The sequence below is a fragment of the Bradyrhizobium ingae genome, from assembly GCF_055791185.1.
The window spans coordinates 57,146-98,541 of sequence record NZ_JBVUBB010000033.1 but is presented as its reverse complement, the minus strand read 5'-3'; the positions used below and the strand labels follow the sequence as shown (position 1 = coordinate 98,541).

Genomic DNA, 41,396 nt, shown 5'->3' with positions numbered 1-41,396 from the left:
GGCGCGGGAGGTGTTGATCCCTTTGCGAGCACGTCCGCAGGCCAGAATCGGAATATGCCGGCGCCGTCCTATCCGAATCGCTCCGGCACGAAGGCCACCCAGAAGGGCAAGAGGCCCAACAACCAGTCGAGCATCGGCGATCCCGCCTTTGCGGAGGCCTATCGTGCCGCCTACGACACGATCTACGAGCGCAACGACTATGCCACCGCGATCGCACAGCTCAAGGCGCTCGGCCGCGATGACAATCCGAACGTTGCCAATCTCATCGGCTATTCCTACCGCAAGCTGGGTGACTACAAGCAGTCGCAGGTCTGGTACGAGCACGCCCTGGCGGTCGATCCGAACCACGTGCTGACCTGGCAATATTACGGCCTGTGGCAGCTCGAACAGGGCAATCGCGAGCAGGCGATGTATCACCTGGAAAGGATCGCCGCGATCTGCGGCACGAGTTGCGAGGAGTACAAGTCGCTCGCGGCAGCGCTGGACAAGCCGACGGGCACAGCGCTGGTGTATTGACGGCTGAATCACCCCAAAATCGGTGACAAGCCACAAAAATTTCCGCATTGTCCCGGCCGGGGGCGCGACCGGGACAAGTGGATGCCGCTGACGCGCGACAAGATCATTGGCCATGACCTCGAACGTCTGGCCTTCCGCTTCACCATGCTTGACGATGGCGAGGAGGTGACGTGCCAGATCAGTGACGCCGCGATGGACGAGCTCGCCGGCATGCAGGGTACGGAAAGCAGCGCGCGCCAGGCGCAGTTCCTGTCGCTACGCGAGACCATCGAACGTATGGCGTCGGATCTCTACGACGAAGCGCCGCGCTTCAGGGGGTATGTGGTGCGGATTTTTACCAAGCATCTGGGCAAGTAGCGTAACGGGTCCACAAATTGCCGACCTGGATGCATTGAGCAATATCTCTCGCCGTCACCCTGAGGTGCCGGAGCGAAGCGGAGGCCTCGAAGGGCGACGGCCCGGTTACGTCCCGGCGGCTCATCCTTCGAGGCTCGCAGCGCAGTGCCGATGCACTGCGCTACTCGCGCCTCAGGATGACGGGACAAGCAGCGTTGCGGATCGAACGTCACCCCTCCAAATTCTTCAGCAACAGCTTCAGCGCCGTGGCCGCAAACGTCTGCATGTTCGCGAAGCGGTCGTTGCTGCCGGTCTCCAGCGTCATCACCTCGGCCGCGGGGCCGGCAACCGCCATGCAGCTGTGGCCGGCGGCGTCGCCGTAGCGATTGCCGGTCGGGCCGGCCGCGCCGGTCTCGGACAGGCCCCAGTCGCAGCCGAAACGCTCGCGCATCCGTTCGGCGAGCAGTTTTGCGTAAGGCTCGGACGAGGAGCGAAAGCCCCTCATGCCGTCATCCCCGATATCCATCAGGGCGCGCCGCGCATCGCGCGTGTAGACGACGGCGCCGCCGAGGAAATAGGCCGACGCGCCGGGCACTGCGAGCAGGCTTGCAGCGATCAGACCGCCTGCGGAGGATTCCGCCACCGCGATCGTCTCTTTGCGCGCAATCAATTTGGCCGCAACCTGTTCCGCAATCCCCACGAGCTCTTTCATCTTGCGCCTCGCTTCCGAGCAACCTAGCTGAGCTCTTCTAGCATACGACAGCGGCGCTGGCCGAGTTGCAGGCGGCTTGCAGGCCTGCTTGAATGGCGTCAACAAGCGATGCGGCCAAGCGTGCGTGAAGAGGAAGCGTCATGACGTCCCTGATCGCCGGCGGCGTGGACTGCGACGTGCACCCGGCGGTGCCGCATCTCACCAGCCTGCTGCCATATCTGAACGATTACTGGCGCGACCAGGTGACGACGCGCGGCATGGTCGATCTGATCTCGCAATCCTATCCGCAGAATTCGCCGATCACGGCACGCCCCGACTGGCGTCCCGAAACCGGCAAGCCGGGATCGCAACTCGAAGACATGCAGCGCCATGTGCTCGATCCCTTTGCGCTCAGCTACGCCATCTGCAACCCGCTCTATGGCGTGCAGATGGTGTTTTCCGAAGACATGCAAGACGCCTTCTGCCGCGCGCTGAATGACTGGCTGGCGAGGGAATGGCTCGACCGGGAACCGCGGCTGCGCGGTTCGATCGTGATTCCCATTCAAAATATCGAGAAGTCGGTGGCGGAGATCGAACGCTGCGCGGCGGACAGGCGCTTCGTGCAGGTGCTGATGCTTGTGATGGGCGACACGCCACTGGGAAAGCGTGCGCTGTGGCCGATCTATGCAGCGGCGGAGCGACTCGACCTCGCGGTCGGCATCCATGCCGGTTCCGCCTATCATAACCCGCCGACCGCTGTGGGCTGGGGCTCGTATCACATCGAGGATTATGTCGGTCAGGCGCAAGCATTCCAGACCCAGCTCACCAGCCTGATCGTCGAAGGCGTGTTCGCCCGCCATCCGCGACTGAAGATGGTGATGCTGGAATCCGGGATCACCTGGATCGCGCCTTATCTCTGGCGGCTGCACAAGTTCTGGCGGGGGGTGCGGATGGAGACGCCCTGGGTCGATCGCGCACCACTGGAAATTGTGCGCAGCAACATTCGCTTCTCATTACAACCATTTGACGCGCCGCCGGAACAGGCGACATTAATTCGCCTGTTTGAGCATATGCAGTCCGACGAATTAGTCCTATTCTCGACGGACTATCCGCACTGGCAATTCGACGGCCAGGATGCGCTGCCCGAAGGTCTCACCCCCGATCTCGTGCGCAAGATCATGATCGACAATCCGCACGCAACCTACCCCCGCCTGACTTAGCCGCTGCCAAAGGAGGCAAGGCGATGAATATCCAGTTCCGCGAAGCGACCGAGTCCGCGTCTGCCCTGACCGCTAAAACCGCAATTGCGGACTGCGATATTCACCCGGCGCGCGCGACCCGAACCGAGCTCTATCCTTATCTCGCCAAGCGCTGGCAGCATCATCTCGACGTCTACGGCGTGCATGCCTATCAGGGCATGATGGAAGGCCCGCCCTATCCGAAAGCCCAGCCCAACGCTTCGCGCCGCGATGCCTATCCGCCGGAAGGCGGCCCGCAGGGCTCTTCGCTCTCCTTCATGCAGCAGCAGCATCTCGATCCGAACAACGTGCAGTTGGGGGTCCTCAATCCGCTCGGCACCGGCCAGGGCATCCGCAATCACGAACTCTCGGCGGCGCTGTGCTCGGCGATCAATGACTGGCAGATCGACAAATGGACCTCAAAGGACAAGCGGCTGAAGGCCTCGATCGTCGTCGGCAATGAGGATGCGATGACGGCGGCCGCGGAAATCCGCGAGCGTGCCGGCGACAAGAACTTCGTGCAGGTGCTTCTGCTGAGCCGCAACGTCGAGCCGCTGGGTCAGCGCCGCTATTGGCCGATCTATCAAGCCGCGGAAGAGGCCGGCCTCCCGGTTGGTGTGCACGCCTTCGGGTTCGGCGGCAATCCGATCACGCCGTCGGGCTGGCCGAGCTATTACATCGAGGAGATGGTGGGGCATTCGCAGTGCCAGCAATCGGCGCTCGCGAGCCTCGTTCTGGAAGGCGTATTCGAGCGCTTCCCGAAATTGAAGATGGTGATGATCGAGGCCGGCTTCGGCTGGGCGCCTTCGCTTGCCTGGCGGCTCGACAAGGTCTGGCAACGGCTGCGCAGCGAGGTGCCGCATGTGAAGCGGCCGCCGTCCGAATATATCCGCGCGCAGGTGTGGTGGACGACGCAGCCGATGGAAGATCCCGAGCGGCGCGAGGATCTGCTCGACGTCATCAAATGGATCGGCTGGGACCGGCTGTTGTTCGCGACCGACTATCCGCATTGGGACTATGACGAGCCATCGCGCGTGCTGCCGCCCGGCGTCAGTGAAGCGAGCCGCGAAGCGTTTTATCTCGGCAATGCGCGGAAGCTTTATGGGCTTAATTGATGGCGCGTCATGTAATCGCGCCTGTGGATGAGCTTCCGCCAGGCACGCGAAAATTCCTCGAGATCGACGGGCGGCCGATTGCGGTCTTCAACATCAAGGGCGAGTATTTCGGCCTCTTGAATCGCTGTCCGCACCAGGGCGCAGCGTTGTGCGAGGGCCCGCTGATCGGGCTCGCGCAATCCCAAATTCCCGGCGAGATCGAATACACCAGGCTGGGCGAGATCATCCGTTGCCCCTGGCACGGCTGGGAATTCGACGTGCGCACCGGACAATCCTACTGCGATCCCCGCCGCTTCCGCGTGAAGGCTTATCCGGCCCATGTCGAGCCGGGCGCGAGTGTCGTGAAGGGGCCGTATGTCGCCGAGACGATTCCGGTCAAGGTCGAGAGCGATTACGTGGTGGTAGAGCTTTAGCACCACGATCATTCCGGGGCGATGCGGAGCATCGAGCCCGGAATCCATGGCGCCGCATGAACGCCGGGAGAAATTGGATTCCGGGCTCGCCTCTTTGAGGCGCCCCGGAATGACGATCAGTGCCCCGCAACCGGCTCCGCCACCGGATCATACGTCGCCACTGCCTTGCCGCCGCCGCGATAGACGGTCGCGGCAGCGATGATGCCGAGCACGGCGGCGAACATCAGCCAGAAGCCGGGCGATGCCTTGTCGCCGGTCTTTTCGATCAGCCAGGTCGAGGCGAAGGGCGTGAAGGTGCCGAACAGGGCTGCGGCGAGCGCAAAGGCGAGCGAGAAGCAGGTGGTGCGCACATGCGCCGGCACGATCTCGACGAGCGCGCCGAGCATGGTGCCGCTGTAGACACCGAAATAGAACGAGAACATCATCTCGACGGCGAGCAGCTTGCCGAAGGTCGGCGCCGCCACCAGCCAATGCAGCGCCGGATAGGCGGTCAGCAGCGACAGGCAGGCGATGGTCAGCAGCACGGGCTTCCGGCCAACGCGGTCCGACAGCGCACCGCCGACCGGATTCCAGATGAAGTTGGTCACGGCGACGAGCAGCGTGACCAGCAGCGCATCCCGCGTCGACAGCTTCAGCACGTTCTTGCCGAAGGTCGGCGTGTAGACCGTGACGAAGTAGAACGTCGTGGTGGTGAGGATCGCGATCATCATGCCGAGGATGACGATGCGCCAGTTGGCGAGGGCCGATGAGAACACCTGCGCGGCGGTCGGGTGTTTCTTCATCGCCAGAAACTCCGGCGTCTCCTGAAGCGTTCGCCGCAGGAAGAAGATCAGGGGAATGATCAGGCAGCCGACGAAGAAGGGAATGCGCCAGCCCCAGTCCGCGACGGTTTCGGCCGGCATCAGTTCAGAGAGAACAAAGCCGAGGATCGACGCCACGAAGATCGCGACCTGCTGGCTCGACGATTGGAACGACGTGTAGAAGCCGCGGTTGCCCGGCGTCGAGATCTCCGCAAGATAAACCGACACGCCGCCGAGCTCGACGCCGGCGGAGAAACCCTGCAGCAGGCGGCCGAGCAGCACGATGATCGGCGCGGCAATGCCGATGGTCGCATAGCTTGGGCAGAACGCGATCACCACGGTGCCCATCGCCATGATCGCGAGCGTGACGATCAGGCCCTGGCGGCGGCCGATGCGGTCGATATAGGCCCCCAACACGATCGCGCCGACGGGACGCATCAAAGCGCCGAGCCAGAACACGCCGAAGGTGTTGAGCAGCGAGGCCGTCTCATTGGCCGCGGGGAAGAACGCCTTGCCGATCGCGGCGGCATAAAAGCCGAACAGGAAGAAATCGAACTGTTCGAGAAAATTGCCCGAGGTTGCGCGCAGGATGGCGCCGATGCGCGACTTGATCTGGGGCGGATTGGTTGAAGTGGCTGGTCCAGCCATGACGCTTGCTCCCTGAAGATGTGGCCGGACCGGAACTCAGTTTCACGGCGGGCGACGGATCGTGCTGCGACAATCTGTCTTACCCCTCCCGCGCGAGGGTGCGGGAGTCAATCGATTTCGCCGCCGAAGCTGATGATTCTTCAGGCTTTATTCTGCGCTGCAGCGACCAGCCAGTCGCGGAACGCGACCAGTTTCGTCCCCTCGCGACGGCCGTCCGGTGCGACCAGGTAGAAGCCGGCATCTGCGGGAAGCGCTATCCGGAAGGGCACCACGAGGCGGCCCTTGGCGATGTCGTCCTGGACGTAGGTGGTCCGTCCCATCGCCACCCCCATGCCGTCGATCGCCGCCTGCACCGTCATGAGCGTCATGTCGAAGGTGATGCCGGTCTGCTTGGAAATGTTGGTCGACAGCCCCGCGGCCGTCAGCCACAGCCGCCAGTCGTCGCCATTGTTGGTGTGCAGCAGCACGTGGTCTTTCAGGTCCTGAGGCGTGCGCAGCGGCCTGTCGCCCCTCAGCAGAGACGGGCTGCACACCGGGAACAGCTCGTCCCGCATCAGCCATTCGGCGCGCACGCCCGGCCATTGGCCGCGGCCGTAACGGATCGCGGCATCGACATTGTCGCGCTGGAAATCGACAAGGCTCGTCGATGTGGTGATGCGGACGTCGATGCCGGGATGCTGCTCCTGGAAATTGGTCAGCCGCGGCAGCAGCCATTTGGCGGCGAGCGAGGCGATGGTCGAGACGGTCAGCACCTTGTCGTCGTCCTTGCGGAGCAGCCGGTCGGTCGCGAGCCTGAGGTCGTTGAACGCGGCGCGCACGCCGGGGAGGTAGTCGCGCGCTTCGGGCGTCAGGGCCAGCGCGCGGTTCTGGCGCACGAACAGACGGATGCCGAGCTCCTCCTCGAGCCTGCGGATCTGATGGCTGATCGCGGTCTGCGTCACGTTCAGCTCGGTCGCGGCCAGCGTGAAGCTGAGGTGGCGTGCGGCGGCCTCAAAGGCGCGCAAACCGTTCAGGGAAGGCAATCTGGCAGTCATTTGGCAGCAGTATGCATGAGCTTATTTCATGCGAAAGGGTACAAATTGTCGTTTGTCGAAAGGCCGGGAGAAGCAGATATTACGGGCGTAAGTTAGCTCCAGGAGCTGAAAATGTCTACGCTGACCAACAATTCGATGACAAATCATCATGCGCCGAGCCTGCTCTACCAGATCGGGGAGACCCTGCATGTCTGGCATGAGCGCTACCGCACCCGCAGAGAGCTCACCCAGTGGACCACCCGCGATCTCCAGGACGTCGGCCTGTCCTGGAGTGACATTGCGTACGAAGCCGAGAAACCCTTCTGGCGGGCCTGATTGGCCGCCCGGCCGGCGCCGCCTCTGAAGAGGGGCGCCGGCGGTCCTTTCGGTCGCGGGAGACTCCCATGAGCATGCTCCGCCTGGATGACCTCAAGCAATATTCGGATACGCTGCGCATCCGCCACGGGGAGGCGCTTACGTTGCGCTTCGTCGAGCCGCGCGATACCGACGAGTTGCAGCACTATTTTCGTTCGCTGTCGGCTCGCTCCCGTTACAACCGCTTCTTCGGCGCACTGAGCGAGTTGCCGAAGGCGCTGCTGCACGATTTCACCCATGTCGGCGAGCGCGAACGCTTCAGCGTGATCGCGACCATGTTTGTCGATGGTTTCGAGACCATCGTCGGCGAAGCCCGCTATGCCTTCCATGCTGAGGCGTCGGCCGTGGAGTTCGGCTTGTCGGTCGACGACCGCTGGCAGGGCCACGGCATCGGCACGGCACTGCTCAAGAATCTCGAATGCCGCGCGGCTGCCTTCGGCGCCGAGCATATCTTCGGCGACACGCTGCGCGCCAACGACGTGATGATCTCGCTCGCCCGCAAATCCGGCTTTGCCTTCGTCAATCATCCCGACGACTGGAGGCTCGTTCGGTTCGACAAGCAGATCGCGATCGAACCGAAGGATATTCCCTGCGCAAGCTGGCGTCTCGCCGCCCTTTCCCGTCAGGCCGAAAGCCCCTCAGCCACGGCCTGACACGACTGAAAGCCCGGTTCTGGTGAAGTCAGAACCGGGCTGATTTTTTCATCACGCGGCCTGATCGCCGGTAAAGTCGGTCGATGTCGCCACCGTCAGCCACTCCGCAAGCTCCCGCGCGACAAAGGCGTTCTTGGCCTCGATTCGTTCCACGGTGTCGCTGCCGAGCGGCAAGCGCAGCGGCGGCTTGGCCGCATCCGCCAGTTTGAGGAAGGCCTGCGCCAGCTTGCGGGGATCGCCGCGCTGGCCGTGATTGACGTCGGCGGCGTGCGCGCGCGTCTTGCCGACGGTCTCACTGTAGTCATCGATCTGGAGTGCCGTCCGCGACAGCGAGGTCTCGTCGAGGAAATCGGTGCGGAAGAAGCCCGGCTCGACCACCGTCACCTTGATCCCGAGGGGAGCCACTTCGCCGGCCAGCGCCTCGCTGATGCCTTCGACCGCGAATTTGGTCGCTCCATAGACGCCCCAGCCGGGATAGCCGGTGTAGCCGCCGACCGACGAGATGTTGATGACGTGGCCCGAGCGTTGGCGGCGCATATGCGGCAGCACCGCGCGGGTGACGCTCAGCAGGCCGAACACATTCGTGCCGAACAGCTTTTGCGTTTCCGCGGCGCTCGCCTCTTCGATCGCACCGAGCAGGCCGTAGCCGGCATTGTTGACGAGGATATCGATGCGCCCGAACCGCTTCACCGCCTGACCTGCAGCCTCATGCGCTTCGGCCTCGCTGGTGACGTCGAGCCGGGTGGCCAGGAGCCGCTCGTGATTGCCGAGCCGCGCGGTGACGGATGAGGGATCGCGCGCGGTCGCGACCACGGCATCGCCGGCGCTGAGTGCCGCCTCGGCGATCAAAGCACCAAATCCGCGGGACGCTCCTGTGATGAACCAGACACGCATGGCCTTGGCCTTTCCATTTGAGGCCCCGGCGATGCGCCGAGGCTGATGGATGACGTGTAGCGCTTCGTCATAGATGATATAATCCGATATATATTCTACAAGCTGCTGAGAAAAATTCATCAATGCGGATCGACCCGTCCGACCTCGCGACCTTTCTCGCCATCGCACGTCACCGCAGCTTTCGGGCGGCGGCGACCGAGCTTGGCGTCACGCCATCGGCGTTGTCTCATGCGCTGCGGAACATCGAGGACCGGCTCGGCCTGCGGCTGGTGAACCGCACCACGCGCAGCGTGGCCTTGACCGAAGCCGGCGAGCGCCTGTTTGCCCGCATCAGTCCGGCCTTCCGCGATATCGATGACGCGCTCGAGGACCTCAATAATTTCCGCGGCAAGCCGGCCGGCACGCTGCGCTTCACCGCCGCGCGCCAGTCCGCCCAGCTCGTTCTGCTGCCGATCGTGACGCGCTTTCTGAAGGCGTTCGCGGACGTCAGCATCGAGATCATGATCAACGACGCCCTGATCGACATGGTCGCGGCCGGCTTCGACGCCGGCGTGCGCTTCGGCGAGACCATCGCCGCCGACATGATCGCGGTGCCGATCGGCCCGCGGCATCGCTTTGCGGTGATCGGCTCGCCTGCTTTCTTCAAGTCCCACAAGACGCCGACCACGCCGCACGATCTGAAGGACCTGCCCTGCATTCGTTACCGCTTCACCAGCGGCGCGCTCTATCATTGGGAGTTCGAGCGCGGCGGCATCGAGGTTGACATCGACGTTACGGGACCGCTGACGCTGAACGACCAGGATCTGATGGTCGATGCCGCACTCGATGGGCTCGGTCTCGCCTATGTGTTCGAAGGTCAGGTCGAAGACCTCCTGGCGAGGCGCAAGCTGGTTCGCGTGCTCGCCGATTGGTGTCCGGCCTATCCGGGCTTCTTCCTGTATTATCCGAGCCGCCGCCAATTGCCGGCAGCACTGCGGGCCTTTGTCGATTTCGCACGGATGCCTGCCGCGTAGCCCGACGCTATTGCCTCAAAACTTCTCCACCCAGGGCCGCAGCTCCATTTCCCATGTCCAGGCACTGCGCGGCTGTTGCAGCACATTCCAATAGCTCTGCGCGATCGCGTCGGGGTCGAGCATCGAGTCCGGTTTGTCCGGTGCTTCCGTGCGCGCTGCGCTGCGGATGCCGCCGTCGATGACGAAATGGGCGATGTGGATGCCCTGCGGCGCCAGCTCGCGCGCCATGCTCTGGGCAAGTCCGCGCAGGGCGAACTTGCCCATCGCGAACGGTGCTGATTGCGCATAGCCCTTCACGCTGGCCGACGCGCCCGTGAACAGGATCGCGCCGTGCTTGCTCTGCAGCATGCGCTTGGCTGCTTCCTGCGCCACCAGAAAGCCGCCGAAGGCGCTGACCGTGATCGACTGCGCGACATCGGTTGCGACGAGCTCGACGAACGGTCCGCGCGTCCGGCCGCTCGCATTGTAGATCACGACATCTGGCGTGCCTATCTCACGCTCGACAAGCCCGAACAGGCGCTCGACCTCCTCCGGCTTGGTCGCGTCGCAAGCGAAGGCTTTCGCGCCGGTCTCGCCGCAGAGCGCGCCGAGCTTTTCGATCTTGCGCGCGGCGAGCGCCACGCGCAGGCCTTGGGCGGACAACAGCCGCGCCAGAGAGGCGCTCAGGCCTTCGCCGGCACCGACGATGAGCGCGATGTTGTATTTGGGATGTTCCATGATGCGATCCTCTGGGGGCAGGAACAGCGGATCTATGCATGCTTGGCGCGAGGGACCAGTCGCGTCCACTGAGGCGGTCGATCACAATTCCGCAGGGCGGTCCCGGCCATCCTCAGCGCTCATGCCGCTCTGACGATTTGCGGCTTTATCCGCATTCCCGCCTGGAGCATGATCGACATCATCCAACGCAGCACCAAAGCGGCAGGAAATGCCGCAGGATGGAAACGAAAGAGGCCGATCATGCACAAGTCGGGCACGTCGCAGCAGAAAAGCGTCGCGGCCGAGCAGCCCGGCCTGCTTGCTCCCGACACCACGGGAATGAATTTCTACCGCGCCGATCCGGCGTTGACCGACTTGTTGCGCATCCACCTGCCCGATCCGCTATTCCGTCACATCGAGCCGCATCTGGACCGTCTCGGCGAGCTCGCCGGCGGCACGCTCGACGAATGCGCGCGGCTCGCCGACCGGCATACGCCCGTGCTGCACCAGCGTGACAAGTTCGGTCGCGACGTGCAGTGGATCGAATATCATCCGGCCTATCGCGACCTCGAGAAGGCGGCGTTCGGCGAGTTCGGCATTCACGCGCTGTCGATCCGCAAGGGCATCATGGGCTGGCCGGACAAATATCCGGTGGTCGCAAAGCACGCCTTCACCTTCCTGTTCAACCAGACCGAATTCGGCATGGGCTGCCCGATCAATGTCACCGATGGCTGCGCCAAGCTCTTGTCGAGCTTCGGCAGCGAGGCGTTGAAAGCAAAATATCTGGACGGCCTGACCCAGACCGACATGAGCAAGCTGACTCAGGGCGGCCAGTTCATGACCGAAAAGGAGGGCGGCTCCGACGTCGGTACGCTGACGACGCGCGCGGTGCAGGACGGCGACCATTGGCGTCTCTACGGCGAAAAATGGTTCTGCTCGAATGCCGATGCCAAGGTCGTGATGCTGCTTGCGCGGCCGGAAGGAGCGGGTCCCGGCACGCGTGGCGTCGGCCTGTTCCTGATGCCTCGCTTCCTCGATGACGGTTCGCAAAACCACTACCGGATCGTGCGGCTGAAGGACAAGCTCGGCACCCGTTCGATGGCCTCGGGCGAGATCAAGCTCGAAGGCGCGATCGCCTATGCCGTCGGCAAGCTCGATCGCGGCTTCGTGCAGATGGCGGAGATGGTCAACTCGTCGCGGCTCTCGAACGGCGTCAAGTCGACAGCGCTGATGCGTCGCGCCTACCATGACGCGATGACGGTCGCGACCAACCGCGTGGTGTTCGGCAAGCGCATCATCGACCTGCCACTCGGACGTCGGCAGTTGATGAAGATCATGCTGCCGGTCGAGCAGGCATTGTCGATGAGCTTTCTGACTGCCGACGCGCTCGACCGCGCGGAAGCCGGCAGCCAGGATGCCGCGACGCTGCTGCGCATCCTCACGCCGACACTGAAATTCCGCGCCACGCGCGATGCCCGAAAGGTCTGCGGCGATGCGCTCGAGATACGCGGCGGCATCGGCTATATCGAGGAGTTCGCCACTTCGCGGCTGCTTCGCGATGCTCATCTCGGCTCGATCTGGGAGGGCACCGGCAATATCGTGGCGATCGATGCGTTGACGCGTGCAGTCGGTCGCCACGGCGCGGAGGCCGCGCTCGCCGCCGATCTGCACGCCCGGCTCGACGATAGCGCGTCCGTGCCGCAGGCCTGGCGCGATCGGCTGCACGGGCTCAGCGATCGTGCCGTCGGCTTCGCGCGCGAGGTCGCTGATGGCGCTGACAAGGAAGCCGATGCGCGGCGCGCCACCAGCCTTCTCTATCATGTCGCAAGCGCAGTGGCGCTGGCATGGGAGTCGCATCGCATCCACGCGATGCGCGGCGATGCCCGACGGCTCCTGTTGTCGCGGCTCGTGGTCGATCATCGGGCATCGCCAAGTGATCCGTTCCGGCTCACGGAAAATTCGACCCAGCAAGCCATCGTGTCGCTGCTGCTCGCCAACCGCGCGGCTACGATGGCCGAGGTTGGCGAACTGGTTCTGGCGGCGTAGGCTGCGGCCGCGTTCACGACCTCTCCCGTAGGGAAGAGCTGAAGGCCTCACTCAGCGAAATCATAATAACGAGGAAACAAACAAGATGAAGGCCGCCGTCCTCTATGAAGTCAACAAGCCGCTCGTCATCGAGGATGTCAGCCTGCCGAAACCGGGCCCGCGCGAGGTTCTGATCCGCACCTCTGTCGCAGGCCTCTGCCACTCCGACCTGCACTTCATGGAAGGGCTCTATCCGCATCCGCTGCCCGCGGTGCTCGGTCATGAATCGGCTGGCGTCGTCGAGCAGGTCGGCTCCGACGTAACTTATGTGAAGCCGGGTGATCACGTCGTCACCTGCCTGTCAGTGTTCTGCGGCACCTGCGACAACTGCACCACCGGGCGCACCGTGCTCTGCACCGACACCACGGTGAAGATGCTGCCGGGCGTCTCCGATCGGATGCAGTGGTCGAAGCCCGAGAAGCTGCACCAGTTCCTTAACCTGTCGTCCTTTGCCGAGCAGATGCTGGTGCACGAGAATGCCATCGTTAAAATCCGCAAGGACATGCCGCTCGAACTCGCTGCGCTGATCGGCTGCGGCGTCATCACCGGCTATGGCGCCGTCGTGAATACCGCAAAAGTCCAGGCCGGCGAGACCGTGGCGGTGATCGGTTGCGGCGGCGTCGGCATGGCCGCGATCAACGGTGCCGAGATCGCGGGTGCCGGCCGCATCATCGCGATCGATACGAACCCGGCAAAGCTCCAGCTCGCGACCAAGTTAGGCGCCACCGACATCATCAATCCCGCCGATGGCGACGTGGTGAAGCAGGTGCGCGACCTCACCAATGGCGGCGTGCATCATTCCTTCGAGGTGCTCGGCCGCAAGGAGACCGCCGAGCAGGCGTTCGGCATGCTCGCCCCCGGCGGCACTGCGACGATCGTCGGCATGATTCCGTTCGGGCAGAAGATCGAGTTGCACGGCTTCGACTTCCTGCGGGAGCGCAAGATCCAGGGCTCGTCGATGGGCTCGAACCATTTTCGCGTCGACATGCCGCGGCTGGTCGAGTTCTACTTGCGCGGCCGCTTGCACCTGGAGGACTGGATCTCGGCCAAGCTGAAGCTTTCCGAGATCAATGAAGGCTTCGCCAACATGAAGGCCGGCAAGACGCTCCGGAGCGTGATCATGTTCGATAGCTAGGCAGCAATCTCAAGCGTCGCTTCTCAGTTGTCATCGCCCGCCTTGTGCGCAATTGCGCATTGGGGCGGGCGATCCAGTATTCCAGAGGCGACGGCGAATACGGAGGGCTACCGCTTACTGGATGCCGGGGCATGACAGCGGGGATTTGTGAGGGCGATGTGCTCGCTTCACCGTGATACAGCATCACCCGCCTCACCGCGAAACGTGCGCCGACACCGCGAGCCATTTCCCATTCTGCCTGGCCCAACAATCGGTGTAACGGCCGGAGGCCTGCTGGCCGTCCGCGGTCGTGTAGCTGGTCGCGCCGTGGATGATGGCGAAGTCGCCCATGATGCGGATCTTGACGTCGTACTCCCTGAGATTGCGGATCGCGATCGGCTGCGCGGTCTGTTTCAGGAAGCCCGCGCGGTCGACCAGCGTCTTGTCCGGATTGGAGCAATAGAAGTCCTGCGCGAGGATCTCGTCGAAGCGCTTGACGTCGCAATTCTGGACGGAGGCGACGTAGTCGCGGTTGAGCACGGTCAGCTCTTCGAGGTCTCTGTTCATCACATTTCTTTCCTTCTGGTCAATCTGGGGCGCGCGAGTGCGGACCCACAGTCTCGAAGCCGTCAGCGAGACTCGGTTAACGACGGAAAGAGCATGCCTGATCGCAATAATGTTTCGGCATCGACCGAAACGTTATAGCATCATGATGGTTGCGCCAGTCATCAAACATGGCGGCGTGAAGCCGCTTGGCCCGGTGATCGTTAGGGCAACATCCGCTGCATCACGCGATCGCGATAGATGAATATGTGAGCGAACGCGGCAGCGACGTGAATGCCGACCATGACGAGAAGCGCCCACTCCGTCGCCTGGTGCAGGCCGTCGATTGTGCGACCGGCCGCCGCGTTGTCGGACGCCAGCATCGGCAGCGGCATGAGATAGAAAAAGGAAAGGGACCAGCCGCGGAAGGAGGCGAACAGCCAACCGGAGAACGTGGTCGCAAGCACCAGCACGTAAAGCAGCCAGTGCACGGCCTCAGAGCTCAAACGCTGCCAGGGAGGCAGTGAGCTTTCCGGCGCCACGGGATGGGTCAGGCGCCAGATCATGCGCAGGGCCGTCAGAATGAGAATCGAGATCCCGATCGAGACGTGAAAGGTCATCCCGGCACCGGGTGTCATGCCCCGATGGATGTCCGGCATCAGCCATCCGATCGGATATTGCGCCGCAAGCAGCGCGACAATGGACCAATGGAAAATCTTGGCGGGCGTACCGTACTTCAATTGGGCCATCGTCAGCTTGCTCGCATCAATGTCAGGGCTGATCAGGACGGAAGGCAGCGGGCTGAGTGTGGGTGGAGGAACCGGCCGCTTCGTCGCTGCCTAAGCCGCCCCGATCAATATTCCGACCCCGAGCACGATGGCGCCACCGAGCACGATCTGGAACACCGCCTGAAGGAACGGCGTATCCATGTAGCGTGCGCGGATGAAGGCGATTGCCCACAATTCGAAGAACACGACGACGCAGGCGATCGCGGTGGCGATCCAGAATGCATTGGGCCAGGAGTCCGGGACGAGATAAGGCATGGTGTGGCCGAGCCCGCCGAGCGTCGTCATCAAGCCGCAGGTGATGCCGCGCAGCCAGGGCGAGCCGCGGCCGGTGAGCGAACCGTCGTCGGAGAGCGCCTCCGCAAACCCCATGCTGATGCCGGCGCCGATCGAGGCCGCGAGCCCAACCAGGAAGGTCTGCCAATTCTGGTGCGTGGCGAAGGCGGCTGCAAACAGCGGCGCCAGGGTCGAGACCGAGCCGTCCATGAGGCCGGCGAGGCCCGGCTGCACATATTGCAGCACGAACATGCGGCGGCTGGTGCGATCTTCCTCGGCGCGAACATCAGGGCTGAGGATCTGATCGGTGAGTCGCGTCGCGGTCTTCTCGTGGGCCTTCTCGGCTTCGGCGAGGTCACCCAGTAGCCGTCGCACGCCGACATCCTGGGCTTGCTCGGCGGCCTTGATGTAGAAACGCTCGGCCTGCAACTCCATCGTCTCGACCTCCTTGCGGATGGTGTCGAGCGATAGGTTCTTGGTCAGCCAGATCGGGCGGCGGCGCAGGAAGCCCTTGACGTCCTCGCGGCGGATCGGCGGCAAATGCGGCCCGAAGCGCTGCTCATACATTTCCAGCAGCATATGGCGATGGCCGCGCTCCTCTTCGGCCATCTCCTCGAACAGCTTCGCCGAGTCAGGATAGCGGTCCTTCAGATCCTCGGCGAAAGCCATGTAGATGCGGCTGTCTTCCTCCTCGGAGGCGATGGCGACCGCGAGCACTTCGCGCTCGGTCAGATCGGCGAAATTCTTCACGACGGGACCTGTCTATAGTTTAGAACGATTCTAAATCTGCTATAAGGCGCAATTCGTTCAGGGTCAATTCACGCGAGAGCCCTGAACTTGGGCGCATGAAATTGCGGGAACCGGCTGTCGTCTCTCCCGTTCGACTTCATGCTGTGCGGATCAGGCGAGGCGTAATCGTGGACAAGGTCAAATACCGGTTAAACGATCCGCGGCTGGCGCCGCGGCGCACCAAGCTGGAAATTCCAGGATGGGCCGGCCAACGTGATCCGCGTGCCAACGGGTCGCGCGAGCAGGTCTGGCATTGCGTGCCGTTTTCGGAAGGCGCGCAATACGGCATCGAGCTGTTTTATCCCTACGATTTCGAACTGCACGTCACGACCCGGGATGGCCAGCTGGTCCTGGAGGCCGACTGGGGCGAACCGCCGGAAGGTGGCGCGGCGTGGCCGCCGTTTCGCAAGTTTGGCGACAACTTCTACACTTACCAGATACTGCTCGATCTCAAGGTCGAGAAAGGAATGGCGATTCGCACCGAGCCGCATCCGCGGTTCTATACCGATCGCACCGATACCGTGCCCGTTGCCGTTCCCGCGCTGATCCGCAACTGGTGGCCGATGATGTTCTTTTGCGTTTTCAAGGCGCCGGCCGAGGGCCGCACCCACATCTTCCGGCCGAAAGAGCCGTTCGCGCAGGTGATCGTCATTCCCGAAGAAGCGTCGTTCGAGCTCGAGCCCATGGGCGAGGAGGAATCCGCCGAGAGAGAGCTACAGGCGCGGCGCATCTATAACAGCCGGCCGAAGCTGGCGGCTGGCACCGAGTGGACCTCATCGACAGACACCGTGTTCGACGGCACTTACCGGCATTTGCACCGCGCGGCGAAAGAGAAAGCCCGCAACGGCTGAGCACAAAAGCAAACAGGACCCGAAGGTCCTGTTCGCCGGCGCGGCTGACGTTCGGGACTCAATAGTCCCGACGATAGTAGAAGCTGTGGTGGTGATGGTGATGATGGTGGTGATAATACCGCCGATACCGCGGCACCACCACGACCGGCGCATCATCATAGTAGCGATAGCGGCGATAGAAGCTGTGATGATGATGGTGGTGATGGTGGTGATGGTAGAACTGAGCGAGTTGAACGTTCTCGCTCGCCTTCACCGGGGCGGACTCATCGATGGCTTGCAGCAGCGCTCCGGCGTTCGGAATCGGCTCCAGCAGGTCGGCATATGAATTTGCCTGCAAGACGTCGGCCGGGGCAGGCGTAGCGGAGCCGAGCGTCCCGAGCGCGGCAACCGCTCCCAATAATCCAACGATCTTCTTGTCCATGAGTCCTCCAGTTGTCGCCGGGCGCAATGCCGGTATCTCGGAACGTCAGATACTGCCGAACGTTCCCTGAACCGGGCATTAATGCGCTATGGCGGGATCATGGCCGCGCACCCCCGGGATCGGCTGCTCGGCGTGCGGCGTTGTCAAGAAATTGCAACAGCAGCCGGCTGACCTCGGCGGGCTGCTCCTGCTGCACCCAATGGCCGGCGCCATCGACGAGATGGCAGCCGAGCATGTTCGTGCAGAAGCGGGTCTGCATCGCCTCGAACACGCCGGGGCGCTGATATGTGCCCCAATCCTGCATGCCGGAGATGAAGCAGGAAGGCACATCGAGGGTGCGACCCGCGAATAGTTGCAATTCGTTGTTGAAAGCACCTGACGTGCCGCAGCGATACCATTGCAGTCCGCCCTGGAATCCGGTGCGGCCATATTCGGCACTGTAGTAGGCAAGCTCGCGATCAGGCAGCCATGGATTGGCGGCGATCTCGGCGGATGACGGCATCTCCTTTGCGACCGTCTCCGCCATGGTCTCGTCAAGATCCATCACGTAATAGGTTGGCAGCTTTGCGAGCTCGCCTGCGGACCAGGATTTCAGCGCATAAGGCTTGTTGTCTTTCCAGTCCGCGCTCTTGTGATGATAGTAGGCGCGCAGGAAATCGTGCACGCCCTGCGGCGCGCGATGCATGTCGGCATTCGCTTCGCGTGTCGAATAGTACCACTGGTAGTGCTTGCGCGGCCGCGGCAGCGCGGCCAGTTCGCGATGCACTGGATCATCGCTCGGCGGCGTCGCCGGCTGGTCGGCTGTGTCGAACGGCAGGGGCGGCGGTCCGCCGAACGGCGCGCTCATCATCGCCACCGAGCGAAACACGTCGGGCCGCAGCAGCGCACACCAGGATGCAACCGGGCTGCCGAAATCATGTCCGACCACGTCGACGTGCCGATAACCGAGCGCCGACACCAGCCCGAGCGCGTCGCGCACCAGGTTGAAAAGCCGGAAGGGCGCGAGATCTCCGTCGTAATCCGCCTGCCATCCGGTGGTGCGCCCATAGCCGCGCTGATCCGGCGCGATCACGTGATAACCGGCATCGGCAAGCGCCGGCATCACCTTGCGCCAGGAGAAGGCAAGCTCGGGAAAGCCGTGCAGCAGCAGCACGCAGGGCCGTCCCCGCGTCTCGAAGCCGGCTTCGAGCACGTGCATGCGCAGGCCGTTGATGCCGTCGACATAGCGCGAACGGATGCCGGCGGGCAGGGGGATGTCGGGGAGATCGATCATGGTGCGTCTCGCTTCTCGTGCCCCGGGCGCAGCGCGGCATGCAATGACGCGCTGCTAAGCCGGGGTCCAGCCTATCGACACTATACAGAAAATCGCCGTGGGTCCCGGCTCTGCGGCGCACCGTGAAGACACGCTGCGCCGCGTCCGGGACACGAGAGACAATTCTAGATCTTCACCGCGGTCTTCGGCCAATACCTGTCGCGCAAATGGCGCTTGACCAGCTTGCCGGTGGGCGTACGCGGCAGCTCGGCTTCGAAATCGATCGAGCGCGGGCATTTGAGGGCGGAGAGGCGGCTCTTGCAATAGGCGATCAGGTCGGCCTCGAGTGCCTTGCCGGCGCGGCTCATGTCGTGCGGCTGCACGACTGCCTTCACCTCTTCGCCCATCTCCTCGTTCGGTACGCCAAAAACGGCGACGTCGGCGACTTCAGGGTGGCTGATCAGCACGTCCTCGGTCTCCTGCGGGTAGATGTTCACGCCGCCCGAGATGATCATGTATGACTTGCGGTCGGTGAGATAGAGAAAGCCGTCCTTGTCGAGATAACCGACATCGCCGAGTGTCGACCAGCCCCGGGCGTTATAGGCCTTCTTCGTCTTGTCGGGATCGTTGTGATAGGTAAAGGCCGGCGCATCCGCGAAATAGACCGTGCCGATCTCGCCAACTGGCTGCTCCTCGTCGTTCTCGTCGAGAATCTTGATCTTGCCGACCACGGCGCGGCCGACGCTGCCGCGGTGCTCCAGCCATTGCTGCGAATTGCAGACGGTGACGCCGTTGCCTTCCGAGCCCGCGTAATACTCGATCAGGATCGGTCCCCACCATTCGATCATTCTCGCCTTGACGTCGACCGGGCAGGGAGCGGCGGCATGGATCGCGCCCTTGAGCGTCGAGACGTCGTACTTCGCGCGGGTCTCGTCCGGCAGCTTCAGCATGCGCACGAACATGGTCGGGACGAGCTGCGACTGCGTCACCTTGTACTTTTCGACGAGCTTCAGGAATTCTTCCGCGTCGAAATGCTCCATGATGATCGAGGTGCCGCCGAGCACGATCGCCATCATGTTGAAGCGCAAGGGAGCCGCGTGATAGAGCGGGGCCGGTGACAGATAGATGGTCCCTGCATTCATGCCGCACATGTCTGCGCAGAGCAAGCGCAGGAAGGCGTTCGGCTCGTCGATGGGTTTCCCTTCGAAAGCCTTCTTGATGCCCTTCGGGCGGCCGGTCGTGCCCGACGAATACAGCATGTCGTAACCGGCGACCTCGTCCGCGATCGGCGTCGCCGGCTGAGCCGCGGCCTCCTTGTCGTAGGAGCGGAAGCCGGGCAGCGGCTCATCCATCATGTAGAAGATGGGCTCGCCGGGCGCGCCCTTGATCAGGTCCTTGATCTGGTCGGCGCATTTCGGCGTGGTGATGACGACCTTGGCGCCGCAGTCCTTGACGATGTAGTCGATCTCGTCCTGCTTCAGATAGCGGCTGATCGCGGTGTAATAGAGCCCGCAGCGCTGCGCAGCCCAGCAGATCTCCATGAAGGCGAGGCGGTTCTCCATCAACAGCGCGATGTGATCGCCGGCCTTCAGCCCGAGCGAACGAAAGAGTTGCGCGCCCTGGTTCGAGAGCTCGTCGAGCTCGCGATAGGTGATCGCCTTGCCGGTTCCGGCCATCCGGTAGGCGATCTTGTCGGGCGTGGTCTTCGCGTAGATGGAGGGGTGGGTCATGAGGGTCAGGTCCCAAAAACAAACGAGATGTCATCCCGGCGAAGGCCGGGATCCATAACCACAGGGCGTAGTTTGGCGGAGCATCGTCGTTCGGTACTGCGACCAACCACAATTGACGGACCTCGCGGTATGGGTCCCGGCCTTCGCCGGGACGACACCTTCCATTTGGCAGCCGATGTCGCTTCAGCCTTACAATCGCTCCACGATTGTCACATTCGCCATGCCGCCGCCTTCGCACATGGTCTGCAGGCCATAGCGCTTGCCGCGTTGCTTCAGCGCATGGACCAGCGTCGTCATCAGCTTGGTGCCGGAGCCGCCGAGCGGATGGCCGAGTGCGATCGCGCCGCCATTGACGTTGAGGCGGGCGGGATCGGCGCCAGTGGTCTTCAGCCACGCGGTCGGCACCGAGGCAAAGGCCTCGTTGACCTCGAACAGGTCGATATCGTCGATTGCCATGCCGGCCTTCTCCAGCGCGCGCTTGGTCGCGTGCAGCGGCGCGTCCAGCATGATCACGGGATCGCCGCCCGTCATGGTCATGTGATGCACGCGGGCGAGCGGCTTGACGCCGAGCGACTTCAGCCCGCGCTCGTTCACCACCATCACGCCGGAGGCACCGTCGCAGATCTGGCTGGCGCTCGCCGCCGTCAGCTTGCCGTTCTCGGCGATCAGCTTGACGCTCCTGATGCCATCGAGGCTGGCATCGAAGCGGATGCCTTCGTCGATGTGATGGGTGTCCTTCGAGCCGTCGGCGCGGGTGATCTCGAGCGGCACGATCTCGTCCTTGAAATGGCCTCCTTGCGTCGCCGCAATCGCGCGCTGATGGCTGTTGTAGGAATACTCGTCGAGCTCATCCTTGGAGAGGCCGTACTTCTCGGCCATCATCTCCGCGCCGGTGAACTGGCTGAACACGATGTTCGGATAGCGCTGCTCGATGCCCGGGCTCTTGTAGTGGCCAAATCCGTTCTTGGCAGGGAGCTGCGAGGACAGGCCCATCGGTACCCGCGTCATCGATTCCACGCCGGCCGCGATCACCACGTCCATCGCGCCGGACATCACCGCTTGTGCCGCGAAATGCAGTGCCTGCTGGGAGGAGCCGCATTGCCGGTCGATCGAGGTGCCCGGCACGCTCTCCGGCAGTTTCGAGGCCATGATCGCGTTGCGGGCGATGTTGTTGGACTGTTCGCCGACCTGCATTACGCAGCCCATGATGACGTCCTCGACTCGAGCCGGGTCGACCTTGGCACGGTCGACGAGCTCGTCCAGCACCTTCGCGGCGAGATCGGCCGGATGCCAGCCGGCGAGGCGGCCCCCCTTGCGCCCGCCGGCGGTTCGCGCGGCGGCGACGATGTAAGCCTCGGCCATGTCGGTTTCTCCCTGGATTTTTATGAATGCTTGATTGTCGGGGGCGGATTTAAGGGTCGGCAGATCATTTAGTCAATCGATCAATTAACTCTTGTGGGGAGACGCTGCATGCGCTTATCTGCGGCCCTTCGTGCGGCGAGACAGGGTTCTCCGTGACTACCAGCGTACCGAACAGGCTTCCGAGCGGCAAAAATTCCACGGCAGAGAAACTGCTGGTGGCCGCGAGCGAGCTGATGATCGAACGCTCCTCGATCGAGATTTCGCTGAGCGACATCGCGCTGAAGTCGGGCGCCAATGCCGCGCTGGTCAAATACCATTTCGGCAACAAGGATGGCCTGTTGCTGGCGCTGCTCGCGCGCGATGCCGCGACCGAGCTGTCGAATCTCGAATATCTCTTGGTGCAGCCGATCACGCCGACCGCGAAGCTGAAGCTGCATATAGGCGGCATCATCCGCGCCTATCATCGGTTCCCCTACATGAACCGGCTGATCCATTATCTCCTGCACGAGAGCACGGCGAACTCCGCCGACGAGGTCTCCAAATTCTTCGTCGCGCCGCTGCTCGACTTTCATCGCCGCCTGCTCGCCGAGGGCGAGAGGAGCGGCGAGTTCCGCGTCACTGATCCCGTGCTGTTCTACACCAGCCTGATCGGCGCCTGCGATCACCTGTTCTTCGGCCGGCACGCGATGTCTCGCGCGACCGGCGTCGGCCCGGTCACCGACGAAGTCTGCCGGCAATATATCAAGCACATGGAAACGCTGATCTGCGGCGGCATCCTCGCGCAAGCCGAGGAAGCTGCCGCGGCCGGATAATCGGCCCAAGAAGTTCAAATCCAGAGACGTTCAAGTCCAGAGAAGAAACGCCCAAGGAAAGGTACCAGCGATGCAGTTGAAAGACGTAGCCGTGCTCATCACCGGCGGTGGTTCGGGCCTGGGTGCCGCGACCGCCCGCGCCATGGCGGCCAAGGGCGCCAGGATCGGCGTCATTGACCAGAGCAAGGAGAATGCCGAGAAGGTCGCAGCGGAAGTGAAGGGCGTCGCGCTGCATGCCGATGTCACCGACGAGGACGGCATCAAGGCTGCGATCGCCAAAGCCGAGGCCGCGCATGGCATCGCGCGCGTGCTGATGAACTGCGCCGGCATCGGCGGCTCGCAGCGCATCGTCGGCAGGGACGGCGTCTATCCGCTGGCGAAGTTCGCGCGCATCATCAACGTCAACCTGATCGGCACCTTCAACTGCTTGCGCTTATTCGCCGAGCGCCTGGTTACGGCAGAGCCGATCGGTGAAGAGCGCGGCGTCATCGTCAACACCGCGTCCGTTGCCGCCTATGAAGGCCAGATCGGCCAGATCGCCTACTCGGCCTCAAAAGGCGGCGTCGTTGGCCTGACACTGCCTGCAGCGCGCGACCTCGCCAGCCAGAAGATCCGCGTCAACACCATCGCGCCCGGCCTGTTCTTCACGCCGCTGCTGATGGGCCTGAGCGAAGAGGCACTGAAGAGCCTTGGCTCGCAGGTGCCGCATCCCTCGCGCCTCGGCGATGCCGCCGAGTACGGCGCGCTCGCCGTGCACATCGTCGAGAATGCGATGCTCAACGGCGAGACCATCCGCCTCGACGGCGCCATCCGCATGGCGCCGCGGTAAACGTTAGCTCTGCCGCTTTCTTTTCTCCCCTTGCGGGAGAAGGTGGCGCGAAGCGCCGGATGAGGGGTTCTCGAGGAGACAGACCCCTCACCCAAGCGAATTCCTGGCAAGCGACCTACATGCCCTCTCCCGCAAGGGGAGAGGGCACAGCAATCGGCACCTCATGCCGTGGATGCGGGAAGTTCACTTCCTCGACAGGCGAAAGCCTGTCTATATCAAGCGCTGAACGAGAATGATCCGCAAAGGACATTAATTCCGGGAGACGCAAAATGAGTGGGAGCGTGGCGGCGGTGATGGCGAAGCCCGCCTTTCGCAAGATCGAATGGCTGCCGCGCGACATCGATGTCGAGCGCCGCGATGACGGCACGGTGGTGCTGAAGTCACGCATTCCGCTGCAGCCTTACGAGAAGCATATTCCGGCGTCGCTGGCGAAATGGGCGAGGGAAGCGCCCGAGCGCAGCTGGCTCGCGCAGCGCGGCGGTCCGGATCGCGCATGGCGCAAGGTGTCCTACGGCGAAGCCAAGCGCACGGTGGACGCGCTGACGCAAGGGCTGCTCAATCTTGGTCTCGATGAGCGGCCGGTCGCGATCCTCTCCGGCAATTCGATCGAGCACGCGCTGATGACGCAGGCCGCGATGCAGGCGCGCTCTCCGGCGGCGCCGGTGTCGCCGGCCTATTCCCTGATGAGCCACGATCACGTCAAACTGAAATATCTCTTCGATCTGATCAAGCCCGCTGTCGTGATGGTGCAGGATGGTCCGACCTTCGAGAAGGCGCTGAAGTCGCTCGACCTAACCGGTGTCGCCGTTGTTCACGTCGCGCGCGCCTGCGAGGGCATCAAGAGCGTCAGTTTCGCCGAGCTCGCGGCAACACCCGTGACGCCCGATGTCGACGCGTCGATCGCGAAGATTACGCCGCAGACTATCGGCAAGCTCTTGTTCACCTCCGGCTCGACCGGCATGCCCAAGGCCGTGATCAACACGCAAGCGATGATGTGCGCCAACGCCGCGATGATGATGCAGGTCCGTCCGCGCACATCGGGCGGTCCGCTGCCGACTATGCTCGACTGGATGCCCTGGAATCACACCATGGGCGGCAATGCCGCGTTTCATCCGATCCTCGTCGATGGCGGCACGCTCTATATCGACGACGGACGGCCGGTGCCGGGCCAGTTCGAGGAGACGCTGCGCAATCTGCATGAGATCTCGCCGACCTATTACGCCAATGTGCCGGCGGGTTACGCCGCGCTTGCTGCGGCGATGGAGAAGGACGACGCGCTTTGTCGCTCGTTCTTCAAGAACCTCTCCATCATGGCCTATGGCGGGGCGCGGCTGCCGGACGACCTCTACGACCGCATGCAGGCGCTCGCGGTGAAGACCACCGGCGAGCGCATCGTGTTCTACACCGGTTGGGGATCGACCGAGACCGCGCCGACCTCGACCGGCACCTATTGGGACACCGAGCGTGTCGGCCTGATCGGCCTGCCGTTCCCCGGTGTCGAATTGAAGATGGTGCCGTGCGGCTCGAAATACGAATTGCGCCTCCGCGGCGTCAACGTCACGCCCGGCTATTTCGGTCAGGCTGATTTGACCAAGATGATGTTCGACGAGGAAGGTTTTTACTGCATCGGCGATGCCGGCATCTTCGTCGACGATGAGGATCCCGTGCAGGGCATCATCTTCGCCGGGCGTGTCGTTGAGGACTTCAAGCTCACGACCGGCACCTTCGTGCATGTCGGCTCGCTCCGCACCGATGCAATCGCAGCCGCGACGCCGGTCGTGCATGACGCGCTGGTCGCCGGGCAGGATCGTTGCTCCATCGGCCTGCTTGCCTGGCCGAACCTGCATGCCTGCCGCCAGCTCGTCGGCAATCCCGAGCTGAGCTTTGAGGACGCCGTGAAGCACCCCGAGGTGATCGCCTGCTTCAGGCGCGGGCTGGAGGCGCATAACAGGGAATGCGAAGGCGCGAGCAGCCGTATCATCGCCCGCGCCATGCTGATGGTTGAGCCGCCCTCGATCGACGGCAACGAGCTGACGGACAAGGGTTACATCAACCAGCGCGCCGGCCTCGAGCGGCGCGCCGCACTAGTGGAGCGGCTGTATACCGAGAAGCCGGATGAAGGCGTGATCGTGCTGCGATGAAAGCGACACTCTCTCCACTTGTTATTCCGGGCTCGCCGCTGACGGGGCGCCCCGGAATGACGGCATCGATGAATGACAACGAATAAAAAGGTAAGCCGCCATGAACTTCGATTTCTCTGACGATCAAAAGCAGCTTCGCGACCAGGCGCGCAAATTCCTCAGTGAAAAATGCTCGTCCAAGGCAGTGCGCGTCGTGCTCGATGGCAAGGCGCCTTATGACATGGAGCTATGGAAGGGTCTCGCAGAGATGGGCTTCCTCGGCGTCGCCATTCCCGAGGAGTTCGGCGGTGCGGGCGCCGGCCATCTCGAGCTGTGCGTGATCGCCGAGGAGATGGGGCGCGCGAATGCGCCGGTGCCGTTCTCTTCCACCGTCTACCTCGCCGCCGAAGCGCTGTTGATCGCGGGCAGTGACGCGCAGAAGGCAAAATGGCTGCCGGCGATTGCCTCAGGCGAGGCGATCGGCACGTTGGCGCTGTTCGAGGGAAAGGGCAATCCATCGCCGGCCAACGTCAAACTCACGGCCTCCGGCGGCAACCTCAACGGCATCAAGAAGCCGGTTCCCGATGCTGCGATCGCTGACTTCGCCGTTGTTGCCGCACGCACGGGATCGAACGGCCGTGATAGCGATATCTCGTTGTTCCTCGTCGATCTCAAAGCCGGCGGCGTCGAGGCCAAGAGCCTCACCAATCTCGATCCGACGCGCGGGCAGGCCGAGCTCACCTTCAAGAACTGCAAGGCTGAACTGCTGGGCGCGGCCGGAGAAGGTTGGAGCATTTTGACTCAGGTGCTCGATCGCGCGGCGGTGCTCACGGCCTTCGAGCAGGTCGGCGGCGCCGACCGCGCGCTGGAGATGGGGCGCGACTACGCGCTCGACCGCATCGCCTTCGGCCGTCCGATCGGCTCGTTCCAGGCCATCAAGCACATGCTCGCGGACATGTATGTCGCGGCGACGCTGGCGCGCTCCAACAGCTATTACGGTGCCTGGGCGCTTTCGACCAATGCATCGGAGCTGCCGGAGGCCGCCGCCGCCGCGCGCATCAGCGCGACGCAGGCGTTCCAGCATTGTGCCAAGAACAACATCCAGGTTCACGGCGGCATGGGCTTCACCTGGGAATTCGACTGCCACATGTACTACCGCCGCGCGAATGCACTCGCGCTCGGGCTCGGCAGCCTGTCGTATTGGGAAGATCAGCTCATCGACCGCATGCGCGCGAAGAACGCGGCATAGTTTCCCGTCGTCATTTTGGGGCGGCGCAAAGCGCCGAACCTGGAATCCGGAGATTGGGAATCGAAATTCCGGGCTCGATGCTGCGCATCGCCCCGGAATGACAACGAGAGACGAACACGATGAACTTCGAAGATACCCCGCAGGAAGCCGCGTTCCGCGCCACGGCGCGCGCCTGGATCGCCGCGAATGCGCCGAAACAATACGAGGACGAGCTACGCAAATCCTCGCTCGGCCGCACGCGGCTCAGCAACGCCGACATCCTGGACGTCGCAAAAGCCTGGCAGAAGAAGAAAGCCGATGCAGGCTGGGCCTGCCTGCACTGGCCAAAGGACTATGGCGGCCGCGGCGCCTCGCCGATCGAGCGCGTGATCTGGCAGCAGGAAGAGGGCGTGTTCGGCAAGCTCTCGGCGATGTTCATCATCGGCCACGGCATGTGCGGGCCAACCATGATGGCGTTCGCGCGCGAGGAGCATAAGCGCAAATACCTGCCGCCACTTGCCTCCGGCGAGAAGATCTGGTGCCAGCTGTTCTCCGAGCCGGCCGGCGGCTCCGACGTTGCGGGCCTGCGCACCCGTGCCGAGAAGGACGGCGACGACTGGGTGATCAACGGCCAGAAGATCTGGACTTCAGGCGCGCATTATTCCGACTACGGAATCCTGCTCACCCGCACCGATCCCAACGTGCCCAAGCACAAGGGTCTCACTATGTTCTTCCTGGACATGAAGATCCCGGGCGTCGAGGTGCGGCCGATCAGGCAGGCCAATGGCAATTCCGACTTCAACGAAGTCTATTTCACCAATGTCCGCATTGCCGATCACCAGCGCCTCGGCGAGGTCAATGACGGCTGGAACGTCTCGCTGACCACGCTGATGAACGAACGGATGTCGATCGGCGCAGGCGTTGCCACCGGTTTTCCGGAGCTCTTCGATTATTGCGCGAGCCTGATGCTGGATGACGGCCCTGCGATCGAAGACCGCAGCGTGCGCTCGAAGCTTGCAAGCTACGCGGTGAAGGCGAGCGGCTTGAAATACACCAGCATGCGCGCGATCTCCGCGCTGTCGCGCGGCGAGCGCCCGGGGCCGGAAAACTCCATCGGCAAGCTGGTCGCGGCCTCCATGATCCAGGAGATCGCGACGTACGCCCTCGATTTGCAAGGCGCGGCCGGCGTCGTCAGCGGCTCCGAGGATGCCGAAGTCGCCGGCCGCTTCCAGGCCATGCTGCTGCGCGCTCCCGGCACACGCGTCGAGGGCGGCACGGACGAGATCATGCGCAACATCATCGCCGAGCGCGTGCTGGGCCTACCCGGGGATATCCGTGTCGACAAGGACGTGCCGTTCAACAAGATCCCGACGAAGGGGAGATGAATTCGTGTCCCGGACGCGATGCAGCACGCAGTGCTGCTTCGCAGAGTCGGGACCCAGAAGCCGCCATGGGCCCCGGCTCTGCAGCGCACCGCTTAGGCGCTGCGCCGCGTCCGGGGCACGAGAGAGGAGAGTTCGAGAATGAATTTCGATGACACGCCGCAGGAAGCCGAGTTTCGCGCAACTGCTCGTGCATGGGTCGCCGCCAACGCCCCGAAGGAGTTCGAGGAGGAACTATCGAAATCCTCGCTCGGTCGCATCCGGCTTGCCAAGCACGACATGGTCGAAATCGGCAAGGCCTGGCAGAAGAAGAAGGCGGAAGGCGGCTGGGCCTGCCTGCACTGGCCGAAGGAATATGGTGGCCGTGGCGCAACGCCGATCGAGCGGGTGATCTGGCAGCAGGAAGAGGGCGTCTACGGCAAGCTGACGCAGCCGTTCCAGATCGGCGAGGGCATGTGCGGCCCGACCGTGATGACCTGGGGCAGCGAGGAGGCGAAGCGCCGTTATCTGCCGAAGCTTGCCTCGGGCGAGGAGATCTGGTGCCAGCTTTTCTCCGAGCCGTCCGCCGGCTCGGACGTTGCAGGGCTTCGCACCCGCGCGGAGAAGAAGGGCGACAACTGGGTCGTCAACGGCCAGAAGATCTGGACCTCGGGCGCGCATTATTCCGATTACGGGCTCCTGATCGCGCGGACCGATCCCAACGTGCCCAAGCACAAGGGCCTCACCATGTTCTTCCTCAGCATGAAGAGCCCGGGCGTCGAGGTGCGTCCGATCAGGCAGGCCAACGGCATGCAGGAGTTCAACGAGGTCTATTTCACCGACGTGGTGATCCCGGACAGCCAACGCCTGGGCGCCGTCGGCGACGGCTGGAACGTCTCACTGACCACGCTCATGAACGAGCGCATGTCGATCGGCTCACGGCTTGCGACCGGCGTGCCCGAGATGTTCGAGTTCTGCTCGAACCTGATGCTGGAGGACGGCCTTGCGATCGACGATCCCGCCGTGCGCTCGAAACTTGCAAGCTGGGCGGTGAAGTCGAACGGGCTGAAATATACCAGCTACCGTGCCATCTCGGCGCTGTCGAAAGGCGAGCGTCCGGGCCCGGAAAACTCCATAGGCAAGCTGGTGTCGGGCACGATGCTGCAGGACATCGCGACTTACGCCATGGACCTGCAAGGCGCGGCGGGCGTTCTTACTGGCGCGGACGAGGAGACCGTCCACGGCCAGTTCCAGCAGATGCTGCTGTCCTCGCCCTCGATGCGCATTGCCGGTGGCACCGACGAGATCTTGCGCAATATCATCGCCGAGCGCGTGCTCGGCCTGCCGGGCGATATCCGTGTCGACAAGGATGTGCCGTATAACAAGATTCCCACGAAGGGGCGTTGATCTTCTTGGCGCCACCGATTGTAGGATGGGCAAAGCGAAGCGTGCCCACCATATCTGTCCGCGCTGGGGCAAGCTGTCGGTGGGCACGGCGCTGCGCGCCTTTGCCCGCCCTACGAACTAACCTACCCTACGAAGACACGGCGCGAGCCAATACATGGATGTCGCAGTGAGCCAGAATCAGAATCGCATCGGCGTGCTCGAAGAGCTCCTCAACGAGCGCTATTCGGTGCGCGCCTTCCTGCCGAAGGAGGTCGACCGCGCGACCATCGAGCACGTCCTGACGACGGCCCAGCGCACCGCATCCTGGTGCAACAGCCAGCCCTGGCAGGTCGTCATTGCCAGCGGTGAGGCCAAGGAGCGGTTTCGCAGGGCGATCTACCAGGAGGCCTCAGGCGGTCTCGCGAATGATTATGACTTCACCCCGCCGCGCGAATATGTCGGCGTGTATCTCGAGCGTCGCCGCGAGAGCGGCTTTCAGCTCTACAACACACTGGGCATTGCCCGTGGCGACAAGGCCGCCTACGCCAAACAGGCGCTGGAGAACTACAATTTCTTCGGCGCGCCGCATGTCGCGATCATCCACACCAACGAGCCGCTCGGCATTTACGGCGCGATAGATTGCGGCGCCTATGTCTCCAATTTCATGCTGGCCGCGCAGGCGCTCGGGCTCGGTACGATTCCGCAGGCCGCGCTCGCGCGCCATTCCGGCCTGATCCGACGGCATTTTGATCTGGGTGACGATCGCCGCGTCGTCTGCGGCATCTCGTTCGGCTATGCCGACCATGACCACAAGGTCAACACCTACCGCACCTCGCGCGCAAGCGTAGCCGATACAGTGACGTTCGTGGACGAGTGAGCTGCGCACGACGAAAGCCCCGATCGTCATGATCGGGGCTTCGTTTCCGGACGCTGGCGCTTAGTAGACGCCGTATGCGCAGACGTTCACGACGCGCACGCGCGGGCCGCGACGGGTGGGCACCACGCGCTCCTGGTAGCAGCCGCTCACGCCGGTGTTGACATAGATGCCGCCATGGCCCCAGCCCCAGCCCGGACCCCAGTGATGATGGAAGCCGTGGGCGGAGGCGGCGCTGGGCGCGAGGGCGGCAACGCCGAGCGAACCGGCGGCGACGAGACCAAGGGCGAGCTTGCGAAACATAATGTTCTCTCCAGTGTGGCATGAAGCCGTTGTTGTGTCCCTGCATCTCGGTCGGTGCGACTCCCAAACGCGTTCACATGCGCTGGGAAGAATCGTGTTTCAGGATTGTTTCGTGGGGAGGGCGGTGAGTATGTTTCAGGCCTTGTGCGTCGCCGACACTGCGCCATGCGACGAGCTATGGATTGCGTCGCTTCGCTCGCAATGACGATGTGGAGGCGGCGGCGCCTCAATCTCCACTCGTCGTCCCGGGGCGGGCGACGCGCGAGCCCGGGACCCATAACCACAGGATCGAGTTGGGCGAAGACTCGGAGTTGTCAGTTCGCGCCACAACTCCTCCCTGGGGTTATGGGTCCCGGCCTTCGCCGGGACGACATCGAAATATGAGTCACTTCTCAAAACCGCGGCGGCCGCTTTTCCGCAAAGGCCTTGATGCCTTCCTTGATCTCGTCGCCGCGCATGCTTTCGCGATGGCGGCGGTCGGCAGCTTCTTCGTCGAGCGTGCCGCGGGCGAATTCGTTGATGGCGCGCTTCATGCCGCGCATTGCGATCGGCGCGTTGCCGGCGAGGGTGTTGGCGAGCTTGTCGACTTCCTCGTCGAGAAGCTCTGGTGCCACCATGGCGGTGAGATATCCGATGCGCAGCATTTCCGGCGCGCTGATCTTCTGCGCGGTCAGGAACAGCGTCTTGGCGTTGTCGACGCCGAGCCGCGTCACGTAGCGCTTGATGCCGCTGGTGTAGTAGTGAAGTCCCAGCCGTGCTGCGGGCATGAACATCTCGGCGGTGTCGACGCCGATGCGGAAGTCGCAGGCGAGCGCAAGATCGGTCGAGCCGCCATAGACGCCGCCGTTGAGACGGCAGATCGTGGGCACGCCGAGATCCTCCAGCCGGTTGACCACGACCTCGAACGCCGAGCCCGCGCTCTGCTGCTCCCGGGTGCTCACCGCGCGCTCAGCCACCGAATTGAGATCGTAGCCGGCGGAGAACGCGCGCCCGGTGCCGGTCAGCACGAGCACGCGGATCGCAGGATCGGCCTCGATCCGGTCGAACAGTTTCAAGAGCTCGCCGAGATCTTCAGCCTGCAACCGGTTGAGGTGCCTCGGACGGTTGAGGCGGATGGTGGCACGCGCGCCGTCGATGTCGAGCAGGGGCGCGCTGGCGGTATCGGCCGCATCGGACATTGCTGTCTCCATTTACTTGTTTTCGAGCGCCCGGCGCCTGGCTTCGGCATCGATGGTCTCAGCGAGATCGGGATGCCGCGCCATCAGTACGCGGAAATCGACGAGGTCGAGCACGAGCAGCCGCGAGACCGTCACGGTCGTGACGCTGGCGCCGCGCACATTGTTGCCGAGCAGCGCCATCTCGCCGAAGAATGCGCCTTCGCCGAGCGCCACCTTCTTGCCGGGCAGGTCGACCTCGACCTCGCCGGAGGCGATGAAATACATGCAGTCGCCCTGCGCGCCCTTCCTGATGATCATGGTGCGGGCAGGCAGGTCCATGGTGCGCAACATATGGGTGACGTCCGCGATCGCGGACGGGCCGAGCGCGGCAAAGAACGGCACTTTGCTGACGGTCTCCCAGGTCTTGAGGAAATTGTCACGGCGCGTCTCTGCGGCAAAACCCGTCGCCAGAATACCGGTCCAGAGGCCGAACACGCCAAGGCCCGAGATCATCACCAGCGCGGCGACCATCCGCCCGAGCGGCGTCACCGGCACGACGTCGCCATAGCCCGTGGTCGTCAGCGTCACCACCGCCCACCACAGTGCCGACGGCACGCTGCCGAAGGTCTGGGGCTGCACGTCGCGCTCCAGGAAATACTCGGCAACGGAGGCGAGAAACACCACCATCAGGAAGATCACGAGCACGCTGAGCAGCGGCCCCGATTCCAGCACCAGCACGCGGCGAAGCTGGCGCAGACCGGGGATACCCGGCACGACCTTGAGCACCCAGAGCACGCTGAGGAGCCACGCTGTCTTGGGCTCGACGCCGAGCACCAGTGCGATAGGCACCGCCAGCGCCCCGATCGCATCGACCAGCCCGCTCGAGGACAGCACGTAGATCCCCAAACGCTGCTGTCTTGCCATGTGGCGCAGCCGGACCAGCCATTCGAATACGAAATAAGCCAGGCACGTCCACAGCAAGGCGTTCGCCCAGTGATGCGCGGTTTCATAGGCCGGGTCGATCGTCAACAGCATCATCGTCACGACGCCGACCGTGACCGCGGCATAGGCTGCCTTGGTCATGTTCCTGCCGGCCGTCGCGGCCACGAATTTCTCCAGAGCAGGGATCAACGGCTTGGACATACGGGATTGCGGTCCGGTCTCGGCTAAATGCCCGTCCCGGTTGGGACTGCGGCGCCAAAGTGCCTGCGCGGGCGGGGGCCGTCAACGATAGGACGCCGACAGCGTGATTGTCACCCGCCATGCAAGCCGCAATCCTGGGACCGAAATGGCCAAGACCATGATTTGAGCGCGCCGTTACTTGAATTGGACGGTTACTTGAAATGCGGAGGCTCGTCGTAGCCGCGGCGGCTCGAGAAGAACAGCAGCGCCATGAGCCCGACGCCAACGATCACGGAAAAGCCCGCGCCCAGCGCGAGCGCAATGTAGCCTTCGGTCGGAATCGGCTCACCGTCGACGGACAGGGCGGAGTAGGCGAAATAGCCGACGCCGGCGAGCATCGCGAGCAGGATGATGATGAGCAGTGAACGCATGGCCGATCTCCGGTTGCGCGGAGGATCAACGGTTGCAGCTCAAGTCAGTTCCAGGTGCGCAGGCGCCGTCGCGCGCGCAGGTTCCCGGCGTCCGCATGCCAGGCCTGCCTCACGCGCTGTGTGCGGTCTTCACCACCACCACGTTCGTGTCGTCATGCGCGGCTTCCTCGCGCGCCGAGGCGTCACTCGCGTGGCTCGCGACATCGCCGGCGTGCCGCTTCAGGTGCTCGCGCCGCATGCCGATCTCGTCACGGACGAATTCATAGCCGAGCTTGAACGTATCGAGCCCGTCGGTACTGATAGTGCCGTCTCTTAGTCCCACCACGGCTCTGCGCAGGATCGCCTCGAGCTCGTCCGCCAGGCATTCGAGTTCATCGAGCGAATGGGCATGCTCGATGCGCTCGCCGACATCGAGGATGGCCGTGGACAACTCGCTGGCTTTCTCCGGTGCGATCCTGGTGATCTTGGCGTAGATCGCCGCGAAGATCGAGCCGATGACGCTGAGCGCGGCGGCGCCCAGATACATCATGTCGCTGTATTTATCCATGAACGACTTGGTGTCGTCGTTGATGTAGTCGGCTGCACCCTGGTGCGCCATGACGAAGGCGTCCTTGTCCACGCTGGCCGGCTCGATCCGGCTGGCGAACCCATTTTCGAGGCCGAGCTCGGACTTGTTCTCATAGACGATGCGTGCGAGGTCGCCTGCGGTGGACAACGACATCTTCGACTGTGCGACCAGCAGCCATTCGAGCCCGATCGTATCGAGGTCGTCGTCGGGAATCTCCGGCGCGGCCGACAGCGTGCCCGCCGTCAAGGTTTCCTCGGAAATGCCGGGAATCTTGCGCTCCAGCGCCTTGGCCTCGTCGATGGCGTTCAGCGTGAAGCCGCCGCGCTTGGCGACCTGCTCATAGGCCTTGTCCCGAACCGCCTTCGAGGCATGGACGATGGCGATCACCGCGGCATAGCCGCTCGCAGGCGCCAGCAGCTTGTCCAGTGTGACGCCCTGCGGCGCCATCTGCACGCGTGCCGCAGCGTCCGGCGTATCGGGCACGTCGAGGATGCTGCGGACGAAAGCGAGCGAAGCATCGCTCTCGGCGAGCACCGCGACCTTCTTCTTTTTCAATTCCGCGAGCGACTTGATCTTCTTGTTGCCGGGGCCGAGCAGCAGCACGAGATCATGCTCGAGGATGGCGAGCGCGCGCGCCCGCGGCGGCACTTTGCCGTCGGTGCGCAGGATGGCGAGATCGGCCTGCTTGCGGTCGAATTGGGCAATCGCCTTGGCGTTGTCAGGGTTGTTGACGATCTTGATCCGGAACCGCGAGGCATTGTTCTTGAGCACGGCGGCGAGCTTGTTGGCGAAACGCGCCTCGTCGCCGTTGGCGTCGCCGACCGCAAAGGTCAGGGTCTCCGAACTGCGCAGCATGGTCCGGCCGCCCCAGACGGTGGCCAGCGACAGGATCAAGGTCAGCACGACGTAGAGCACGACCTGCTGCTGATTGGTCTTGATGACCTTCGGGCGCGGCGGCGGGGACGGCTCGGTCGATGACATCTGGCCTTCAGCACTCATGGCTGGCCTTATCCCGTTGCCAGGCGGCGGCCGGCTTGCCGGCAAAGGCCGTCCGAAAATTCGTAAACATCTGAAAAAAGAACGATAATTCTCAAGTTGGGATGATAGCTTTCTGGCCGCAGAAAGCAAATTTCGAGCCGCGAGTAACGTTACCGCGAAGGAGCGGCGACGACCGGTCCCTACGTCGTTCGGCCACACCTTGTGATTTTCCGGTTCCTTCCGGGGTGCATTCCGCCGCGAGAGATGTCATAAAAGCGCGATCTCGGCGATTTGGCCGAGCCCAAGAAGAAGTCGCACTGAACGCTCCATTTTTCCTTCCACGTTCAATGAGGGCGTCCAGCTTTGTCGTTTCCACCCATGTCATCAGCGGTTCCGGTCGAAGCGCTCATTGGCTGGATGCTGCTGCTCACCTTCAAGCACATCATCGCCGACTTCGTCCTCCAGACCGCCTGGATGGCGCACGGCAAGGACCAGAAGCACGGCTGGGCGTTGCCGCTCCTGGTGCACTGCCTGGTTCACCTTGCGGTTGCGCTGCCGCTGATCCTGATATTCGCGCCAAAATTCTGGTTCGTCGCCCTGATCGATTTCGCGATCCACATCACGGTCGATCGGGCCAAGGGGTTTGTCTCGGCCAATTTCGGCGTCAACCAGGAGCACCCCTGGTTCTGGACCCTGATCGGCGTCGACCAGGCGCTGCACCACCTCACCGGTTTTGGGCTGTCGATCTTCATGGCGGCGAACTGAGCTCACCGGCTTCGGCGCGTTCCGATTCGCAAATGGGGAGAAAGACCCCCGGGACACTACCGGCTCGTGTGGTTAACCTTTCGTTAGAGAATTGCGCGGCATCTTCGGCAGACGAGGAGAATCGCAATGTTTTCAAGCCGAGACGCCTACGAAAGCGATTTCTGCCCGGTCCGCGACGAGCTCCTTGGCGAGATGTATCGCGCCAGCGAAAGCGGCCTGCCGAGACTGGTTGAGAGTGTTGCTCCCGAGGCCCGCGCCAGGCTGGCCTTGTTCTGCTACCGCCGCAGTCATCTGCACTCGCTGGCGGTCGCGATCGCGGCGAGCTGCACTGAGCGCGAACTGATCGAGAGCGGGGGGCGCGTCGGCTCCACGCTTTACGCGCTGTCGCGTGAAAGCACGGCCAAGGCATCGCCGTCGCTGTCGGGCAGCCGCAAGCCGATTACGCTGTCGACCAAACCGCTCTCGGTGCTTGCGCCGCTCGAGGACGAGCTCGACGACGATTTCGCTGAAGCCGTTCCGGCTTAAGTTATCGTTTCGATCACCGGCAGCCCGAACTTCCGCCGCGCCATCGCGCATTCGGCATCGCCGGGCATGCAGGTGCGGCACACCTCCGGCCGCACGGCATAGATGCCGCAGGCGGTCGCATCCCCGATCTTGCCTTTCAGTGCCGAACAGCGATCGCCGTCGCAGCGCATGCCCGATTGACGCTCGTTGACGAAGGCTTGCGGAATAGCTGCGAGCTCCTCGTCGCTCTCGATCGAGAAGCGCGGCCAGTTCGCCGAATAGGCGCAGCAGGCGCCGCAAGCCTGGCAGAGCTGAGACAGATCGATCGCGGATTCCTGGTCCATGTCGCTCAATTGTCCTTCGGCGGACCCCAGACCAGGCTCTGCCGCCACTTGGCGCGCAGCACATCGCGCCGCTCTGGATATCTTTCGTCGAGATAGGTCGCATCCACCACACGATCGGTGCGGAAGCTTCGGAAATCGCTGCGCAGCTCGCACCAGGCTGCGAGCAGCCGCACGGCCTCGAGATAACCGACTGCAATCGGCCAGATCGTGCGCTGGCTGTCGCGGCCCTGTTCGTCGCGATAGCGCAGCGTGATCTTCTTGCCCTCATGGATCTGCGTGCGCGTGCGCACCATGTCCATGCGATCGGGTTCGCGATTCCAGCTCGGTCGCGCGCGGCTTGCCGGCTCCAGCACGAAGGGACGCAGGCGCTCGGGCACGGTGTCGGCGATCTTCGCCATCAGATCCTCGGCGGCGCGCGCCAGCGCCGTGTCGGCGTGGCCGGCAACCCATTGCGCGCCCAGCACCGCGGCTTCGATCTCGTCGGGCGTCAGCATCAAGGGCGGCAGGTCAAAACCCTTTTCCAGGATGTAGCCCATGCCGGCCTCGCCGCGGATCGGCACGCGCTGGCCGATCAGCGTTGCGATGTCCCGATACACGGTGCGCTTGGAGGTTTCGAGCTCAGCCGCGATCGCGTCCGCAGTGAGCGGTTTTCGGCTGCGGCGGAGCACCTGGATGATTTGAAACAGCCGGTCGGCACGTCTCATGACACGTCTTCCGATTTGGCGCCGTTCAAAAAACGGCGCGCGGATGCTGACAGGATGTTGGCAGCAGGGGAGTTCTATACCGGGACAACAGTTCGAATGAAGAGGATTTGTCCATGATGCTTCCCACCACCTTCAGCCAGGCGAGCCCGCTGTGGCGGGTGCAGGCCGTGCTGCAAACCTTCACTGTTGGCCGTCTCGGCGCGTTCGATCTCATGTTCGTCGACCTCCGTCTCGCGATTGTCGCTCTCGTCGCACGCGCGCTGCTTGGGGCTGCGGACGCCGTGCTTCGTCACGTCATGGGCCGCGCCTGGCAGGGAGCCCGTTTCGCGCAGGATATCACGGCTGCTGCCACCATGGTGGCAGCAGCCGGTCGATAGGTTCCATCAACTCTTTCAGGGATCAGGAGCAATGGCATGATTACGCTTTACGGCTTTGGCATCGGCTTCGGCCTGCCGGAAATCAGCCCCTTCGTCACCAAGACGGAGGTGCAGTTGAAGATGGCAGGACTGCCTTACCGAAAGGAGCGGGCGATGCCGCCCGCTTCGCCCAAGGGGCAGTTGCCGTTCATCGACGACGACGGCGAGGCGGTTGCCGATTCCACCTTCATCCGGGCGCATATCGAGCGCCGCTATGGTTTCGATTTCGATGCCGGTCTGTCGTTGCAGGAGCGCGCGCAGGCCTGGGCGTTCGAGCGCATGATCGAACATCACGTCTATTGGGGACTGGTCGGCGCGCGCTGGGTGGACCCGGTCAATTTCGCCAAGGGCCCCGCGCATTTCTTCGACGGTGCGCCGGAGCACAACCGCGAAAAGCTGCGTGAGGATGCGCAATTCCGCGTCGCCGAGAACTATCTGCTCTCTGGCCTCGGCCGGCACGCGCCTGATGACGACGTCGATCTTGCCGTGCGCTCGCTGTTCGCGCTGTCGGTACAGCTCGGCGACAAGGCCTATTTGATGAGCAACAGGCCTTCAGGCGTCGACGCGACCGCCTTCGGCGCGCTCGCGGGAATCCTGACGCCGTTCTTCGACTCCAAGCTGCGCGCGCGGGCGGAAGAGTTTCCGAACCTCACCGCCTATGTCGACCGCATGATGGATCAGTACTATCCGGAGTTCGCCTGGACCAAGCTGCGAGAGGCGGCGTGAGGTGCTCACGGGATCCGCACGCTGGCTGCGACCTCTCCCGCTTGCGTGAGAGGTCAGCGCGAAGCGCCGGGTGAGGGCTCTCTCCACCTGGGGACTTTTTCGGTAAGCTTCAAGCAGTCCCAGCGCGGAGGCACCCTCACCCCAACCCTCTCCAGGCAGCCGCACCGGCGCCGAGCCAGTAGCTTCACCTCATGCAAAACAAAAGAGCCGGCCCATCAGGCCGGCTCTCGTCGGGTCAAATCAATCGTCGCTCACTTCACCAGCTTGTACTTGCCGTTCGTCACGGTGAGCAGAATGCGCGAGCGCTCGTCGAGGCCGTAGCGGTCCTTGTCGGTGAAGTTGTAGACGCCCTGGCTTGCGGCCAGTTCCTTCTCTGACAGCAGCGCCTGACGGATCGCTTCGCGGAATTCCGGCGTGCCGGGCTTGGCGGTCTTCAGCGCCGTCGGGATGATGCGCTTCAGGATCTCGAATGCATCGTAGGAGTGGCCGGCGAACTGGCTGCGGCTGTTCGGGCCATACTTGGCTTCATAGGCGGTGTTGAGCGCAAGGCCCGGTTTCTTGGTCTGCGCCTCGTCCGGCTGGTCTTCCGGATCCATCACGGGCCCCGAGGCCATCAGCACGCCTTCCGCCGCCTTGCCGGCGATGCGGATGAAGTCCATGCTCGCCGCACCGTGGGTCTGGTAAATCAGACCCTGATAGCCGCGCTCGCGCAGCTCGGTCTGCGGCAGCGCTGCTGCGGTGCCGGACGCACCGACCAGGATCGCGTCGGGATTGGCGGCGACGAGCTTGAGCACCTGTCCGGTCACCGATGTGTCAGGCCGCGCAAAACGCTCCTCGTCCACGATGGTCACGCCCATCGGCACGGCCTGGGCCTTCAAATCGTTGAACCAGAGGTCGCCATAGGAGTCGGAATAGCCGATATAGCCGACGGTCTTCACGCCCTTGGACTTCATGTGATCGTAAAGCACCTTGCCCACGATCGGAATCGGTTGCGGCATCGCCACCGACCACTTCATGCGCTCCGGCGTGATCGGAAAGGGGGCTAGGCCGAAATGCGGAATGCCGGCTTCGTTCGCGACGTTGGAGACCGCGATCGTCGGCGGCGTCAGCGCCGAGCCCATGATGATGTCGGCCTTGGATTCGGTGACGAAGCGGCGCGCGTTGGTGGTCGCGGTGGTCGGATCGCCGCCGTCATCGAGCACGATCACCTTCAGCGGCACGCCGGCGATTTCCTTCGGCACGAACTCCAGCGCGTTGCGCTCGGGAATGCCGAGCGCCGCGCCCGGGCCGGTCGTGGTGGTGGTGATGCCGATGGTGATTTCGTTGGTTTGGGCCATCGCTGGCAGCGCCGGCAGAGCCAGTGTTGCCGCCGTTATCGCAGCGCTCAGGTAAAACGGTTTCATTCATTCCTCCCTTAAGGTGTGTCTTTGAAAGCAGACTTTGTGATCGAATTCAGCCCCGTCTTTGGGCGGTGCGGCGATTTAGCTCCAGAATCTAGTTGCCCACGAATTTGGCCACCATCTCCGGCGGAAACGGCGCGGATTTCAGCTTGTCGGGATTGGCCGGGTCGCGGCCGACGAGGACGCGGGTCTCGAAGGCCTCGATCGCCAGGGCTCTGGTCGCCAAGTCCTCGCCCTTGTAGACGTCGTGCTTCACCTCGAAGCTCGAGCGCTTGATGCTCTCGATCTTCGTCTCGATGGTGATCCAGTCGCCGTGGGTCGAGGGGATGTAAAACTTCGCCCTCGTGTCGACCATGGGAATGCCGACCAGGCCATATTTGTGGACCAGGTCCTGCTTCGAGAAGCCGGCCTTCTCGAACAGCACCGAGGTCGAATCGTCGAACATCGAGAAGTAGCGCGGGTAATAAACGATGTTGGCGGGGTCGCAGTCACCCCACTGGATCTGGACGTCGCGCCGATGAACGAACATGCGTGATGCGCCTTACTTCGGCGCCATGCGCAGCGAGCCGTCTAGCCGAACCACCTCGCCGTTGAGATAGGCATTCTCGACCATGTGCAGGGCAAGCGCTGCGAACTCGTCGGCGTTGCCGAGGCGGCGCGGGAACGGGATCGCGGCGGCGAGCGAGTCCTGGGCCTCCTGCGGCAGGTTGGCGAGCAGCGGCGTGAGGAACAGGCCGGGTGCGATGGTCAGCACGCGAACGCCGAACTGGGCAAGCTCGCGCGCGATCGGCAGCGTCATGCCGACGATGCCGCCCTTGGACGCCGAATAGGCGGACTGGCCGATCTGGCCGTCATAGGCTGCGACGGACGCGGTGTTGATGATGACGCCACGCTCGCCGCTCGCCTGCGGCTCGAGCTTGGACATCTCGGTGGCGGCAAGGCGCAGCATGTTGAAGGTGCCGATCAGGTTGATCTTGATCACCTTGTCGAAATCGGCAAGCGCCATCGGACCATCGCGACCGACGACGCGTTTTGCCACGCCGATGCCGGCGCAATTGACCAGCACGCGGGCCGGACCGTGGGCCTTGGCGGCGGCCGCGATCGCGGCTTCGGCCGAGGCGGCATCGGAGACGTCGCAGGTCACGGCCACGCCCTTGATCTCTGCCGCAACGGTTTCGGCGAGCTTGGTGTTAAGGTCACACACGGCGACCTTGGCGCCCTGCGCCGCCAGCTTGCGCGCAGTCGCGGCACCAAGTCCCGATGCGCCGCCGGTGACGATGACTGCCTGATCCTTCAACAACATGGCGTTCTCCTTTGGCGGATTGTTTCTAGGCGACCGATATCACACGGTCCGACGGATTTGCAGCATAGAGCTCGTCTATAAGTGCGGTGCGATGCTCCAGCACGGCGCGCTGGTTGATCGAGCCCTTGTCGGTGACCTCGCCCTTGTCGATCGAGAGCGGCGTATCCAGCAGGATCGCCCGCGTGATCCTGGTTGAGGAGCCGGTGGCCGAGCCGAGGAATTGAGTGAGGCGCTCGCGGAAGGCCTCGCGGACCAGCCGGTCGCGCGTGGTGACGACGAGATCGTCTGCCGGCAACGTCGGATTGATCAGCCGGCAGCCGTCGAGGTCGAGCACGACGAGCGCCGAAATCTCGTCGCGGTTGATGCCGGCGATGACGACGTCGCGCACCAGCGGTGCGCAGGCCGCTATGAGGCGTGCGCGCAATGGGCCGACGCTGACCCAGGTGCCGCTGGCGA

General features: G+C 63.5%; 45 protein-coding genes (1 of these 45 cut by a window edge). 22 read left to right on the top strand and 23 right to left on the bottom strand.

The features are described 5' to 3' along the window. Both ACV1FX_RS32805 and ACV1FX_RS32800 read left to right on the top strand, forming a co-directional pair. A partial coding sequence (locus ACV1FX_RS32805; protein ID WP_473121680.1) for a tetratricopeptide repeat protein occupies positions 1 to 516 on the top strand: 516 nt, incomplete at its 5' end. A gap of 81 nt (positions 517 to 597) precedes the next feature. Further along, the gene (locus tag ACV1FX_RS32800) at positions 598 to 873 is read left to right on the top strand and encodes a DUF1488 family protein (protein WP_473121679.1); all 276 of its coding nucleotides are present in this window, start codon (positions 598 to 600) and stop codon (positions 871 to 873) included. A gap of 208 nt (positions 874 to 1,081) precedes the next feature. Here ACV1FX_RS32800 and ACV1FX_RS32795 read toward each other — a convergent pair whose 3' ends face one another. Then, positions 1,082 to 1,564 (bottom strand): CinA family protein, encoded by a 483-nt coding sequence (locus ACV1FX_RS32795; RefSeq protein ID WP_473121678.1) that lies wholly within the window; start codon positions 1,562 to 1,564, stop codon positions 1,082 to 1,084. A gap of 140 nt (positions 1,565 to 1,704) precedes the next feature. Between ACV1FX_RS32795 and ACV1FX_RS32790 the strand changes: the two genes are divergently transcribed. From ACV1FX_RS32790 to ACV1FX_RS32780, 3 genes are read left to right on the top strand one after another with little or no spacing between them, the layout of a single operon-like run. Beyond that, a complete protein-coding gene (locus ACV1FX_RS32790) occupies positions 1,705 to 2,763 on the top strand; it encodes an amidohydrolase family protein (RefSeq protein WP_473121677.1) in 1,059 nt (352 codons plus the stop codon). Positions 2,764 to 2,786: 23 nt separating this feature from the next. Next, on the top strand, positions 2,787 to 3,896 hold the full coding sequence (locus ACV1FX_RS32785; RefSeq protein WP_473121676.1) for an amidohydrolase family protein: 1,110 nt from the start codon (positions 2,787 to 2,789) through the stop codon (positions 3,894 to 3,896). Then, on the top strand, positions 3,896 to 4,309 hold the full coding sequence (locus ACV1FX_RS32780; protein ID WP_473121675.1) for a Rieske (2Fe-2S) protein: 414 nt from the start codon (positions 3,896 to 3,898) through the stop codon (positions 4,307 to 4,309). The genes ACV1FX_RS32785 and ACV1FX_RS32780 overlap by 1 nt, the downstream gene beginning before the upstream one ends. A 116-nt stretch (positions 4,310 to 4,425) precedes the next feature. Here ACV1FX_RS32780 and tcuC read toward each other — a convergent pair whose 3' ends face one another. Both tcuC and ACV1FX_RS32770 read right to left on the bottom strand, forming a co-directional pair. Then, on the bottom strand, positions 4,426 to 5,757 hold the full coding sequence (gene tcuC, locus ACV1FX_RS32775; protein ID WP_473121674.1) for a tricarballylate/proton symporter TcuC: 1,332 nt from the start codon (positions 5,755 to 5,757) through the stop codon (positions 4,426 to 4,428). Between the two features lie 140 nt (positions 5,758 to 5,897). Next, positions 5,898 to 6,791: a transcriptional regulator GcvA gene (locus tag ACV1FX_RS32770; RefSeq protein ID WP_473121673.1), complete on the bottom strand. Its 894-nt coding sequence runs from the start codon at positions 6,789 to 6,791 to the stop codon at positions 5,898 to 5,900. Between the two features lie 111 nt (positions 6,792 to 6,902). On the opposite strand from ACV1FX_RS32770, the gene ACV1FX_RS32765 reads away from it, so the two are divergent. Continuing rightward, entirely contained in the window at positions 6,903 to 7,106 is a 204-nt protein-coding gene (locus tag ACV1FX_RS32765) for a DUF1127 domain-containing protein (protein WP_473121672.1), read from the top strand. A 68-nt stretch (positions 7,107 to 7,174) separates the two neighbouring features. Then, the gene (locus ACV1FX_RS32760) at positions 7,175 to 7,798 is read left to right on the top strand and encodes a GNAT family N-acetyltransferase (RefSeq protein WP_473121671.1); all 624 of its coding nucleotides are present in this window, start codon (positions 7,175 to 7,177) and stop codon (positions 7,796 to 7,798) included. A gap of 51 nt (positions 7,799 to 7,849) precedes the next feature. On the opposite strand, the gene ACV1FX_RS32755 is transcribed toward ACV1FX_RS32760, so the two are convergent. After that, the gene (locus tag ACV1FX_RS32755) at positions 7,850 to 8,692 is read right to left on the bottom strand and encodes an oxidoreductase (protein WP_473121670.1); all 843 of its coding nucleotides are present in this window, start codon (positions 8,690 to 8,692) and stop codon (positions 7,850 to 7,852) included. 122 nt (positions 8,693 to 8,814) lie between these two features. Here ACV1FX_RS32755 and ACV1FX_RS32750 point away from each other — a divergent pair, with 122 nt between their 5' ends. Then, positions 8,815 to 9,705 (top strand): LysR family transcriptional regulator, encoded by an 891-nt coding sequence (locus ACV1FX_RS32750; RefSeq protein WP_473121669.1) that lies wholly within the window; start codon positions 8,815 to 8,817, stop codon positions 9,703 to 9,705. A gap of 15 nt (positions 9,706 to 9,720) precedes the next feature. Here ACV1FX_RS32750 and ACV1FX_RS32745 read toward each other — a convergent pair whose 3' ends face one another. Next, the gene (locus ACV1FX_RS32745; RefSeq protein WP_473121668.1) at positions 9,721 to 10,422 is read right to left on the bottom strand and encodes an SDR family NAD(P)-dependent oxidoreductase; all 702 of its coding nucleotides are present in this window, start codon (positions 10,420 to 10,422) and stop codon (positions 9,721 to 9,723) included. Between the two features lie 240 nt (positions 10,423 to 10,662). Here ACV1FX_RS32745 and ACV1FX_RS32740 point away from each other — a divergent pair, with 240 nt between their 5' ends. Both ACV1FX_RS32740 and ACV1FX_RS32735 read left to right on the top strand, forming a co-directional pair. After that, positions 10,663 to 12,447 carry an acyl-CoA dehydrogenase family protein gene (locus ACV1FX_RS32740; protein WP_473121667.1) on the top strand — a complete coding sequence of 595 codons (1,785 nt, stop codon included), beginning with the start codon at positions 10,663 to 10,665 and terminating at the stop codon, positions 12,445 to 12,447. Between the two features lie 85 nt (positions 12,448 to 12,532). Then, positions 12,533 to 13,621: a Zn-dependent alcohol dehydrogenase gene (locus ACV1FX_RS32735; RefSeq protein ID WP_473121666.1), complete on the top strand. Its 1,089-nt coding sequence runs from the start codon at positions 12,533 to 12,535 to the stop codon at positions 13,619 to 13,621. Between the two features lie 192 nt (positions 13,622 to 13,813). Here the strand turns inward: ACV1FX_RS32735 and ACV1FX_RS32730 are convergent, their stop codons facing one another. The 3 genes from ACV1FX_RS32730 to mbfA all read right to left on the bottom strand — a co-directional run bounded on the left by ACV1FX_RS32730 (position 13,814) and on the right by mbfA (position 15,954). Further along, the gene (locus tag ACV1FX_RS32730; RefSeq protein ID WP_473121665.1) at positions 13,814 to 14,167 is read right to left on the bottom strand and encodes a nuclear transport factor 2 family protein; all 354 of its coding nucleotides are present in this window, start codon (positions 14,165 to 14,167) and stop codon (positions 13,814 to 13,816) included. Between the two features lie 200 nt (positions 14,168 to 14,367). Next, the gene (locus ACV1FX_RS32725; protein WP_473121664.1) at positions 14,368 to 14,892 is read right to left on the bottom strand and encodes a cytochrome b; all 525 of its coding nucleotides are present in this window, start codon (positions 14,890 to 14,892) and stop codon (positions 14,368 to 14,370) included. Between the two features lie 90 nt (positions 14,893 to 14,982). Next, positions 14,983 to 15,954: an iron exporter MbfA gene (mbfA, locus tag ACV1FX_RS32720; protein ID WP_473121663.1), complete on the bottom strand. Its 972-nt coding sequence runs from the start codon at positions 15,952 to 15,954 to the stop codon at positions 14,983 to 14,985. Between the two features lie 167 nt (positions 15,955 to 16,121). On the opposite strand from mbfA, the gene ACV1FX_RS32715 reads away from it, so the two are divergent. Further along, entirely contained in the window at positions 16,122 to 16,844 is a 723-nt protein-coding gene (locus ACV1FX_RS32715) for a hypothetical protein (RefSeq protein ID WP_473121662.1), read from the top strand. A 58-nt stretch (positions 16,845 to 16,902) separates the two neighbouring features. Here the strand turns inward: ACV1FX_RS32715 and ACV1FX_RS32710 are convergent, their stop codons facing one another. From ACV1FX_RS32710 to ACV1FX_RS32695, 4 genes are all read right to left on the bottom strand, one after another. Next, on the bottom strand, positions 16,903 to 17,265 hold the full coding sequence (locus tag ACV1FX_RS32710) for a hypothetical protein (RefSeq protein WP_473121661.1): 363 nt from the start codon (positions 17,263 to 17,265) through the stop codon (positions 16,903 to 16,905). Between the two features lie 97 nt (positions 17,266 to 17,362). Beyond that, a complete protein-coding gene (locus ACV1FX_RS32705) occupies positions 17,363 to 18,538 on the bottom strand; it encodes an alpha/beta fold hydrolase (RefSeq protein ID WP_473121660.1) in 1,176 nt (391 codons plus the stop codon). 164 nt (positions 18,539 to 18,702) lie between these two features. After that, positions 18,703 to 20,247, bottom strand: coding sequence for an acyl-CoA synthetase (locus ACV1FX_RS32700; protein WP_473121659.1), 1,545 nt, complete (start codon positions 20,245 to 20,247; stop codon positions 18,703 to 18,705). Between the two features lie 189 nt (positions 20,248 to 20,436). Then, positions 20,437 to 21,609: an acetyl-CoA C-acetyltransferase gene (locus tag ACV1FX_RS32695; protein WP_473121658.1), complete on the bottom strand. Its 1,173-nt coding sequence runs from the start codon at positions 21,607 to 21,609 to the stop codon at positions 20,437 to 20,439. Between the two features lie 152 nt (positions 21,610 to 21,761). Between ACV1FX_RS32695 and ACV1FX_RS32690 the strand changes: the two genes are divergently transcribed. From ACV1FX_RS32690 to ACV1FX_RS32660, 7 genes are all read left to right on the top strand, one after another. Continuing rightward, a complete protein-coding gene (locus tag ACV1FX_RS32690) occupies positions 21,762 to 22,421 on the top strand; it encodes a TetR family transcriptional regulator (protein WP_473121657.1) in 660 nt (219 codons plus the stop codon). A gap of 70 nt (positions 22,422 to 22,491) precedes the next feature. Further along, positions 22,492 to 23,250: an SDR family NAD(P)-dependent oxidoreductase gene (locus ACV1FX_RS32685; RefSeq protein WP_473121656.1), complete on the top strand. Its 759-nt coding sequence runs from the start codon at positions 22,492 to 22,494 to the stop codon at positions 23,248 to 23,250. A gap of 269 nt (positions 23,251 to 23,519) precedes the next feature. After that, positions 23,520 to 25,391, top strand: a complete 1,872-nt coding sequence (locus tag ACV1FX_RS32680; RefSeq protein WP_473121655.1) for an AMP-binding protein — start codon at positions 23,520 to 23,522, stop codon at positions 25,389 to 25,391. Positions 25,392 to 25,491: 100 nt separating this feature from the next. Then, the gene (locus ACV1FX_RS32675) at positions 25,492 to 26,619 is read left to right on the top strand and encodes an acyl-CoA dehydrogenase family protein (protein WP_473121654.1); all 1,128 of its coding nucleotides are present in this window, start codon (positions 25,492 to 25,494) and stop codon (positions 26,617 to 26,619) included. A 119-nt stretch (positions 26,620 to 26,738) separates the two neighbouring features. After that, positions 26,739 to 27,983, top strand: coding sequence for an acyl-CoA dehydrogenase (locus ACV1FX_RS32670; protein ID WP_473121653.1), 1,245 nt, complete (start codon positions 26,739 to 26,741; stop codon positions 27,981 to 27,983). 138 nt (positions 27,984 to 28,121) lie between these two features. Then, positions 28,122 to 29,366 (top strand): acyl-CoA dehydrogenase, encoded by a 1,245-nt coding sequence (locus tag ACV1FX_RS32665; protein ID WP_473121652.1) that lies wholly within the window; start codon positions 28,122 to 28,124, stop codon positions 29,364 to 29,366. A gap of 154 nt (positions 29,367 to 29,520) precedes the next feature. Then, entirely contained in the window at positions 29,521 to 30,222 is a 702-nt protein-coding gene (locus ACV1FX_RS32660; RefSeq protein ID WP_473121651.1) for a nitroreductase, read from the top strand. Between the two features lie 60 nt (positions 30,223 to 30,282). Here ACV1FX_RS32660 and ACV1FX_RS32655 read toward each other — a convergent pair whose 3' ends face one another. The 5 genes from ACV1FX_RS32655 to ACV1FX_RS32635 all read right to left on the bottom strand — a co-directional run bounded on the left by ACV1FX_RS32655 (position 30,283) and on the right by ACV1FX_RS32635 (position 34,799). Continuing rightward, a complete protein-coding gene (locus ACV1FX_RS32655; protein WP_473121650.1) occupies positions 30,283 to 30,522 on the bottom strand; it encodes a hypothetical protein in 240 nt (79 codons plus the stop codon). A gap of 392 nt (positions 30,523 to 30,914) precedes the next feature. Further along, positions 30,915 to 31,700: an enoyl-CoA hydratase/isomerase family protein gene (locus ACV1FX_RS32650; RefSeq protein WP_473121649.1), complete on the bottom strand. Its 786-nt coding sequence runs from the start codon at positions 31,698 to 31,700 to the stop codon at positions 30,915 to 30,917. A gap of 12 nt (positions 31,701 to 31,712) precedes the next feature. After that, a complete protein-coding gene (locus ACV1FX_RS32645) occupies positions 31,713 to 32,822 on the bottom strand; it encodes a cyclic nucleotide-gated ion channel (protein WP_473121648.1) in 1,110 nt (369 codons plus the stop codon). A 191-nt stretch (positions 32,823 to 33,013) separates the two neighbouring features. Then, the gene (locus ACV1FX_RS32640; RefSeq protein WP_473121647.1) at positions 33,014 to 33,232 is read right to left on the bottom strand and encodes a hypothetical protein; all 219 of its coding nucleotides are present in this window, start codon (positions 33,230 to 33,232) and stop codon (positions 33,014 to 33,016) included. 109 nt (positions 33,233 to 33,341) lie between these two features. Continuing rightward, the gene (locus ACV1FX_RS32635) at positions 33,342 to 34,799 is read right to left on the bottom strand and encodes a TAXI family TRAP transporter solute-binding subunit (protein ID WP_473121646.1); all 1,458 of its coding nucleotides are present in this window, start codon (positions 34,797 to 34,799) and stop codon (positions 33,342 to 33,344) included. A gap of 396 nt (positions 34,800 to 35,195) precedes the next feature. Here ACV1FX_RS32635 and ACV1FX_RS32630 point away from each other — a divergent pair, with 396 nt between their 5' ends. Beyond that, positions 35,196 to 35,543, top strand: coding sequence for a DUF3307 domain-containing protein (locus tag ACV1FX_RS32630; RefSeq protein WP_473121684.1), 348 nt, complete (start codon positions 35,196 to 35,198; stop codon positions 35,541 to 35,543). A 126-nt stretch (positions 35,544 to 35,669) separates the two neighbouring features. Next, positions 35,670 to 36,068, top strand: coding sequence for a hypothetical protein (locus ACV1FX_RS32625; protein WP_473121645.1), 399 nt, complete (start codon positions 35,670 to 35,672; stop codon positions 36,066 to 36,068). Here the strand turns inward: ACV1FX_RS32625 and ACV1FX_RS32620 are convergent. Both ACV1FX_RS32620 and ACV1FX_RS32615 read right to left on the bottom strand, forming a co-directional pair. Then, positions 36,065 to 36,391, bottom strand: coding sequence for a YkgJ family cysteine cluster protein (locus ACV1FX_RS32620; RefSeq protein WP_473121644.1), 327 nt, complete (start codon positions 36,389 to 36,391; stop codon positions 36,065 to 36,067). The genes ACV1FX_RS32625 and ACV1FX_RS32620 overlap by 4 nt on opposite strands. A gap of 5 nt (positions 36,392 to 36,396) precedes the next feature. Beyond that, on the bottom strand, positions 36,397 to 37,095 hold the full coding sequence (locus ACV1FX_RS32615) for a helix-turn-helix transcriptional regulator (protein WP_283038261.1): 699 nt from the start codon (positions 37,093 to 37,095) through the stop codon (positions 36,397 to 36,399). Between the two features lie 113 nt (positions 37,096 to 37,208). On the opposite strand from ACV1FX_RS32615, the gene ACV1FX_RS32610 reads away from it, so the two are divergent. Continuing rightward, positions 37,209 to 37,472 (top strand): hypothetical protein, encoded by a 264-nt coding sequence (locus tag ACV1FX_RS32610; RefSeq protein WP_473121643.1) that lies wholly within the window; start codon positions 37,209 to 37,211, stop codon positions 37,470 to 37,472. Between the two features lie 36 nt (positions 37,473 to 37,508). Further along, positions 37,509 to 38,237 (top strand): glutathione S-transferase family protein, encoded by a 729-nt coding sequence (locus ACV1FX_RS32605; RefSeq protein ID WP_473121642.1) that lies wholly within the window; start codon positions 37,509 to 37,511, stop codon positions 38,235 to 38,237. A gap of 251 nt (positions 38,238 to 38,488) precedes the next feature. Here the strand turns inward: ACV1FX_RS32605 and ACV1FX_RS32600 are convergent, their stop codons facing one another. The 4 genes from ACV1FX_RS32600 to ACV1FX_RS32585 form a co-directional block, all read right to left on the bottom strand. Then, positions 38,489 to 39,640, bottom strand: a complete 1,152-nt coding sequence (locus ACV1FX_RS32600) for an ABC transporter substrate-binding protein (protein ID WP_473121641.1) — start codon at positions 39,638 to 39,640, stop codon at positions 38,489 to 38,491. A gap of 91 nt (positions 39,641 to 39,731) precedes the next feature. After that, positions 39,732 to 40,166 (bottom strand): acyl-CoA thioesterase, encoded by a 435-nt coding sequence (locus ACV1FX_RS32595; protein WP_473121640.1) that lies wholly within the window; start codon positions 40,164 to 40,166, stop codon positions 39,732 to 39,734. Positions 40,167 to 40,178: 12 nt separating this feature from the next. Beyond that, positions 40,179 to 40,940: an SDR family NAD(P)-dependent oxidoreductase gene (locus ACV1FX_RS32590; protein ID WP_473121639.1), complete on the bottom strand. Its 762-nt coding sequence runs from the start codon at positions 40,938 to 40,940 to the stop codon at positions 40,179 to 40,181. A 25-nt stretch (positions 40,941 to 40,965) separates the two neighbouring features. After that, positions 40,966 to 41,396 carry the final stretch of a feruloyl-CoA synthase gene (locus ACV1FX_RS32585; RefSeq protein WP_473121638.1) on the bottom strand. 1,453 nt of this gene lie beyond the right edge of the window, so 431 of the gene's 1,884 nt are visible here — the last part of the coding sequence; its start codon lies off the right edge, out of view; it ends in the stop codon at positions 40,966 to 40,968.

Coding starts and splice junctions, on each gene's coding strand:
- ACV1FX_RS32800 (WP_473121679.1), top strand. CDS start 598: ATGCCGCTGACGCGCGACAAGATCATTGGCCATGACCTCGAACGTCTG.
- ACV1FX_RS32795 (WP_473121678.1), bottom strand. CDS start 1,564: ATGAAAGAGCTCGTGGGGATTGCGGAACAGGTTGCGGCCAAATTGATT.
- ACV1FX_RS32790 (WP_473121677.1), top strand. CDS start 1,705: ATGACGTCCCTGATCGCCGGCGGCGTGGACTGCGACGTGCACCCGGCG.
- ACV1FX_RS32785 (WP_473121676.1), top strand. CDS start 2,787: ATGAATATCCAGTTCCGCGAAGCGACCGAGTCCGCGTCTGCCCTGACC.
- ACV1FX_RS32780 (WP_473121675.1), top strand. CDS start 3,896: ATGGCGCGTCATGTAATCGCGCCTGTGGATGAGCTTCCGCCAGGCACG.
- tcuC (WP_473121674.1), bottom strand. CDS start 5,757: ATGGCTGGACCAGCCACTTCAACCAATCCGCCCCAGATCAAGTCGCGC.
- ACV1FX_RS32770 (WP_473121673.1), bottom strand. CDS start 6,791: ATGACTGCCAGATTGCCTTCCCTGAACGGTTTGCGCGCCTTTGAGGCC.
- ACV1FX_RS32765 (WP_473121672.1), top strand. CDS start 6,903: ATGTCTACGCTGACCAACAATTCGATGACAAATCATCATGCGCCGAGC.
- ACV1FX_RS32760 (WP_473121671.1), top strand. CDS start 7,175: ATGAGCATGCTCCGCCTGGATGACCTCAAGCAATATTCGGATACGCTG.
- ACV1FX_RS32755 (WP_473121670.1), bottom strand. CDS start 8,692: ATGCGTGTCTGGTTCATCACAGGAGCGTCCCGCGGATTTGGTGCTTTG.
- ACV1FX_RS32750 (WP_473121669.1), top strand. CDS start 8,815: ATGCGGATCGACCCGTCCGACCTCGCGACCTTTCTCGCCATCGCACGT.
- ACV1FX_RS32745 (WP_473121668.1), bottom strand. CDS start 10,422: ATGGAACATCCCAAATACAACATCGCGCTCATCGTCGGTGCCGGCGAA.
- ACV1FX_RS32740 (WP_473121667.1), top strand. CDS start 10,663: ATGCACAAGTCGGGCACGTCGCAGCAGAAAAGCGTCGCGGCCGAGCAG.
- ACV1FX_RS32735 (WP_473121666.1), top strand. CDS start 12,533: ATGAAGGCCGCCGTCCTCTATGAAGTCAACAAGCCGCTCGTCATCGAG.
- ACV1FX_RS32730 (WP_473121665.1), bottom strand. CDS start 14,167: ATGAACAGAGACCTCGAAGAGCTGACCGTGCTCAACCGCGACTACGTC.
- ACV1FX_RS32725 (WP_473121664.1), bottom strand. CDS start 14,892: ATGGCCCAATTGAAGTACGGTACGCCCGCCAAGATTTTCCATTGGTCC.
- ACV1FX_RS32710 (WP_473121661.1), bottom strand. CDS start 17,265: ATGGACAAGAAGATCGTTGGATTATTGGGAGCGGTTGCCGCGCTCGGG.
- ACV1FX_RS32705 (WP_473121660.1), bottom strand. CDS start 18,538: ATGATCGATCTCCCCGACATCCCCCTGCCCGCCGGCATCCGTTCGCGC.
- ACV1FX_RS32700 (WP_473121659.1), bottom strand. CDS start 20,247: ATGACCCACCCCTCCATCTACGCGAAGACCACGCCCGACAAGATCGCC.
- ACV1FX_RS32695 (WP_473121658.1), bottom strand. CDS start 21,609: ATGGCCGAGGCTTACATCGTCGCCGCCGCGCGAACCGCCGGCGGGCGC.
- ACV1FX_RS32685 (WP_473121656.1), top strand. CDS start 22,492: ATGCAGTTGAAAGACGTAGCCGTGCTCATCACCGGCGGTGGTTCGGGC.
- ACV1FX_RS32680 (WP_473121655.1), top strand. CDS start 23,520: ATGAGTGGGAGCGTGGCGGCGGTGATGGCGAAGCCCGCCTTTCGCAAG.
- ACV1FX_RS32675 (WP_473121654.1), top strand. CDS start 25,492: ATGAACTTCGATTTCTCTGACGATCAAAAGCAGCTTCGCGACCAGGCG.
- ACV1FX_RS32670 (WP_473121653.1), top strand. CDS start 26,739: ATGAACTTCGAAGATACCCCGCAGGAAGCCGCGTTCCGCGCCACGGCG.
- ACV1FX_RS32665 (WP_473121652.1), top strand. CDS start 28,122: ATGAATTTCGATGACACGCCGCAGGAAGCCGAGTTTCGCGCAACTGCT.
- ACV1FX_RS32660 (WP_473121651.1), top strand. CDS start 29,521: ATGGATGTCGCAGTGAGCCAGAATCAGAATCGCATCGGCGTGCTCGAA.
- ACV1FX_RS32655 (WP_473121650.1), bottom strand. CDS start 30,522: ATGTTTCGCAAGCTCGCCCTTGGTCTCGTCGCCGCCGGTTCGCTCGGC.
- ACV1FX_RS32650 (WP_473121649.1), bottom strand. CDS start 31,700: ATGTCCGATGCGGCCGATACCGCCAGCGCGCCCCTGCTCGACATCGAC.
- ACV1FX_RS32645 (WP_473121648.1), bottom strand. CDS start 32,822: ATGTCCAAGCCGTTGATCCCTGCTCTGGAGAAATTCGTGGCCGCGACG.
- ACV1FX_RS32640 (WP_473121647.1), bottom strand. CDS start 33,232: ATGCGTTCACTGCTCATCATCATCCTGCTCGCGATGCTCGCCGGCGTC.
- ACV1FX_RS32635 (WP_473121646.1), bottom strand. CDS start 34,799: ATGAGTGCTGAAGGCCAGATGTCATCGACCGAGCCGTCCCCGCCGCCG.
- ACV1FX_RS32630 (WP_473121684.1), top strand. CDS start 35,196: ATGCTGCTGCTCACCTTCAAGCACATCATCGCCGACTTCGTCCTCCAG.
- ACV1FX_RS32625 (WP_473121645.1), top strand. CDS start 35,670: ATGTTTTCAAGCCGAGACGCCTACGAAAGCGATTTCTGCCCGGTCCGC.
- ACV1FX_RS32620 (WP_473121644.1), bottom strand. CDS start 36,391: ATGGACCAGGAATCCGCGATCGATCTGTCTCAGCTCTGCCAGGCTTGC.
- ACV1FX_RS32615 (WP_283038261.1), bottom strand. CDS start 37,095: ATGAGACGTGCCGACCGGCTGTTTCAAATCATCCAGGTGCTCCGCCGC.
- ACV1FX_RS32610 (WP_473121643.1), top strand. CDS start 37,209: ATGATGCTTCCCACCACCTTCAGCCAGGCGAGCCCGCTGTGGCGGGTG.
- ACV1FX_RS32605 (WP_473121642.1), top strand. CDS start 37,509: ATGATTACGCTTTACGGCTTTGGCATCGGCTTCGGCCTGCCGGAAATC.
- ACV1FX_RS32600 (WP_473121641.1), bottom strand. CDS start 39,640: ATGAAACCGTTTTACCTGAGCGCTGCGATAACGGCGGCAACACTGGCT.
- ACV1FX_RS32595 (WP_473121640.1), bottom strand. CDS start 40,166: ATGTTCGTTCATCGGCGCGACGTCCAGATCCAGTGGGGTGACTGCGAC.
- ACV1FX_RS32590 (WP_473121639.1), bottom strand. CDS start 40,940: ATGTTGTTGAAGGATCAGGCAGTCATCGTCACCGGCGGCGCATCGGGA.